The 57,671-nt window shown below is 46.9% G+C and carries 51 protein-coding genes (1 of these 51 running past the window's edge); 32 read left to right on the plus strand and 19 right to left on the minus strand.

Annotation, left to right across the window (positions count from 1 at the left end; translation table 11 throughout):
* Positions 1 to 228 precede the first annotated feature (228 nt).
* Positions 229 to 2,634: an ABC transporter permease gene (locus AAC052_RS25050; protein ID WP_339815945.1), complete on the minus strand. Its 2,406-nt coding sequence runs from the start codon at positions 2,632 to 2,634 to the stop codon at positions 229 to 231.
* Positions 2,635 to 2,950: 316 nt separating this feature from the next.
* On the opposite strand from AAC052_RS25050, the gene AAC052_RS25055 reads away from it, so the two are divergent.
* The 4 genes from AAC052_RS25055 (at position 2,951) to AAC052_RS25070 (ending at position 6,868) form a co-directional block, all read left to right on the plus strand.
* Positions 2,951 to 3,529 (plus strand): DinB family protein, encoded by a 579-nt coding sequence (locus AAC052_RS25055; protein ID WP_339815946.1) that lies wholly within the window; start codon positions 2,951 to 2,953, stop codon positions 3,527 to 3,529.
* A gap of 67 nt (positions 3,530 to 3,596) precedes the next feature.
* Positions 3,597 to 4,028 carry a hypothetical protein gene (locus tag AAC052_RS25060; protein WP_339815947.1) on the plus strand — a complete coding sequence of 144 codons (432 nt, stop codon included), beginning with the start codon at positions 3,597 to 3,599 and terminating at the stop codon, positions 4,026 to 4,028.
* 404 nt (positions 4,029 to 4,432) lie between these two features.
* Positions 4,433 to 6,193, plus strand: a complete 1,761-nt coding sequence (locus AAC052_RS25065) for a potassium transporter TrkG (protein ID WP_339815948.1) — start codon at positions 4,433 to 4,435, stop codon at positions 6,191 to 6,193.
* A 6-nt stretch (positions 6,194 to 6,199) separates the two neighbouring features.
* A complete protein-coding gene (locus AAC052_RS25070) occupies positions 6,200 to 6,868 on the plus strand; it encodes a TrkA family potassium uptake protein (protein ID WP_339815949.1) in 669 nt (222 codons plus the stop codon).
* Between the two features lie 44 nt (positions 6,869 to 6,912).
* Here the strand turns inward: AAC052_RS25070 and AAC052_RS25075 are convergent, their stop codons facing one another.
* From AAC052_RS25075 to AAC052_RS25085, 3 genes are all read right to left on the minus strand, one after another.
* Positions 6,913 to 7,551, minus strand: a complete 639-nt coding sequence (locus AAC052_RS25075) for an NAD(P)H-binding protein (RefSeq protein WP_339815950.1) — start codon at positions 7,549 to 7,551, stop codon at positions 6,913 to 6,915.
* 145 nt (positions 7,552 to 7,696) lie between these two features.
* Positions 7,697 to 8,323: a hypothetical protein gene (locus AAC052_RS25080; protein ID WP_317487032.1), complete on the minus strand. Its 627-nt coding sequence runs from the start codon at positions 8,321 to 8,323 to the stop codon at positions 7,697 to 7,699.
* Between the two features lie 397 nt (positions 8,324 to 8,720).
* Positions 8,721 to 9,569, minus strand: coding sequence for a TIM barrel protein (locus AAC052_RS25085; RefSeq protein WP_339815952.1), 849 nt, complete (start codon positions 9,567 to 9,569; stop codon positions 8,721 to 8,723).
* A gap of 126 nt (positions 9,570 to 9,695) precedes the next feature.
* Between AAC052_RS25085 and AAC052_RS25090 the strand changes: the two genes are divergently transcribed.
* The 10 genes from AAC052_RS25090 (at position 9,696) to AAC052_RS25135 (ending at position 20,101) form a co-directional block, all read left to right on the plus strand.
* Positions 9,696 to 11,546 (plus strand): metallophosphoesterase, encoded by a 1,851-nt coding sequence (locus AAC052_RS25090; RefSeq protein ID WP_339815954.1) that lies wholly within the window; start codon positions 9,696 to 9,698, stop codon positions 11,544 to 11,546.
* A 183-nt stretch (positions 11,547 to 11,729) separates the two neighbouring features.
* Positions 11,730 to 13,580 (plus strand): hypothetical protein, encoded by a 1,851-nt coding sequence (locus tag AAC052_RS25095; protein WP_339815956.1) that lies wholly within the window; start codon positions 11,730 to 11,732, stop codon positions 13,578 to 13,580.
* Positions 13,581 to 13,781: 201 nt separating this feature from the next.
* The gene (locus AAC052_RS25100) at positions 13,782 to 14,006 is read left to right on the plus strand and encodes a DUF433 domain-containing protein (protein WP_151997452.1); all 225 of its coding nucleotides are present in this window, start codon (positions 13,782 to 13,784) and stop codon (positions 14,004 to 14,006) included.
* The gene (locus AAC052_RS25105) at positions 14,003 to 14,359 is read left to right on the plus strand and encodes a DUF5615 family PIN-like protein (protein ID WP_339815957.1); all 357 of its coding nucleotides are present in this window, start codon (positions 14,003 to 14,005) and stop codon (positions 14,357 to 14,359) included. Before AAC052_RS25100 ends, AAC052_RS25105 begins: the two co-directional genes overlap by 4 nt.
* Positions 14,360 to 14,487: 128 nt before the next feature.
* Positions 14,488 to 15,345 carry an SIR2 family protein gene (locus tag AAC052_RS25110; protein ID WP_339815958.1) on the plus strand — a complete coding sequence of 286 codons (858 nt, stop codon included), beginning with the start codon at positions 14,488 to 14,490 and terminating at the stop codon, positions 15,343 to 15,345.
* A 131-nt stretch (positions 15,346 to 15,476) separates the two neighbouring features.
* Positions 15,477 to 16,982 (plus strand): hypothetical protein, encoded by a 1,506-nt coding sequence (locus AAC052_RS25115; RefSeq protein WP_339815959.1) that lies wholly within the window; start codon positions 15,477 to 15,479, stop codon positions 16,980 to 16,982.
* 94 nt (positions 16,983 to 17,076) lie between these two features.
* A complete protein-coding gene (locus AAC052_RS25120) occupies positions 17,077 to 17,676 on the plus strand; it encodes a hypothetical protein (protein ID WP_339815960.1) in 600 nt (199 codons plus the stop codon).
* 106 nt (positions 17,677 to 17,782) lie between these two features.
* The gene (locus AAC052_RS25125) at positions 17,783 to 18,601 is read left to right on the plus strand and encodes a carboxypeptidase-like regulatory domain-containing protein (protein WP_317487039.1); all 819 of its coding nucleotides are present in this window, start codon (positions 17,783 to 17,785) and stop codon (positions 18,599 to 18,601) included.
* 42 nt (positions 18,602 to 18,643) lie between these two features.
* On the plus strand, positions 18,644 to 19,234 hold the full coding sequence (locus tag AAC052_RS25130) for a hypothetical protein (protein WP_339815961.1): 591 nt from the start codon (positions 18,644 to 18,646) through the stop codon (positions 19,232 to 19,234).
* A 60-nt stretch (positions 19,235 to 19,294) separates the two neighbouring features.
* Positions 19,295 to 20,101, plus strand: a complete 807-nt coding sequence (locus AAC052_RS25135; protein ID WP_339815962.1) for a penicillin-binding transpeptidase domain-containing protein — start codon at positions 19,295 to 19,297, stop codon at positions 20,099 to 20,101.
* 93 nt (positions 20,102 to 20,194) lie between these two features.
* On the opposite strand, the gene AAC052_RS25140 is transcribed toward AAC052_RS25135, so the two are convergent.
* Entirely contained in the window at positions 20,195 to 21,004 is an 810-nt protein-coding gene (locus AAC052_RS25140) for a hypothetical protein (RefSeq protein WP_339815963.1), read from the minus strand.
* Between the two features lie 39 nt (positions 21,005 to 21,043).
* Complete coding sequence (locus AAC052_RS25145; RefSeq protein WP_339815964.1) at positions 21,044 to 21,511, minus strand: PepSY-like domain-containing protein; 468 nt, start codon at positions 21,509 to 21,511, stop codon at positions 21,044 to 21,046.
* Positions 21,512 to 21,667: 156 nt separating this feature from the next.
* On the opposite strand from AAC052_RS25145, the gene AAC052_RS25150 reads away from it, so the two are divergent.
* The 4 genes from AAC052_RS25150 (at position 21,668) to AAC052_RS25165 (ending at position 27,456) form a co-directional block, all read left to right on the plus strand.
* Positions 21,668 to 22,342, plus strand: a complete 675-nt coding sequence (locus tag AAC052_RS25150) for a response regulator transcription factor (protein WP_339815965.1) — start codon at positions 21,668 to 21,670, stop codon at positions 22,340 to 22,342.
* Positions 22,339 to 23,625, plus strand: a complete 1,287-nt coding sequence (locus AAC052_RS25155; RefSeq protein WP_339815966.1) for a HAMP domain-containing sensor histidine kinase — start codon at positions 22,339 to 22,341, stop codon at positions 23,623 to 23,625. The genes AAC052_RS25150 and AAC052_RS25155 overlap by 4 nt, the downstream gene beginning before the upstream one ends.
* 102 nt (positions 23,626 to 23,727) lie before the next feature.
* Positions 23,728 to 26,139, plus strand: a complete 2,412-nt coding sequence (locus AAC052_RS25160) for a TonB-dependent receptor (RefSeq protein ID WP_339815967.1) — start codon at positions 23,728 to 23,730, stop codon at positions 26,137 to 26,139.
* Positions 26,140 to 26,283: 144 nt separating this feature from the next.
* A complete protein-coding gene (locus AAC052_RS25165) occupies positions 26,284 to 27,456 on the plus strand; it encodes an MFS transporter (RefSeq protein ID WP_339815968.1) in 1,173 nt (390 codons plus the stop codon).
* 137 nt (positions 27,457 to 27,593) lie between these two features.
* Here the strand turns inward: AAC052_RS25165 and AAC052_RS25170 are convergent, their stop codons facing one another.
* Both AAC052_RS25170 and AAC052_RS25175 read right to left on the minus strand, forming a co-directional pair.
* The gene (locus AAC052_RS25170) at positions 27,594 to 28,205 is read right to left on the minus strand and encodes a hypothetical protein (protein ID WP_317487044.1); all 612 of its coding nucleotides are present in this window, start codon (positions 28,203 to 28,205) and stop codon (positions 27,594 to 27,596) included.
* The gene (locus AAC052_RS25175) at positions 28,202 to 28,564 is read right to left on the minus strand and encodes a helix-turn-helix transcriptional regulator (protein ID WP_339815969.1); all 363 of its coding nucleotides are present in this window, start codon (positions 28,562 to 28,564) and stop codon (positions 28,202 to 28,204) included. Before AAC052_RS25175 ends, AAC052_RS25170 begins: the two co-directional genes overlap by 4 nt.
* Before the next feature lie 327 nt (positions 28,565 to 28,891).
* Between AAC052_RS25175 and AAC052_RS25180 the strand changes: the two genes are divergently transcribed.
* Together AAC052_RS25180 and AAC052_RS25185 are read left to right on the plus strand one after the other, a co-directional pair.
* Positions 28,892 to 29,176 (plus strand): VF530 family protein, encoded by a 285-nt coding sequence (locus AAC052_RS25180; protein ID WP_317487046.1) that lies wholly within the window; start codon positions 28,892 to 28,894, stop codon positions 29,174 to 29,176.
* Positions 29,173 to 29,901: a carbon-nitrogen hydrolase family protein gene (locus AAC052_RS25185; RefSeq protein WP_339815970.1), complete on the plus strand. Its 729-nt coding sequence runs from the start codon at positions 29,173 to 29,175 to the stop codon at positions 29,899 to 29,901. Before AAC052_RS25180 ends, AAC052_RS25185 begins: the two co-directional genes overlap by 4 nt.
* Before the next feature lie 39 nt (positions 29,902 to 29,940).
* On the opposite strand, the gene AAC052_RS25190 is transcribed toward AAC052_RS25185, so the two are convergent.
* Genes AAC052_RS25190 through AAC052_RS25200 form a run of 3 tightly spaced genes read right to left on the minus strand, consistent with a single transcriptional unit; the run spans position 29,941 to position 33,730 of the window.
* Positions 29,941 to 31,428, minus strand: a complete 1,488-nt coding sequence (locus tag AAC052_RS25190; RefSeq protein ID WP_339815971.1) for a hypothetical protein — start codon at positions 31,426 to 31,428, stop codon at positions 29,941 to 29,943.
* Positions 31,425 to 32,561, minus strand: a complete 1,137-nt coding sequence (locus AAC052_RS25195; protein WP_339815972.1) for a plastocyanin/azurin family copper-binding protein — start codon at positions 32,559 to 32,561, stop codon at positions 31,425 to 31,427. Before AAC052_RS25195 ends, AAC052_RS25190 begins: the two co-directional genes overlap by 4 nt.
* On the minus strand, positions 32,561 to 33,730 hold the full coding sequence (locus AAC052_RS25200; protein WP_339815973.1) for a mannonate dehydratase: 1,170 nt from the start codon (positions 33,728 to 33,730) through the stop codon (positions 32,561 to 32,563). The genes AAC052_RS25195 and AAC052_RS25200 overlap by 1 nt, the downstream gene beginning before the upstream one ends.
* 41 nt (positions 33,731 to 33,771) lie before the next feature.
* Between AAC052_RS25200 and AAC052_RS25205 the strand changes: the two genes are divergently transcribed.
* Positions 33,772 to 36,006 (plus strand): pyrroloquinoline quinone-dependent dehydrogenase, encoded by a 2,235-nt coding sequence (locus AAC052_RS25205; protein ID WP_339815974.1) that lies wholly within the window; start codon positions 33,772 to 33,774, stop codon positions 36,004 to 36,006.
* On the opposite strand, the gene AAC052_RS25210 is transcribed toward AAC052_RS25205, so the two are convergent.
* Both AAC052_RS25210 and AAC052_RS25215 read right to left on the minus strand, forming a co-directional pair.
* Positions 36,007 to 36,300 carry a chaperone modulator CbpM gene (locus AAC052_RS25210; RefSeq protein ID WP_339815976.1) on the minus strand — a complete coding sequence of 98 codons (294 nt, stop codon included), beginning with the start codon at positions 36,298 to 36,300 and terminating at the stop codon, positions 36,007 to 36,009.
* Positions 36,297 to 37,196 carry a J domain-containing protein gene (locus tag AAC052_RS25215; protein ID WP_339793735.1) on the minus strand — a complete coding sequence of 300 codons (900 nt, stop codon included), beginning with the start codon at positions 37,194 to 37,196 and terminating at the stop codon, positions 36,297 to 36,299. Before AAC052_RS25215 ends, AAC052_RS25210 begins: the two co-directional genes overlap by 4 nt.
* A gap of 218 nt (positions 37,197 to 37,414) precedes the next feature.
* Here AAC052_RS25215 and AAC052_RS25220 point away from each other — a divergent pair, with 218 nt between their 5' ends.
* Entirely contained in the window at positions 37,415 to 38,203 is a 789-nt protein-coding gene (locus AAC052_RS25220) for a polysaccharide deacetylase family protein (protein ID WP_339815977.1), read from the plus strand.
* A 10-nt stretch (positions 38,204 to 38,213) separates the two neighbouring features.
* On the opposite strand, the gene AAC052_RS25225 is transcribed toward AAC052_RS25220, so the two are convergent.
* Positions 38,214 to 39,365 (minus strand): DUF819 family protein, encoded by a 1,152-nt coding sequence (locus AAC052_RS25225; protein ID WP_339815978.1) that lies wholly within the window; start codon positions 39,363 to 39,365, stop codon positions 38,214 to 38,216.
* Between the two features lie 149 nt (positions 39,366 to 39,514).
* On the opposite strand from AAC052_RS25225, the gene AAC052_RS25230 reads away from it, so the two are divergent.
* A complete protein-coding gene (locus tag AAC052_RS25230) occupies positions 39,515 to 41,371 on the plus strand; it encodes a cation:proton antiporter (protein WP_317487056.1) in 1,857 nt (618 codons plus the stop codon).
* 28 nt (positions 41,372 to 41,399) lie between these two features.
* Positions 41,400 to 42,413, plus strand: a complete 1,014-nt coding sequence (locus AAC052_RS25235) for an esterase-like activity of phytase family protein (protein ID WP_339815979.1) — start codon at positions 41,400 to 41,402, stop codon at positions 42,411 to 42,413.
* Between the two features lie 15 nt (positions 42,414 to 42,428).
* Here the strand turns inward: AAC052_RS25235 and AAC052_RS25240 are convergent, their stop codons facing one another.
* Positions 42,429 to 43,940: an FMN-binding glutamate synthase family protein gene (locus AAC052_RS25240; protein WP_339815980.1), complete on the minus strand. Its 1,512-nt coding sequence runs from the start codon at positions 43,938 to 43,940 to the stop codon at positions 42,429 to 42,431.
* Between the two features lie 141 nt (positions 43,941 to 44,081).
* Complete coding sequence (locus AAC052_RS25245) at positions 44,082 to 46,295, minus strand: M28 family metallopeptidase (protein WP_339815981.1); 2,214 nt, start codon at positions 46,293 to 46,295, stop codon at positions 44,082 to 44,084.
* A 118-nt stretch (positions 46,296 to 46,413) separates the two neighbouring features.
* Between AAC052_RS25245 and AAC052_RS25250 the strand changes: the two genes are divergently transcribed.
* Both AAC052_RS25250 and tpx read left to right on the plus strand, forming a co-directional pair.
* Entirely contained in the window at positions 46,414 to 47,373 is a 960-nt protein-coding gene (locus AAC052_RS25250; protein ID WP_339815982.1) for a CPBP family glutamic-type intramembrane protease, read from the plus strand.
* Positions 47,374 to 47,468: 95 nt separating this feature from the next.
* A complete protein-coding gene (tpx, locus tag AAC052_RS25255) occupies positions 47,469 to 47,969 on the plus strand; it encodes a thiol peroxidase (protein WP_317487061.1) in 501 nt (166 codons plus the stop codon).
* Between the two features lie 80 nt (positions 47,970 to 48,049).
* Here the strand turns inward: tpx and mdh are convergent, their stop codons facing one another.
* From mdh to tilS, 3 genes are all read right to left on the minus strand, one after another.
* The gene (gene mdh, locus AAC052_RS25260) at positions 48,050 to 48,976 is read right to left on the minus strand and encodes a malate dehydrogenase (protein WP_317487062.1); all 927 of its coding nucleotides are present in this window, start codon (positions 48,974 to 48,976) and stop codon (positions 48,050 to 48,052) included.
* A gap of 127 nt (positions 48,977 to 49,103) precedes the next feature.
* Positions 49,104 to 49,637 carry a cyclic nucleotide-binding domain-containing protein gene (locus tag AAC052_RS25265; protein ID WP_317487063.1) on the minus strand — a complete coding sequence of 178 codons (534 nt, stop codon included), beginning with the start codon at positions 49,635 to 49,637 and terminating at the stop codon, positions 49,104 to 49,106.
* A complete protein-coding gene (tilS, locus tag AAC052_RS25270; RefSeq protein ID WP_339815984.1) occupies positions 49,631 to 50,968 on the minus strand; it encodes a tRNA lysidine(34) synthetase TilS in 1,338 nt (445 codons plus the stop codon). Before tilS ends, AAC052_RS25265 begins: the two co-directional genes overlap by 7 nt.
* Before the next feature lie 93 nt (positions 50,969 to 51,061).
* Here tilS and AAC052_RS25275 point away from each other — a divergent pair, with 93 nt between their 5' ends.
* From AAC052_RS25275 to recN, 6 genes are all read left to right on the plus strand, one after another.
* A complete protein-coding gene (locus AAC052_RS25275) occupies positions 51,062 to 52,807 on the plus strand; it encodes an OstA-like protein (protein ID WP_339815985.1) in 1,746 nt (581 codons plus the stop codon).
* Positions 52,808 to 52,846: 39 nt separating this feature from the next.
* Complete coding sequence (gene bamD, locus AAC052_RS25280; RefSeq protein ID WP_317487066.1) at positions 52,847 to 53,668, plus strand: outer membrane protein assembly factor BamD; 822 nt, start codon at positions 52,847 to 52,849, stop codon at positions 53,666 to 53,668.
* A gap of 3 nt (positions 53,669 to 53,671) precedes the next feature.
* Complete coding sequence (locus AAC052_RS25285) at positions 53,672 to 54,001, plus strand: DNA-directed RNA polymerase subunit omega (protein ID WP_151997485.1); 330 nt, start codon at positions 53,672 to 53,674, stop codon at positions 53,999 to 54,001.
* A gap of 124 nt (positions 54,002 to 54,125) precedes the next feature.
* A complete protein-coding gene (gene coaBC / locus AAC052_RS25290) occupies positions 54,126 to 55,322 on the plus strand; it encodes a bifunctional phosphopantothenoylcysteine decarboxylase/phosphopantothenate--cysteine ligase CoaBC (protein ID WP_339815986.1) in 1,197 nt (398 codons plus the stop codon).
* Positions 55,282 to 56,208, plus strand: a complete 927-nt coding sequence (locus AAC052_RS25295) for a DUF4835 family protein (protein WP_339815987.1) — start codon at positions 55,282 to 55,284, stop codon at positions 56,206 to 56,208. The genes coaBC and AAC052_RS25295 overlap by 41 nt, the downstream gene beginning before the upstream one ends.
* Positions 56,209 to 56,324: 116 nt before the next feature.
* A protein-coding gene (recN, locus tag AAC052_RS25300; RefSeq protein ID WP_317487069.1) for a DNA repair protein RecN crosses the window boundary here: on the plus strand, positions 56,325 to 57,671 show its 5' portion. The gene runs 309 nt beyond the window's last position; 1,347 of the gene's 1,656 nt are visible here — the first part of the coding sequence; its start codon is at positions 56,325 to 56,327; its stop codon lies off the right edge, out of view.

Consider the following 57,671-nt stretch of genomic DNA (forward strand, 5'->3'; position numbering starts at 1 on the left):
ATGGGTTGGGTGTAGCCCGGCGCAAAACAAAAAGCAGGATATGGCTGCACCCAATCCTGTTTTTATCTCGCCCTTTCAGGGCTTAGAGAGGTGCGAGCCGTGAAGGGGCCCGGACGGAATGGTATATTCATGCGTTGGATGACGCCATGTGCACTAATCCGGCGGCTGACGGCTCCACCGCACCGGGCCTGCTGGCCGTACCGACGCCTGCTCTTCCCGCCCCCTGCCTCATTCATATCTGAGCGACTTCACCGGATTCATTCTGGCGGTGTTGATGCTGTGCCAGGCAACGGTGAGGAATGCCACAACCACTACCGCAACGCCAGTGACAGCGAAATATACCCAGCTCATGCTGATGTGATAGGCAAAGTTTTCCAGCCAGCCGTTCATGAAGTACCAGGCGAAAGGCCAGGCAATCAGGTTCGCAATCAGCACCAGCTTGAGGAAGTCCCACGATAGGAGCCTTACCAGTCCGATTACATTCGCTCCGAGCGTTTTTCTAATGCCAATTTCTTTGGTTCTTTTTTCAATCATGTAGTTGGTCAATCCGAACAGCCCCAACACACCAATTACCACCGAGAGCAGGGTAAACAGCACCAACACGCTGGCCTGCCGCTGCTCGCTGTCATAAAGCCGCTGTAGCTCAGTATCAAGCAGGCTGTACTCAAAGGGTGCGTCGGCAAAGATGTTCATCCAAACGTCACGCACATGGTCCACTCCGGCCGGGTCGTTAATATTATTGACTTTCACGTACACATACCTGTCCTGCCACGGGCTGACGAAAAAGAAAAGTGGGTCAATTTGGCTCCTTAGTGAGTTGAAATGAAAGTCTTTCATCACCCCTACTATCTTTCCGCTTGTTTCGTCTCCATAGTGGAGTGTTTGCCCAACGGCCTCCTCAGCTCTCCAGCCAAGCATGCGCACCAACGCCTCGTTCACCACAACATGGTTATTGAGCGGTTCTTCAGTACTGTCATTCAGTTGCATGGAGGTGGCATTGAAGCCCTCCCCTGCCAGCAGCTCGATACCGAGCGTGTTTACCATTTGATCGTCGGTGGTAAACCCAAGTGTTCGAATGCCTTTGTTGGGATCCATGCCGTCTTTGTACGACGACCAGGTGGCCAGAATATTGCCCATCATGGCCGAGCCTCTGCTCACATCGCCAATAGCACTATTTTGCTTTAGCTCGCTGCTGAAGGCCTCAAACTTGTTGAACATCTTTCTGTCGGCAAAGGGCACAACAATTACCTGTTCTGAATTGTAGCCCAGGTCTTTGCTGTTGGTGAAATTGAGTTGCTGGTAGATGACCAAAGTGCCCAAAATCAGAAAAATAGAAATACTGAATTGGAAAATGACCAGCGCTTTGCGAAACATGTCGCCTGCCTTACCTGGGTTGAAAGTGCCCTTGAGCACCTTCACTGGAATGAACTGCGACAAATACAGCGCCGGGTAGCTGCCAGCGATCAGGGTAATGGCAAACACAACGGCTGCCAGCAGCGCTATCCAGCCGGGGTTATCAAAATAGCTGATCGATATTTTCTGTCCAATGAGCTCGTTGAAAGCAGGTAGCGTGAATTCAGTAATACCCCCCGCCAAAAGCACCGCCAGAAAAGTGATGATGAGGGTTTCTCCATAAAATTGCAGGATAATATGCGTTCTCACCGCACCCATTACCTTTCTGATGCCCACCTCACGGGCTCTTTTTTCCGAGCGGGCCGTCGTCAGGTTGATATAATTCACGCAGGCCACCAGCAAAATGAAAACGCCAATCAGGGCAAAGGCCAGCGTGTTGGACATGTTTCCTCTCTGACCAATGTCTGCCTGCAAACTACTGTCCATGTATATGTCAGTTACCGGCTGCATTTCAAACGACACCGACATGCCAGACCCCTCCAGTTGCTCTCCAAGTTCTCTTTCAACGATAGCGTTTATTTTCGTTCCTACTTCTCCGGCGTTTACCCCCTCCTCCAGCTTCAAATAAGTGATATAGTTCATGGGAAACCACTGCTCTCCATCCTCCATGCTATGAAAGGCGCAGATGAAGTTGAACTGCAGGTGACTATTGGCAGGTGGATCTGCCACTACTCCTGTTACCTTCTTGTCAGTATTGTTGTTGATTCTCAGCGTCTTGCCCATTGGGCTGCCACCAGGAAAATACTTCCTGGCCATGGAAGATGTGATCACTACCGAACTCGGGTCCTTTAAAACTGTCTCTACATCTCCTTCGATCAGGTTGAAAGAAAACACCTTGAAAAATGAGGAGTCGGCATAAGAAAACGTCTTTTCCATAAATACCCTTTCCCCTTCTTTTACAATAGTTGGCTTAAAAATGCCCACATCAGCATAACGGCAGAATAGCTCCACACCAGGCACCTCTCTTTTGGCGATGGGCCCGAGAATGCTTCCTGAAACAGCAATCCTGCCTTTCTCTTCTCCCATCACAGCTGAAGTAACCACTCTAAAAATCTGGTCTTTGTCTTTAAAAAACTGGTCGTAGCCCAGCTCGTGGGAAACAAACAGAAAAATGAGCAGGCAGCTGGCCACGCCAGAGGCAAGACCAAAGATGTTGAGTAGTGAATAAAACTTATTTTTCCAGAAACTTCGGAAGGCGATGGTAAGGTAGCTTTTGAACATATCGATAAGTTTAGTTGCCCTGTGGCACATGTGTTGGCAAATAGCTTACCAAATTAAATCTACTCAAATATAGCTTAAAAGGCGCTTTTCAGGGAGCTGACAACACCCTAACGTCCGTCAGCGGACACCAACGACCGCAGGGTGTACAATTCAATGTCGTTTAGTTAAGGGCATTCTACCCTTCACTTCCCTAAAGGGCCCAACAATGACCATTCTCTCGCCCTTTAGGGTTGGGGTAAAAATGGAATTGAGACACCAAACCTCTTAACTAACGACATTGGGACACAATGTGACAATTAAGCCGTAAATTGTCGTCATGAGTCAGAGCTTCCACAATGTCAATGTTCAATCGCATCGTGATAAGATGGAGGAGTTGATTACCGAGGTCAACAATGTATTCGGAGACCTGTCGGCGCAACAGCTAGGCTGGAAGCCTGCAAAAGGGCAGTGGAGCATCAGAGAATGCCTGGATCATATCATGACGACCAACAAACAATACTATCCGCAGTTTGACAAAATTGCCGAAGGCAGGTATGAGCCCACTTTTTGGCAGAAAATGCCTGCTTTTTGGCACAACTTCTGGGGTCGGCAGTTGGTGGAATACCTGGGGCCGGAGGTCAAGCGTAGGTCGAAGTCGCCGACGGTATTCAAACCAACCGCCGGCAGGCTCAGCCAACACATCGTGAAGGACTTTACCGACAGTCTCAAGCTGCTCATGAGAAAAATGATAGCGATGGATCATGTAAACCACACATCCGTCATTATTACTTCGCCAGTGTCAAGGCTGGTGACCTACTCGCTGTACGACACCCTGCAAATTATAGTGGGGCATGCCGAAAGGCATGTAAACCAGGCAAAACGTGTAAAGCAAGACCCGCATTTCCCGACAAGCTGATGTCGTCCGCCATGCAAGTCTTTCACTCATTTGGTCAAAATTTCTAGTTTTGAAAAAAATATAGGCCATGACAGACCTTATCAAAAAACTCAACTATAAAGCTCAGCAGGCCATTGGCATATTTGAGTCTCCGGAGGAGTTTGCTCCTCATGTCACGGACTTTGAGAAGCTGGGAACTATTTATACAAGCATCAACGCCGCCAATAACTTTGACTTTGTCTTGGTTTTTGTAAAAACAGAGCAGGCTATTGCCGCACTCAGTCAGGAGTTGGTGCCAAAGCTAACTGACGACGCCCCGTTTTGGTTTGTATACCCTAAGAAAACTTCCAAGAAGTATAAAGCGGAAATCCACCGTGACCACGGCTGGGAGCCGCTCGGAAAACTGGGCTTCGAAAGTGTGCGTATGGTAGCGGTGGACGACGACTGGTCGGCGCTGAGGTTCAGGAAAGCGGACAAAATCAAGGTACTGAAAAGAGACGCCTCGTGGCGGCTGACCTGACGCCCTCAGTTAATTTTGACTGGCGTTAAAAGCAGCATTGGTATCGAGAATATCTCTATCTTGTGGAGATAGCCAACCAAAATTCAAATGAACAATCTACTTTATATCGTGGCCGTCGCCTGCCATTTGGGTGATTTATGACGTATGGGCCAACCGCAAGTCGATGAGCTCGGGCACTAAACTAATATGGACAATTTGTGCGCTGCTATTTAGTATTCTTACCGCCATCATATATGCATTGGTTGGTAGAAAATAAGCTAAAAGGGACAATGCCACGTTAGTGCATTGTCTCATCTTTTTCTCTCGCACAAGGTAATTTTAATCAATATCTGCTGCTGTTTTTACAGAACGATGGTTAGCTTTCTGCCAAAATATCACTTGCCGGTCGCAGACGTACGAAAAATTTGAAACGGAAAGCACTCAATATCATCAACTGGTCTTCGCTGGGAATAAGCAGTGTGGGCCTGCTTCTGCTGATTGCTGATGTGGGCTTCCCCTATACTCCCTCTTTCGAGCGCTCCCTTCACCTTTGGCTTCCAATTATTGCGGGCACATTGTTTGCGCTAATTACCGCAGGAAGTACGATAGCATGGCTTCTTGATCCTATCAGGGTTCGTTCAAGGTTGTTTGAAGCGATTTTCAGTATCTACCTGCTGGTATACCTACTGGTGTCGGTGCAGCCCGACTGGTTCCAATCGCTCAGTTTCTTCAATCACAAATACACAGGCTACTGGGGCTGTTTTTTCATATTTGTGATAGAGTTTTCGAGGAGAACATCCTCTCTTTATAAGCTGTCGAAGAATCCAGCCAATCTTTTCATTTTTAGTTTTGCACTCATCGTGCTGGTTGGCAGCGGCTTACTCATGCTACCTACTGCAACCTACGAAGGTATTGGGTTTGTTGACGCACTTTTTACATCGACAAGCGCAGTGTGTGTTACCGGCCTCATTGTGGTTGATACTGGTTCCTATTTCACCACGTTTGGACAAGTCATTATTTTAGGGCTTATTCAAATAGGCGGCATTGGCATTCTTACCTTCACGAGCTTTTTTGGTTTGTTTTTCAAAGGAGGATTTAGCATCCAGAATCAGCTATTTCTCAAAGATGTGACCAATACTAACCGGCTGGCCGAAGTAAGTGGCATCGTAAAAACAATCATCGCCTTCACCCTTTTTGTTGAGCTTATCGGCGGCATTGCGATATTCATGCAGCTCAACAAGGCTGTGCTGCCCAGCTTCGTTGACAGGGTTCTTTTCGCTGGGTTTCATTCAATATCTGCCTTTTGCAACGCTGGCTTCTCGACACTCGGAAACAGCCTCTACGACTTGAACTACCGCTTCAATTACTCTCTCCATTTGGTCATTGCTTTTCTTTTCATCTTTGGCGGACTTGGTTTTCCTATCGTATTCAATTTCATCAACTACATGAGGGAATCGGCTCGTACAATAGTGGCCAGGCTCGTGAAACGGCGGGTTGTATATAGATTGCCCATCAGGATCAACCTGCACACACGGATTGTGCTTATTACAACTGCACTTCTCATCATTCCCGGCACGTTGCTTTTTTACTTCTTTGAGTATGACAACACGCTGGCCGAGCACAACGAATTCGGTAAATGGGTAACAGCCTTCTTTGGAGCTGTCACGCCACGTACTGCCGGCTTTAATACTGTCGACAATGCAGCGTTGAAGCTTCACACCATCATGATCATGCTATTGCTGATGTGGATCGGGGCATCGCCAGGTTCGACTGGTGGGGGTATCAAAACAACCACCATCTTTCTGGCCACACTTAACTTCCTGAGCCTTGCCAGAAGCAAAGACAGGGTGGAGTTTGGGAAAAGAGAAATATCCAACAAGTCGGTCAGAAGGGCTTTTGCCATTATCTCACTTTCGTTGATATTTATTGGCCTGGCCACATTTATGATCACCATGCTCGACCCAAATCTACCCTTTATACAGGTCGCCTTCGAATGTTTTTCGGCATACAGTACCGTTGGATTGAGTATGGGGATTACCTCGAGTTTGAGTACTGGCAGCAGGATAGTTATCATCCTAATTATGTTCATTGGTCGTGTGGGTGCGCTAACTTTGCTTGTGGGCATGCTGAGACGGGTACATACTTTACGGTATCGCTATCCAAACGAAGAATTGTTTATAAATTAACTAGGTATGAAGTATATCGTTTTTGGTCTTGGAAACTTTGGTAGCAGCCTCTCCACCACGCTGACTGCCATGGGTCATGAAGTGATTGGCGTAGATAAACGGATGGAAAAAGTGGAGTTGCATAAAGATGACATCACGCACACTATTTGTCTCGACTCCACAGACATACAGGCGGTCAGCTCTCTGCCTATTGGTGATGCTGACACAGTGATTGTTGCTATTGGAGAAGACGAGGGGGCATCCATTATGACGACTGCCCTTTTGAAGCAGCTCCACGCCAAGCGAATCATTGGACGTGCGGTAAGCGAGTTACAAACCACAGTGATGCAAGCCATGGGCATCCATGAGATCAGCCGCCCTGAGCAAACTTCAGCAGTCAGGCTTGCAAAAAGACTTAACTTCAAAGGTGTAGTCGACTCATTTGAGTTGTCTAACAAACACAATATCATCGAATTGAAGTGTCCGCCGAAATATGAAGGAAAAACCTTGAAGGAGGTGGAATTCAGAAAGAAATACAACATTACTGTGCTCACTACTATCAAAGAAGTAAAAGGCAAGGATGAGGGGAAAATCTCTGGTGTGGCAACAGCGGACACATTGCTCGAACAAGGTGATACGCTGATCATTTTCGGTTCGCTGAACGACCTGAGAGACATGCTGGATGACAGTGAGTAAAAATGCAAAAAGCTGCGGATCATTTAAGGCCCGCAGCTTTTCAATCAAAAACTAGCAATAAAAGGTGCTTTACCAACAAAAGCATCATCGGTCAACTGATCGGCCACAAAATAAGCCAGGTCAGCAGCACTAATTCCGTCGCCCGGACAATCCTCCAGACTTGCTTTCACTCCCCTCCTTTCGTCGGTCAGCTGAATCATGGGAAGTCGCACAAGCGTCCAATCAATATCGCTTTTTGTAAGGAATTCGTATTCCGCCTGCTTATCCATTGTGGTTTTTGGATAATTGGCCCTCATCCACTCAGTGGCCATTGCCACCTTTTCGTTCTTCTTGTCGAAAGGCGTGTCTACGTTGAGACCGGTAAGGACGATATACCGCCGGATGCCATAAGTCGTCATTGCCGCTACAACATGCTTTGAAGCCTCGCTGAAAATTGACTCCTCACCTCTTGGCTGACCCACTGCACTGATGATGGCCTGGCATCCATCGAGTAAAGATCGGATAGCTTCCGCATCTCTTGCATCACCTTTTAGCAGCTCGATTCCTGGGTCTTTAAGTTGGAAGTCTTCAGGAAACCTAAGAAGAAGTTTGAGGCGGTATCCACGGCTGAGCAGCTCTTTTACTATGTACCTGCCAGCCTTCCCTGTGCCACCAATGACGGCTATTTTTGATGTGTTATTCATGTTACTCTTGATAAAATAAGACAATAGTTGATTACCTGGTTTTGCCTGAAAGGCAAACCGATTGAGCAGAAGTGTTTTCTGCTAAGGCGAAGTCAATATTTTATCAGGAGATTTTAATGGGTTGAAGGTAAGGGAATTTCTGTAATTATCCTGGCCTGTAAATAATTCCAAGGCTAACCTGATATGTCTCAGGAAAAAAAGCATTACGCAACGAGCTTTGTTGTTGCTGCCTGATTGGAATGGCTGGATTTTCCAGGTTTGACCTGTAATAGCCCGCATTGAGGACGTTGATTGGGACTGCGAAATCAAGGAATATCCTTTCGTTAACGGCATAGAGCAAGCCAGGCTTGACAGCCAGAGTGATCGTAGATTCATAGGCCCTAAATGGATATTCAGTTGAGTACCTGGGGCTATGGCCACTGAAATTATTGTTCAGGATTGCCTTCGCTCCAATTTTGAATTTCAAAGCACTGCTGGTATTGCCCTTGATAAATCCATACTCAAAAAAGGGCGAAACGACAGTCTCATAATCTCTGACAGTAGGCCCTGACGAAGATCTGGAGTTAGAGAACTTTAACGCATCAAAACCGGCTTCGAAGTACCTGCTTTCTCCAAGAAAGACAAATAATGACGGAATATCGGCTGCTAACTGGGAACTAGTGCTTTCGCTTGATTTCTGATACGAGTAGGTTGCTCCAGCTTTTAGAGCAATTTGAGCAGAGGCCAGATGGGAAGCTAACATCCAGAAGAGAATAAGAATTGATGGTTTCATAGTATTTTTATTGTGAACAACGAACCATCCACCGCTTTTCATATTGAAATAAAAATAAATTTCATCAAAAAAGTATTCATTAGACGTACTGAAACTCTAAATGACTTTGAAATACTTAGTTCAAGTTCTTAAACACTGGGTTCTTTATCTAAGCAGCCTGGCATGAATTCCAAGCTGCTCGTAAAATCGTGCCGATGGCACTAGTCAATCGGCTAGAGACATTTTTTACAAGCGAACCAAGTTCGGCACCTTCAAATCTTCAGCCTGGAATGAATTCCAAGCTGCTCGTAAAACCGTGCCGATGGCACTTGTTAGCCACTGAGGGGCCCCTTTTATGATTGGACTAAGTTAGAGGCCTTCAAATCCTCGGTTCTTCAAAAAGTCAAATACTCTCCTACTACTTCCATACCTCCTTGACCTTCCTTTCCAGATACTTCAACGTGGCAGGTGCTTCCTTTGGAAAATCATCCCAGCGGGCTTCGATGACAATTTTTCCTTGATAATCAATTTCCTTCAGTTCTTCCAAATACGGAACTACTTCATCGCCAAGTGTGCCCGGGGGATCTCTGTCTGCCTTTTCAGCGATATCGCAATGGAAAGTAATGCCTTTTCCCAGCGCTATCATCGATGGTGGATCACCGTCCATGAGCATATGGTAGATGTCCACGCAGGCCATCAGATTGGGCTCATCTACCCGCTTCACCACACTCACTATCTCATCAAATCCGTTCAGAAAGTTGGCTTCGGTCTTGTTGAGGTTTTCTACGGTGAGCAGGATGTCGTACTTCTGCGCCTGCACGGCTACCTTCTTTGCAATGGCCACGAACTGGTCCACAGCCTTTTCATAATCCCAACCGTCGGGCAATCTCCGGGAACCACCGCTGCCCCACACCACCAGGTCAACGCCTATCTGCTGGCACCGTTGGAATACAATGTCGGTATACGCCAGTATCGCCTCCTCATTCACATCAGAGCCAATCACCTTTAGGTTGCCTGGCAAAAAGTAGTTCACTGCAAACATGTTGGTTTTTAGCTTTTTGATCGTCGCTGCATTCTGAGCGAACTGCTCATCTGACACCTTTTGCGGATTGATGATTTTGTCGACCTTTTCTACAAAAAACTTGTAGCCAGAAGCACGCATGAGGGCATCGTCTTCCATGTCCCATGCCACGGCCACGGCCGGTCGTTGTGCGTAAACAAAAAATGACGTACCAAGGAGCAAGAGTGTAAATAGGGTAATTTTCATAAGGGATCGTTAAGCAGGTTATTTCATTGCTTCCTTTGCAAGGAAACATTAACTTAAACTTAACTATTAATTTCAAATACCTCCCGTTTGAGAGGCGTAACTTCACCCTAACCAAATCTAACTATCATGAATTATCTTTCAGCCGTTGCAATCGGCCTTCTGGTGCTCGGTGCGGCCTGCACAGCTCCCGTAGAAAAAGCAAGTATTAAAATCGAGCCCATCGAAGGGCCAACCCCTTACACCAGTCTTGATCTAAACAATGATGCGTCCTCCTTTCAGTTCGCTATCGTAACTGACCGAACGGGCGGCCACCGTGGCAATGTGTTTGAAGTGGGCCTAAGCAAGTTGAACCTGCTACAGCCAGAATTTGTGATGAGTGTGGGAGACTTTATTGAAGGGTACACTGAAGACGAGGCACGACTGGACGCCGAGTGGACAGAATTCAATGGTTTTATCGATTCCCTTACCATGCCCTTCTTCTACGTGCCTGGCAACCACGACATCACAAACAAGGTGATGTACGACAAATACAAAGCGATTTTCGGGAAGGACTATTACCATTTTGTATACAAAGACGTGCTTTTCCTGTGCCTCAACTCCGAAGACAACTATCGTGGGTCGGGCAAAGGTACCATTGGTGATGAGCAGTACGAGTGGATTGAGAAGACATTGGCCGCCAACGCAGATGTAAAATGGACGCTGGTGTTTATGCACCAGCCTCTGTGGAACCAGCAGGCCGAAACGCTTCGCTGGCCCGACGTGGAAAAGCTACTTGAGCCGAGAAAGCATACCGTTTATGTGGGCCACCATCACAGCTATGTGAAATACGAAAGAAACAATGGCAAATACTTCATCCTTGCTACTACGGGAGGCGGCAGCCGACTCAGAGGGCCTCGTTTTGGCGAGTTTGACCATGTGGTGTGGATCACCATGACAGACAACGGGCCCATCATGGCTAACCTGGAGCTATCAGGCGTTTGGGACGAGAACGTGGTGACTGAGCAGTCGAGCAACTACTTCAGGCCTCTTTTCAATGGGCAACCTGTGCGTGTATCGCCAATGTTTACCGACGGCAGCACGTTTTCGAATGGCGCCACCGAAATCCGCCTCACCAACGACAGCGATGCGCCTATGGATGTCAGCTTTGAGCTGGCAGCCAACAAGGACCTCACATCCAGCATTATCCGGCAGAGCCTCACTATTGCTCCAAATTCAGTAGAAATTCTTCCCCTCAAACTGAGTGGGAAAGCTGCATCGGTGGCTGCACTTGAGCCGGTAGCGTTGAGAGGCACGGTCACATTCCACGGCGAAGGCATGGCGGACATCACAATGGATGTAACGCAAAACGCCCGTCCGGCGAAGAAAGAGTACCTGTCAAAGGCGGCCGCTAAAACAGTTGATGGCAAGCTTGACGATTGGGCGAGTCTCCCCTACTCAGAAACCGAGATATACACTGAGGCTGATCCCTTCTCTCACAAAGGTGGCAAAGCCGATGGTTCTGTTCGCTTCGGCATCAGTTATGACGACGAGTTCCTTTACATTGGCGCAGACATAACAGACGATGAACTGCTGGCCGTGGCTTCTTCCAGGCCGTACAATCAGGACGCCTTTCAGGTAATTGTCGACGGCCACAGTGAAAACATAAGCTCGTTTGGTACAAGTCTTTCCGGTGTGCTGTACATAGGTATGAGCCCTTATGTGGATGGCACCGACAACACCACGCCCTTCACTAGCGGCAGCAAACCTGAGGGAATCCTTGGCGTAACACAGAAAACCGAAAAGGGCTATGCCACAGAGCTAGCCATTCCGCTTAGCTACCTCAGTGAGCAGCAGGGTGGCGACTGGAAAACGGCCCGCATCAATGTGGGTGTGAACGATTTCGACAACGAATATAGTCACCGTACCAACCTGTGGTGGCAACCCGACTGGCGTGGAGCTGTCAACTACCCCGGCTCAGGTACCTTCTTTAAAAAATAAATACGGTTAATAATTGGGATGAGAAAAGAGCCTGCGAAACGTAGGCTTTTTTTGTTCAGAAGACAGCCAAAAAAACTAGTTGCTTTATGTATCTTAGAAAGTTTTCATTTTTTACTTCTTCAAAAAAACATAATTTCCTACAATCATCTACAAGCTGTCCGACGACCATTTAATTAAACTACTATGAAACTGGAAAAAATCCTCGACAATCTAAATTCATTCGAGAAGAACTCATTTTTGAAAATAATCGACAGCATTATCTCCGAAAAGCCTAGGAAAATTAAGGAAATCGACAAAATCTTAAATGATGCAAGCGGTGACCTCAAAGCAATGGATAGTCTGAATATCGCAAAGGTCTTCGACTTGCTAAAGGAAGAGTTCTCAGAGTACATAGCGCAAGAATTTCTCAACGCCACTTCACAAACCGACATCGTATCCGACATAATTATTCGTGACGGCAATTGCATCATGAAGCAAGACTGGCTGTCTCGATTATATGAAACCGAAATCAAGAAGCTTCAAAAAAAGATCAAGTGGTTCGAAACAGAAATGACAAGCGAAAAATCTACGTTCGAATTAACTAGGATAAGGGATTATCAGATCTATCGATCTTGCGTTAATACTGCTTACACCAATGATGATTTAAATAATCAAGAAAGGAAAATCACTTTTGACGAGCAGACGATTCTTAATACACTGTCGTCTCAGTTAGAACTCTCGAACGAGGAAATAAGGCTGATCAACTATATGGTCTTGCCCTTAAAACAGCTCGACATTGACACACTAATTGGAAACCTGAAAAACCTTGGCGTGATTTTCTTCTCCAAAAAGACAAATATGGTTTACGTGGCAGATGAAATGGTGACTTTATTAAGAAAGTTAAAAGGAAAACCTGTAGCGGATAAATTTTTCCGAAGGGTACTAATTCATCTGAGAGAGCCACAAGTAAATATGATATGCAAGAAGCATAACATTGACTGGAAGCAACCATTGGATAAAAAACTCAAGGAAATTATAAATGAAGGTATCTCTTTTAAGGGAATCCTTTCGAATGAGATACACAAAGAAGGCACTAGTGTCTCTGATAAGAAGAAATTTTTGAATGACCTCTGTGAAAACGGCTTAAAAATACAATCAACGTTGAAAGGTTCAACTCTCGATGACAAACTAGCTAGTCTCATTTCATACTTCGATGAGATCGAATCCGACGACAAAGTAGGTATCTCTATCGACGGCTATGAGAAACTGCTGGCTGAGTTAGCTCAAGTGCTTCCGAAAACAAAAGAGACCTTGAAAAATGAGTTTGAGCTTCAAGAGGAAAATGTAATGAGCAGTTCCTATTTACTTGACTTCAATATCAAGCCCATAGATGTTTTAGAAGTATTGCCACAAGCCGATTTAGAAAAGTTCTGTACTAAGTTTTCCATTAAAACTAGGGGTGATATGATTGCCAATATCCTGGAAAATTATAAAGATGCTGAAAACCTATATCTCGAAAACTATTCCACTATTGGGTACAGAGATTTATCCTCTTTAAAAGAGAATGGCATCATTGTTAAAGAAAGTGAACTAGGTATATTGTTTGAAGATCTCACTAAAAAAATATTTACGAAACTTGGTTTCAATGTTGACGAAAAGCTTAGAAAAAAGCTAAACACCGCAAAAGATAAAATGGATATAGTAATAGCCATTTCAGACACAGAAATTATTCTGATCGAATGCAAATCAATAAAAGAAAGCGGCTTTAACAAGTTTAGTTCCGTTTCGAGGCAGCTAAAGTCTTACATGTCTCTAGCTGAAAAGAATGGCATAAAGGTTATCAAATCATTGTTAGTTGCTCCAGAGTTTTCCGATGATTTTGTCAAAGACTGTGGTTTGGACTACGAACTCAATCTCTCGCTCATCACAGCCAATTCCTTATCCAAAATTCTTGATGTCTTTAAAGTTTCTAAACACAAATCCCTTCCGCACAATTTATTGATGCGAGACGTACTAATTCAAGAGGAACGCATTATCAAGGCGATTGGAAAGTGAGGCGCATCATATTTGATGCTCATTTCAAATCGTAGCCACTTCTAAAACTGATTGAGAAAATAGCCTGCGGAAACGTGGGCTTTTTTTGTTCAGAAACCATCACCATATTGAAAACCCAGACATATCATAGGAATAAATGATTTACACCGCCTTTTCGGATGGTTTCCGCAAAAGAGCTATTTTTGTTAAAACCCTGTCCAAATGGTAGACTATAAAAAGATCATCCAAAGGAACCCAAACAAAAGATTCGGCAAGCCTTGTGTGCGAAATACAAGGATTACCGTATATGACGTGCTTGGCTGGCTAGCTGCCGGAATGGGTTTCAACGAAATTCTCGAAGACTTTCCCGAGTTGACACTGGAAGACATTCAGGCCTGTCTTGCCTATGCAGCAGACAGAGAGCATAAACTTCAGCACAGTGCATGAAGCTATTGTTCGACCAGAATATCTCTTTCAGATTGGTGAAAAAGCTTGTTGACTATTTCCCGGCCTGTCGCCATGTAAGCGACTGTGGCTTAACCGACATGGAAGATTCAGATATTTGGGCTTACTCAAAAGAACATGGCTTCACCATTGTCACTTTTGACGCCGATTTTTATGATATTAGTGTGATTAACAGCCACCCACCAAAAGTGATTTGGATTAGAACAGGCAATCTCTCGACTAATCAAATAGCCCAGCTTTTAATCAACAACTACTCGACGATAGAAAATTTTCTGCTGCAAGAAGCCTATAGAGAAATGGCCTGCCTTGAGTTGGAAGCCTACAACAACCATTGAAGTCGCATTGTTCTCTTGGCCTCGCCTGATTGAGGTACCTGGGCACCCCGATAGAAATAGAATACTGAAACAGCCTGCGATAAAGTGGGCTTTTTTTTGTTATTTTTTGAGAACAGACTAAACCTTGCGTGAACGCCATCGCTTCAATCAGAAACAAATACAGAGACGCAGCCTTTCTAATAGGAAACGGCCCCAACTTACGAAGTGGCATTATGCCATCCTGGAAGGACCTGCTGGAAGCCGCCTCCCCAAAACCCATTCCTTTCGACCTGACAGGACTGACTAATACAGAGGTGTATGACCTGATCGAGTTGTACGCAAATGACTCTGTAAAAGTGAAAAATAGGGTGAAAGCTGAATTGCAATTGACAAACAGCGATGACCTGAGTGTCCATAGAAAAATCATGGAATTTGCCAGGTCAACAAACACACCAGTGCTGACAACAAACTTTGATACAGCCTTTGAAAAATCAGTAGGTGCCAGGCCATTTCACACTGATTCCAACGGGTTCACCCGTTTTTACCCCTGGAAAACCTACTATGGCTTTGAGAAACTTGAAAACCCAGCACAAAGCTTTGGCATATGGAAGATTCATGGCGATGTGAACTACCGGGACAGCATCAGGCTCGGGCTTGGCGACTATATGGGAAGTGTTCAGCGGGCAAGAAGCCTCATCACCAAAGGACGACGCAGGCTTTACAAAGAGACGCTTCTGCCAAAATCGTGGCAAGGCGAGCAGACCTGGCTCCACATCTGGTTCCACAGCCCACTTATCATTTTTGGCTTTGGCTACGAACCCGACGAGGTGTTTCTGCGGTGGCTATTAATTGAAAGAAAAAGGTATTCGATCAAGCTCAAATATGCCATGGACGTTTGGTATGTCACGAAGGGTTCGCCCAGCCCTCCTGTGAAGAACTTAATGGAGAATCTGGATGTGACAATTCATTTGGTGGAAGACTATTCGGATATCTACGACGGCCTTTAGTCAAAAAATAATAGACTTTACAACACCTGTTTTTAGCCGCCTCTGAGAAATAATCTGCTCAACATTTAGGGAGCGTTAAAGACATCGGTTTTTCATTTTGCTATCTTCGATTCCTTCATCTGAAAAAATATATGCAATACTCCAGGCTCTTTGTCGGTAAGTCATTCTTTCTATCAGTAGTCACTGCACTCACGCTATTGCTAAGCCAATGCGGTTCACCTCAACCCAGCACCCTCCTTATCCGAAATGCTACCATCGTCGACGGCACCGGCAGCAAAGGGTATATTGGATCGGTTCGCATTGAAGGCAAGCTCATTGCCGCCGTCGGTGATTTGGAGCCCTTGCAAACAGACTCGGTCATTGATGGCACCGGACTGGTGCTCAGTCCAGGTTTTATCGACACGCACAGTCACCACAGCGGCAACTCTCCAAGAAGCGTTGACGCCGCCATCAGCCAGGGAATCACAACGATTATCGTGGGGCAAGACGGGAGCTCATTCACTTCGTTGGAAGCTTATTTCGATTCACTGCGGTTAAGTCCTATCTCTCCCAACGTAGGTTCTTATGTAGGTCACAATACGGTGAGACGGGCTGTGCTTGGAAACGACTTTCAGCGAAAAGCCACCAGGGAGGAAATCGACCGAATGAAGCTATTGGTAACAAAAGAGATGGAAGCGGGTGCGCTGGGGCTATCAACCGGCCTGGAATATGACCCTGGCATATATTCAAGCGCCGAAGAAGTTTTGGAACTTGCCAAAGTAGCTTCACAATATGGCGGCCGGTACATCAGCCACATGAGAAGTGAGGATGTGTTTTTGAAAAGCAGCATTCAGGAAATTTTGACGGTTGGAAGGGAGGCCAACATGCCGGTCCAAATCTCTCACTTTAAGATAGGTCTGAGAAGTTTCTGGGGCCAGGCGCCGGCATTTCTGGCGCTCCTCGACAGTGCCAGGGCTGTCGGCATAGACGTGACTGCCGACGTTTATCCATACGAGTACTGGCAATCGACCATCACAGTGCTGTTTCCCGATCGGGATTTTGAAAACAGAGCCACGGCGGAATTTGCCTTAACCGAGCTCACGTCGCCGGAAGGTATGATCATTGGCCGGTTTGAACCCAACAAAGCTTACGAAGGACTTACGCTTGATAGCATAGCACGCCTTCGCAACGAAGACCCGGTCACCACTTACCTGGCCCTGGTGCAGATGTCACTGGAAACTGGCGCAAGCATTATTGCAAAGGCCATGGATATCGAAGACATCAAAGCAATCACCCAGTGGCCCTATGCCAATATTTGTTCTGACGGCGGAACAACAGGCCACCCCAGGGGCTGGGGCGCTTTCCCACGATACTTCAATTTGGAAACGAGGGAACCTATAGAAATGAAAATTCACAAAATGACTGCGCAAGCGGCTGAAAACCTAGATTTAGACAGTATTGGTGTTATCAGGGAAGGTTTCTATGCTGACCTTACACTCTTCGACCCAAATACATTTATCGATCACGCCACCTACAGCAAAAGCTCGCAGCGGGCGACTGGGTTGAAAATGGTGCTTGTATCTGGCGCTGCGGTATACGATGGGCAGGAACCTACCAACATATTTTCAGGCCGATTGATCCGGGGTAGTCATCAATAGCAGCTGTTCGCTGCTTGAGTAATTCGCTCCGCTTTTAATGAGTCTCTGATGGTTTAAATTACTATTTTGATCCCCTATTCACCAACTAACTCCGATGAAAAATCTCTTAAATGTCGGCTCTATCATTTTCTTTATCGGCTTCTTTATCAAGTTCTTTCACATTCACTACAATGCGGTCGTGATGCTGGCAGGCCTTTTTATGCTGCTTGTCGCCAGCCTGGTCGCTATCGTCAAAAAAGAAGGCGGTGTGAACGGATGGGCCCACCTTGCTGCCACTTTCTGGCTGGCTTTGCTGCTGTTTACAATCAAGTTCTATCCTTTTGTGACTGTTGTGTTAACACTAACCGTGGCCTCTACTATCATCAGCCTCATAGCTATCGCTAAAGCCAAAACCTGGAAAGCATCAGTATTCCCTGCGATATGTATGGTGTTGGCGATCACATTTTACCTAACGCCTGCGGATAACAAGTACCGTCTCATGAATGTCCGCTGGAATTATGAAATCGATACGGACTTCGCCACCTGGGACAAGTATTCGTGGTTCCTTTATCAAAGCGGCAAATATGAAGAAGCATTGGATGCCTCTAACACGGCGCTGCGAATAGCCAGTGAAGCCGGAGACACTGAATGGGGAAATTTCATCGCCGACCATAGGAGCAGGATTGAGCAAAGAAGCTGGACAACCTTTCGCTAGAAGCTGCACAACAACTATCCTTTGGTGATTGTCAGTGTTCAATGGGCACTTTTCAAAAGTAATGTGCGTTATTTGTAGCGAATTACCTGCTTAAATTTCTCATACATTGCGCACAACACTCATACTTTTTGCTTTGGGCTGCCCGCTTTGGCTTTTTGCTAAAACTGAGCTTACGGGAGTAGTAGTGGATGAAGCCTCCAAAAACCCAATCTCCTACGTTAATATTGGCGTATTCGACAAAAACATTGGCACAGTGTCGGACGCAAAAGGCGTCTTTTCGCTGAACATCGGGGAAATCGGTCCGGGCGACTCGATTGTGTTTTCAATTGTTGGCTATAAAAGAGTGGCACATCCCCTGCGGGAGTTACTTAACACGTCACCTTTAATTATTCGGCTCAGGGAGGATGTTATTAATTTGAGAGAGATCGTGATTGAAAATGATCCTTCTGACATTAAAACACTCGGAGTGAATCGGGTTTCTGGTAAAAGGTTTGGTTTCGTTGGAGGCATCGGCGCTGGTGCTGAAGTATCACGGAAAATGAGTGTTTCGAAGCCTTCGTTACTGCAATCGGCCTCCATCTATGTGCGCAACAAAAAAAGTGGCTCCTTCAAACTTCGTTTGAATGTTTATACCATCGACCGAAATGCCAATGAACCGGGTCACTCATTGCTTACCCGATCGATTATACTGGAATCTGATCTGAAAGAAGGGTGGCTCAACTATGACTTCAAAGAGCCGCTGGTGGTCGATGAACCGTTCTATATTTCCTACGAGTGGGTAGAAGCCAATCTTCAAAATCCCATGATTGCCCTCAGAGGCAATAATCATGACGAAAAAGTGAGAATAAGGCCTGTGAGCATGGGAAGGTGGATCATGGGTGGGAACTACGATTTCGCCATTCGTTGCGAGGTAATGAATGACTGAGCGAGCTAATATGACAACTCCACCCCTTCTCACCTCATGCCCATGATGAAGAAAACGATAGGGTTTTCCCTTCTGGTAGTTCTTTGCGAGTATGCTATTTACGTGTGGTCGGGCGGTATATCACCCGAACCAGGCATCTGCTTCCAACTTGCCGCAAGGTATTCTGCCAGGGTTTCATTTTTGCTTTTTGCAGGCATCCTTTGCTGGACGGGCATCAAAGGTCTGAAGCACATTTATACAGAAGAGCAGCGTCGGCAGTGGTTCGTTACCATGATATTTTTACTGACCCTCAACCACCTCATCCATTTCTACTTCCTCGCCATGCACTTCGACGTAAAGGGCATGGAGTTGCGTGAGTTCAAAAACTTACCCGGTGCTGTTGCCTACATTGTGCTCACCCTCTCCCCGTTCTTTTTGTGGAACAAAAAGGAACTTACAAGAAGTCGCTATCAAATTATCATCTCAGGGTTTGTGCTGGTTGCAGCCTTGTTTATTGGAACCTACGTCAAAAGGTTTACACAGGAAATGGAGGTGCCCATTTCGAAATATTTACTGACAGCCAACCTGGCCGTGCTGACTTCGTTAGTAGTCATCAACATCTTCAAAATACGCTCCGAAAAAAATCTCAATTAATTCAAGGTATGTACCCACCAATCTACACCAACCAGGGTCATTCCGATAAAAAAACTCACAATGAAAACTACTTTTTTGGCAGGTGCTATTCTTTTATTTCACAGTTTGTCAGCACAAGAGTCTCTCACAAAGCCTTTTAAGGACTGCCATATCGACGGCAGCATCACCCTCTTCGATTACAATGCCAAAAAATGGATTTCCAGCGATATTTACGATAGCCATAAGCCCACTTTGCCCGCCTCGACTTTCAAAATCATCAACACCCTGATAGCCCTGGAAACAGGCGTGGCAAAAGATGAAAACCATTTGGTAAAATGGCCCGGAACCACCGACACAGTGAAGTATGGCTACCGGCCTGACATTTACCACGACATCACCATGAAAGAAGCCTTTCGGCTTTCTGCCGGATGGGCCTATGTGGAAATGGCAAAGGAAATCGGCAAAGAACGCTATGAGCACTTTCTGAAAGCCAGCCACTATGGCAATGCCGATGTTTCCATCAACGACCCTGACTTCTGGAACTTTGGTTCGTTTGCCATTTCGCCAGCCAATCAAATAGAAATCCTCATTGGCGTGTACGAAGAGACCCTTCCCTTCTCCAAACGCTCTTTTACCATCTTGAAAGAGATGATGATAGAAGAGCAAAACGACGGCTACACCTTACGGGCCAAAACCGGCTGGACCCGTGATGGCGGAAAAGACACCGGCTGGTGGGTTGGTTACGTCGAAAAGGAAGACAACGTCTACTTTTTTGCTACCCGGCTGATAAAAGAAAGAAAAACTATCAACCCAAATTTCGGTAGCTGTAGGAAGACGATTACTAGGCGAGTGTTGAGTGAGTTAAAAGTGCTGCCTTTAGACGAATAGTAAGTCGTATACCAGACAAGCTAAGGTGGATGTCTCCATGTTTGGGGTAAGTGTCGACAGGTTCAGAGTGAGTGTCTCCACTCACTCCCATTTTCACTTTCTATTTCTTCGTGAGGTGCCGCTTTTATTGGTCGCTGAACTATATTCAGAACGTGTCTTCCGTACCACACTGCCGCTATCTTTCCATACCGAGTAAACCATCAGCAAGCCAAGCAAAACGGTGGTGATGACAGTAGCGGGTATTGTACCCAGGTCAAGGCCGCCTTTTGCCAATGGCTTGGTAAGCAGATCCCCAAAGGTGGCTCCAAAAGGGCGGGTAAAGATGAAGGCAATCCAGAAGAGTATCACTTCGTTGAGCCTGGTGAAATAATGCAGCATTACTACCACGACAATAATGGCCGCTGTCACCAGTGCACCATTCAGGTAGCTAAAGCCCAAATTGTCACTCAAAAAATCACCGAAGGCTGTTCCCAGGCTGTTGGAAAACAACACAACTGCCCAGAAGTAGATCTCTACTTTTCGACTCACAATCGGATATACTTCTATCGTCCTTTCGCCACGATGCCATGCAAACAAAACAAGTACCAGGGAAGCAAATAGAATGGAAGAACCCAGGGCATAGCCCAGCCCCAGAGTCCTGTCCATAAAATCGGATATTTCAGTGCCTGCAGTAGTTGTGCCCACAATCACGAGCCAGTATCGCACAGCATGGTACCGATCGGCTTTCAATTGGATGACGAGCACAATCAGGAAGAAACCCATTGTCACCAGTAAGGCCATCAGATAGCCAATGTTGAGAGTCATCGACAGAAGGTCGCCTAGCGTCTCTCCAAGTGTCGTTGCCAAAATTTTCATGATCCAAAAAAGCAGGGTAATACCCGCCACTTTGTTTAGCTTTTCCATAGAGCAGTTGGTTTTTCCGGGAGTTGACCTGTCGTTCACTTATTCTCCATCATCATCCACATCACCTTCTTTGATCGTCTCAGTTTTTAGAATTTCACCTGCCGGGGAAATCACTACTTCCATATCTAAAACGCCTTTCTCCAACACAAATTCATAAGCAGTGCCTGTAGGACTTTCCGTCATTTCTATCGCTTCGATCATATACCCTGCAAAAGCGGAGTCAATAGCATTTTTCACCGCAGCAGGCACCTCGGCTTCTTCTATTTCATGTTCTGTCTCCATCCAGACTCCTTCCGCACTGAAGTTGGCTGAATAGTCATTTCCGTCGAGTTCGAACTCGGCTTCCCACTCAGTGTCGGTTTCCATTTCCCACTCTACGTCAGCAGCTGAAGCAAATTTCTTTTCAAAAGCAGCTTTTACTGCGGCAGACGGTTGCTTATCGTTTGCCTCGCACGATGCCATTACCAGAGCAAGTATCATTACCGAAAATGTTTTTAGCTTTTTCATATGCTTACTTTTATAAGGTTTACAAGTTTGGGTTCAAAGTAGCAGCACGATTCTGTAGAAATTTTGAATTGAGTATCAGCATGGGAAAAATGTTGGAAGCCACGGCGAAAGCACTCCTTCAAGATTTATTCAGAATTCAATGGTTACTTTGCGGCAATGAAAATCCTGATCATTGAAGACGAACCGGAACTGGCACAAAACATCGCTGACTATCTGTCGGGAGAAAGTTATCTCTGCGAGCATGCGTCGACTTTTGATCAGGCCATGGACAAAATCGAAAGCTTTAGCTACGACTGCATCCTGCTGGACTTAATGCTGCCGGGAGGAAGCGGCCTGGAGATACTTGAGTCGTTGAAAAAACAGAACAAGCAGGAGGGTGTGATCATTATCTCTGCCAAAAATGCCATCGACGACAAAGTGAAAGGTCTGCAAATAGGTGCCGACGACTACCTGGCCAAGCCTTTCCACCTTTCAGAGCTTTCTGCACGAGTGTACTCGATTATCAGGAGAAAGCAGTTTGGCAACAGCAACACAGTAAGACAAAATGAGCTGGAAATTGACCTCCTCGGCAAAACTGTGAAAGCGGGCAATCATGCTATTAACCTAACGAAAAAGGAGTTTGACCTTTTGCTCTTTTTTGTGGGTAATAAGAACAGGGTGATCTCCAAAAGTGCGTTGGCCGAGCACCTATCCGGCGACCTGGCCGACATGCTCGATAATCATGATTTTGTTTATGCGCACATCAAAAACCTGAAAAAGAAGCTCAGTGAGGTGCATTGCGACAACCACCTGAAAACGGTGTACGGAACTGGCTACAAATGGGAAGGATGAGCAAGCTTTTAGATAAACCCCTCAAGACATTTACCCTGTATGCCCTGTTCATTCTGGCATGCAGCATTCCAGCCTACTATCTGGTGGTCGACTATATCTGGCTCAATGAGCTTGATGAGCACAATGATATAGTCAGAACCAGAATGGAGCAAGGGTTAAACAATATTGACATCGACGAACAAACACTTGCGCAAACCCTCAAAGTGTGGAACAGTGTGCAACCTGGCACTACCATCTCAGCCGCTCAGCCGGGTGAAGCCAGGGAAGACAGTATCTACACAGTCTCGAAGCTCAATATTTATTCAGAAGATGGCGAAATTGACCGGTTCAGAGGCTTACAAACTTACCTCAACATCTATGGAAGGCCATACAAGCTGACGATAGAAACCAATGTGGAAGAAGTGGACGAAACATTGCTTGCCATTGCATTGATCACTTTTCTTTTTTTTGGCTTTCTAGTGCTTGGTTTCATCGTGCTTAACCGAAGAATCTCCAGCCAGGTATGGCTGCCTTTCAGAAAAACACTTGACAAACTGAAGGGCTTCGACTTGAATAAGCAAACCGAAGTTACTTTTGAAAAGACCGATATAGAAGAGTTTGAAGAATTGCAGGTGGTGCTGGAGCAACTGATCCGCAACAATGCGTCAGTTTATCTCCGCCAAAAGGAGTTTTCCGAAAATGCCTCACATGAACTTCAAACACCCCTGGCGGTACTCAAGTCAAAACTCGATATACTGCTTCAGGACAACACCCTATCTGAGGCACAATACGAGAAAATTTCTTCGCTCAACTCTCCCCTCTCCCGGGTTTCCAGAATCAACAAAAACTTACTACTCTTAGCCAAACTGGAAAATCAGCAGTTTGACGAAAGTCACCCCATAGATTTGGGAGAGTTGCTCAATGAAACCACCGGCTTGTTAGCTGACCAGGCAGAAGCAAAGGATATCACCATCAGCCTGAAGATTGATCGTTACACAATGGTGAACGGGAACAAGTACCTGGTGGAAATAGTGCTCACCAACTTGCTGATCAACGCCATTCGCCACAATGTGTCTGGGGGAACTGTCGCCATTGTACTTACCGGTGGTGTATTAACGATCTCGAATTCTGGCGGCAAGCCGTTAAAGGAGGAGCGCCTTTTCCAACGGTTTGGAAATGCCTCTCCGGAAAATCCCAGCAGTGGTCTGGGGCTTTCTATTGTGAAAGAAATTTGTCAACGATACAGTTGGGATATTCGCTATGATTTTAAAGAAGGGCTACATGTCTTTTCAGCCACATTTTGAAATTCAGAATTTCTACAAATTCTACTGGCAGCTTTGCCTCAAAGGTGATCGGAAATTCCTGGCACCTTGATGAAATCAACTGATAAAAAGTCTCCTAGTAAAATGAAGCACATTAAAAACCTTGTCCTTAGTATTTCATTGTTGATACCAATGGTGCTCTCAGCCCAAAACAGTGCCATCACAGTATCAGGATCAATAAAAGACAGCAAATCACAATCGGAACTGGCTTATGTTAGCGTCGTGCTGAAAAATGAGACAGACAGTGCGTTTGTGTCAGGCACTATCACCAACGACGAAGGGCTATTTGTGCTTACTGGTGTGAGACCGGGCAAGTATGTATTGGAAGCCTCCTATGTTGGCTTTAAACCCCTAAAACAACCACTGTTTGTGGGTAGCCTAAGCAAGTTTCTAGAGGTAGCTCCCATCACTTTGGAGGAGGACATCGAAACGTTAAGCGAAGTGGTTGTCACCGGTCAGCAAGATGCCGTTAGTGAATCGCTCGACAAAAAGACCTTCACTGTAGCCGACAACGTTAGCCAGGCAGGTGGCTCCGTGCTCCAGGCCATGCAAAACCTGCCGGGAGTAACCGTGCAGGATGGCAAAGTACTTTTGAGAGGTAATGACCGGGTGGCAGTGCTGATTGATGGAAAACAAACGGCCCTGACAGGTTTCGGTTCACAATCGGGCCTTGACAATTTGCCTGCATCGGCCATCGAGAAAATTGAAATCATCAACAATCCCTCCTCCAAGTACGACGCCAATGGCAATGCCGGCATTATCAACATCATTTATAAAAAAGACAAACAGGAAGGCTTCAACGGAAAAGTGGGCGTCTCTTCAGGCCTGGGGGCACTTTGGGTGAAAAACGAAAACCTGCCCACCATTCGGCCGCAATACCAGGCAACACCCAAAATCAATCCGTCACTATCTCTTAACTACAAGAAAAATAAGGTCAATACCTTTTTGCAGGCGGATAACCTCTACACACATACCCTCAATAAGAATGAGTTTGTTACCAGAACATACGATGATGGCACGGTGATTTACAATCAAACAAAGCGGAATAGAGACACCAACCTTTTCTCAGGCAAAACCGGCATGGACTGGAGTATCGACGATGCCAACAGCCTCACCGTCTCTGGGTTTTTCAGCAGCGAAAAAATCCTTGATCGGGGCGATGAGCCCTTTTTCGAAGGGGACCTTAGCAATCGTTACAGACTATGGCAGTTTTTGGAAGATGAGCTTAAAACTACAGTGATGGCTACGGCAGCCTATCAGCACAAATACAAGCAGCCTGGTCGCTTGCTCAATATCGGCTTCAACTACACCTACCACCGGGAAAACGAGCAGTACTTCTTCGATAATATCTTGCCTGAGTCTACCGGAAGAGATGCCTTCAAACTCATTTCTGATGAGCATGTGGCCGATTTCAACCTCGACTACGTGCAGCCCCTGCAATACGGCCGCTTTGAAACAGGTCTTAAGTTTCGCAGACGGACGATCCCAACCAACATGCAGTTCTTTCCGGGGTTGAACTCCCCTATCGACTCAGCGGCTGGCGGCTGGGCCAATTACGGCGAGCTAATTCCCGCCTTGTATGGCAACTACGTCTTCGAAAATGAAAAGTATGAGGTGGAAGCTGGCGTGCGGGTGGAATATGTGAAGATCGACTACAAGGTGAACCCGGACCACCCCACGTACAAAACAAGCGGTTACAACTACACCCAGCCCTTTCCCAACGTGCGCCTGGCCTACAAGCTCAACGAGAACAACAAACTGTCGGTATTCTTCAACCGCAGGGTAGACAGGCCCAACGAGGTTGACATCAGGATCTTCCCCAAATACGACGACGCTGAAATCATCAAAGTGGGTAACCCGGGGCTTCGGCCACAGTTTACTACCAACTACGAGCTAGGCCACAAGGGCAGCTGGAATACAGGCTATTTGTACTCATCCGTTTACCACAAGCAGATGGATGCCACCATCACCCGCATCGGAAGCATCGTGCCGGGCAGCGTACTTATCTATAACATTTTCCAAAATGCTGGCAAAAGCTATAACACTGGCTTTGAAATCCTGCTTTCGCAAAGCCTGGACAAATGGGCCACGGTCAACTTTAGCGTAAACGGCTACCAAAATATCATCGAAGCCTTTACCGTGACCAACCTGTATCCACAAGTGAATGTATTTACGGCGGCCAGGCAAGAAATCCTTTCAGGCAATGTAAAGCTCAATAGCGTCTTTCACCTGGCAAAGCAAGTGGATATTCAGCTGAGCGGCACTTACCTGGCCCCTGACATCATTCCGCAGGGAACCATTGGCACCCGCTTTTCGCTGGATCTTGGAGTAAAGAAATCCATGCAGCAAGGAAGAGGCGAGCTCTACGCCAATGCCACCGACCTGCTGAACACCATGAGAGTGAAGCGGGAGATTCGGGGCGATGGATTCAAGTACCTGGCCACCGACTACTACGAAACTCAGGTGGTGAGAGTGGGCTATAGTTATAAATTTTAGAGAGTTCAACTGCCAGATTAGTTCTGCGTTTATCGATAAAAGCTAAAATGACCAATCCTGCACGGGCTCACTCAACAAGATTGCTTCTCGCTGAAAAGCATTTAGGTGAAATAACAGGCTAGACAATTAACGCAGTTAAGTGAATTGAAATACATTACACGCACCGTTTGGGTACTATCGCTGGTGAGCCTGTTCACAGACACGGCCAGTGAGATGCTTTACCCCATCATGCCCATTTATCTGAAGTCCATTGGGTTTTCGATTGTACTCATCGGTATTCTCGAAGGCGTGGCGGAGGCCACCGCCGGCCTCAGCAAAGGGTATTTTGGCAAGCTTTCCGATATATCTGAGAAACGGGCGCCCTTTGTGCAAATCGGCTATGCCTTCAGCGCCATTTCCAAGCCCATGATGGCAGTATTCATTTTCCCCGTCTGGATCTTTTTCGCCCGCACAGTGGATCGGTTTGGGAAAGGCATTAGAACCGGAGCCAGAGACGCCATTTTATCAGACGAAGCCACTCCCGAAACCAAAGGTAAAATCTTTGGATTCCATCGGTCGATGGACACATTCGGGGCGGTGCTTGGGCCCGTGCTGGCATTACTATACCTCTACTTCTTTCCTGAAGATTACGTTACATTATTCTACATCGCTTTTATTCCCGGTATCCTGGCAGTACTGGCGTCTCTGCTGGTCAGAGACAAAAAGCAACCTGGCACTAAGGAACCAGTAAAAACATCGTTCTTTTCCTTTTTGAACTACTGGAAGGTGAGCCCACCTGCCTACCGTAAACTTCTGATTGGGCTACTGGCCTTTGCGCTGTTCAATAGCTCCGACATTTTCCTTTTGCTGAAAGCTAAACAAGCAGGCCTTGACGACACGGTCATCATCGGAGTATACATCTTCTACAACCTGGTGTTTGCCCTATTTGCCCTTCCTTTAGGCATGCTGGCCGATAAAATCGGGCTGAAGAGGGTGTTCCTTTTTGGCCTTGCGCTGTTTGCTGTTGTGTACTTCTCCATGAGTATCAGCACCAGCATTTATGTCATAGCGGGCTTGTTCTTCCTCTACGGCGTGTATGCCGCAGCCACAGAAGGAATCTCAAAAGCCTGGATCAGTAATATTACCAGTCCGAAAGACACTGCTACAGCCATCGGCACTTACTCGGGCTTCCAAAGCATTTGTGCCATGCTGGCGAGCTCCCTGGCGGGATTGATCTGGTATCAATTTGGCCCAAGTGTTACATTTTTGGTAACAGGAGTAGCCGCCACTTGCATCCTTGGCTACTTTATGACAGCCGTCAAATACCCGGCTCGGTAGTTTGTCAAGCCTGCCAAAAGTCCTGATTTAGTCCCCCCTCCACGAAAAGCAAAAGGCGAGAGCCAGCCCTCGCCTTATATGGATGCTTTGATGGGCAATAACCCTCAGAGAGCTACAGCCATTCACCGAAACATTGCTTATACCGTTTCCAATGACTGCTTGTACAAGGAGTAAAAGAGAAAGGGAAGGAAGCCAAATCCAAAAAGAAAGGCGCCGCTAATTAGCACTGCCCCTGATCCTGCCAGGTGAAGCATATTAAGAATACTGCCAAGTGCAAGCATCATAAAGCCGGCAGCTCCTACTATCCACTTCATTCTTTCAGATGGCGAATAAGTCCCGTTACTCTTCAAATGGCTTACTAAAAGGAGAGGCGCAAACAAAAATGCGGTAACTATAATACTGCCGAACAGCAAAATAGAAGCACCCGGCAAATGCAATGATTTGAACACGACGGACAATGTAAGTCCTAATGTGGAAATGAATCCGGTTAAATAAGTAATTCGTTTCATATTAGTGATTTTATTGAAGTTGAGAACAAAGAATACCTCCTCCTGTATTTCATCAAAACCATTCGGTGTGGTTTGCTGAAATGCCTTTTGATAGGCAACCTCAAATGACATCCCCTCACCCATGTCTTCTTCTATGAGGCAATAAAAATGGTCGATAAGATCATCCTGCACTTCTTTGCTGGAAATGCTACTTTCCTTCACTTTGCTAGTGATAAAGTCTAATTGGTCCTCAGTAATCATGCGCTGGCCGGTTTACTATCAGGTTCAAACATGATGCTCTCAATGGTCTTCAAAAAGTCCATCAACTGCGACACCTTTTCCTTCTTGGCTTCATTTCCTTTTTGAGTGAGCGTATAATACTTTCTGACCCGTTTGCCTATGCTCACTTCTTCGGTAGTCACCGTGCCGTCGACCAGCATTTTGTGAAGGGCCGGATACAGCGAACCGTCTTTCAATAGAATTTTACCGCCGGTTAATTCCTTTACCTTTTGACAAATTTCGTAACCGTACATTCTGCCATGCTCACTGAGTAGCCTCAAAATGATCATGTCAATGGTGCCTTTCAATAGCTCTTTTGAATACATAGTACAATAATACATAGATATATGATATATCAAAACTATAGGTATGAGTTTTTCTTTTGAACAAGGGTTTGTCACACAGCAACTATTTAGCTGTCTGCCTTACTGAAGCTTTCATCAACCGAAATAGACCGGCAAAGAAAATATCAGCCCCGGAGACAGCCGAATGCATACAACCGACTGCCAAACTTGGTTAATTTCGGCACGCTGCCACGATAATATAGGCATGATTTGACATTCCTTGCCAGCGTGGTCATTCGTGAGGCAACTATGAATGTGGATTGTCAATGGCAAGGAATCATTAACTTTATCACCGCATAGAATCGAAAACCAGGTAAAAAACAGATGATAAGTAAAGATCCAAGAAAAGGTGGTCTGGCTGGAAGAGTGACAAAACTCTCCAATTCAGAACAGCAAAACAACCCGCTCCATGGGGTAAGGTTGGATGCTATTCTGGAAGAACTGGTGGCTAAGCTTGGCTGGGAGGAACTGGGTAAAAAAATCAATATTCGCTGTTTTAACTACGACCCTTCTATTAAATCCAGCCTGGCATTTTTAAGAAAGACACCCTGGGCGAGAGAGAAAGTGGAACAACTGTACCTACGCACAACTAAAAAAGGCAGGAAATGAGAATCTGTGTAGCACAAACACGGCCGGTCAAAAGGGACATTGCTGCCAATATTGCGCAACACAAGAAGCTCATCCACCTTGCTGTTGATTGCAAGGCAGATGTTATTGTTTTCCCTGAGCTATCGGTCGCAGGCTATGAACCAACCCTGGCCAGAGATTTGGCTATGGACGCCAGCGATACAAGACTTGACAGCTTGCAGCAGTTAGCAGACCTACACGCAATAACTATTGGAGCTGGCATCCCCATGAATTGCGCAGGCGGTATCAGTATCACCCTGGTACTTTTCCACCCCAATGCACCCAGGCAAACCTATTCCAAAAAATACCTTCATGCAGATGAGGAGCCGTTTTTCATCAGTGGTGAAAACGACAGCACGAGAATCAAAGGAACCGGCATTGAGCTGGCCATTTGCTACGAAATATCGGTACCTCAGCATGCAGCGAACGCAGCCAAAAATGGCGGAACCGTTTATCTGGCTAGCGTAGCTAAATCTTCCAAAGGAGTGGAAATGGCCCACAAGACCTTAGCTGAGATAGCTACAAAGTATGGCATGACTGCACTAATGGCCAATTCGGTAGGGCCAAGCGATGACTTCGTGGGAGCTGGTGGGTCGGCCATTTGGGATAACAAAGGAAAGCTTGTGCGGCAATTGGATTCTGATTGTGAAGGACTATTGATAGTTGATACGGAAACACTGGAAGTAGAGGCGAAAGAGTTCTATTGAACGAGAGGTAGCATCAGCAAGCAAATACCCGACTAAACCTTACCTCAACCGATTCACCGTATAACAAATCAATGTATTGGCAAGCGGCTCGCCATTGGAAGAAGTAATTCCTTTCAGGTTCAGCTCATAAATATACCCTTTCTTCAATTCCATCAGCGTAAGAGACACTTTCTTCCTATCAGCCGACAGTTCAACGGATGTTACTGCCACATCCTGCACATCATATTGATCCGACCCATATTTCAGGTGGTAGTCGTAGTAATAGTGCTTCAATTCATAACTGGCCGGTGCCGATGCCAAAGAATCATTGAGCGGCTGCGTAAAAGTCAGATCAAAGCCCTTCTTAGTAATTTTCATATCGTATATATCGACCGGAGGCTTACCAGTGAAAACTATCCTTTGAATGCCTTTGTCGCCCACAAACCCATATTGCACGTGCCCCACCCATAAGCTCCCATCAGGGGCAAAAGCGAGACGGTTATTGCCTTTCAGAAGATTTTGGCCATCGATAAAAGGCAGCACAGCTCCCTGCAACTGCCCGTCAACTTCCTCCAGCATAGCCCGAATGATACGCTCCTGATTCATTTCTCCAATAAAAAGCTGGCCGGAAAAAGGGCCAAACTTACCACCCGTTTCATCGACCACAAGTTGAGTGGGTGACGAGCTGATGATACCATGAGGCATGAGCACAGAAGCCATTGTTCGCATGGCATTGAGTTCTTCCACTGGTAGTTTCGAAGGATCTCCCCTGTCCCACCCCGGTGTCCATAGCAGACTGGCAGGATGCCCATAAAACTTCCCTTCTTCCACTTGAAAAATCGTACTGGTTCCTACCCAGTCACCCTGATTATCAGTAACAAATAGTCTGTCGCTATCATCAACCACAAGGCCACTGGGAGAACGGAAGCCTGAAGCGTAAGGAATGGTCTTTCCTTCCGGCGTGAGTTTCATGATCCAGCCCCGGTAGGGCACCGCCGAAAATTTTTGCAAGGGCTTGCCAGGCACCAACGTGGTGTCAAGCCTGCCACGCACTTCCTCCTGCATGATGCCCCACTCTGAAGAGGTGTTCAAACCAATGAACAGGTTGCCCTTGCTGTCCTTCACCGGGCCGTAGTTCCATTCGTGGTAGTTGCCTGTCATCCCAAAATCATCGGCCACAGTTTCGAACAAATCGGCCTGGCCGTCACCATCCGTGTCTTTGACCCTGGTTAGCTCGGGGCGCTGCATAACCAGCAGCTCCGATTCATCGACAACCAGTACACCAAGTGGTTCGTGTAACCCAGTGGCAAACACCCCCCAACTCTCTTGGGCTGGGTCGTAAATCATTACCTCACCCCTGAGAAAGCAAGCCACCAGCCTGCCATCGGGGAGAAAGGCTATCGCTCCAGTCTCTCCCTCCAGCCCCTCGGGCAGCGGGATCGTTTCCACAATGTAAGACGTGGTTTGTTCCTTCCTTTTATCGGTATCCTGGCAGCCGGAAATTGCCAGCAGGCCAATAACCACAGTAAAAAAGTTTATCCACTTCATCGGCTTGCCTCTCCTTTCCTGGTCATGGTGATAGTAAATTCCTTTGCCTCATCCTGCGATAGCAGCAATGTGTTACCCTGCCATTTTCCTGATGAGAAAGTGTAAGTCGCTCCGTCGTTCGGTTCATGTACAAACCACACCGATTGGCTTACCTTAGGCATCCTGAATTTCCTCACCAGGCCTGAACCATCTTCCTTGGCAAGAATCAGCTCAAACACCTCAACATCATCCAAATAATAGTGAAACTCCGGAAAGCGATTGACCAGCCGATAGCCTTTGAAATCAACCGAGGGTATTTTGTCTGGCACACCAAGGCGGAATGGGAAGTCAGTTTTGTCCCGGTAAAAAACAGTACCTAAAATCTTCGCATGGAGTTCGCCTTTGATCGTCCAGTAGTCAGTCATATCGAGGAATTCACCTTGCCACGCATAGCGAAGTCGGCAAGTGCCCGCATCCCAGCAATAGGAGAGCTTATTGGGCAGGCTCACCGCTATTGCCGCCGGCCCGACATCTGGCATCAGCACCCGATAGAGATAAGGAGGCTCAGGTTCATATGGATGACCTTGAGTTTTTTCGTTACCTATCTGCTCCGCCTCAGCATCTGCCCGCCGCCCGGCTGGCACCGATGGGTCATCTTCCAGTGGTGGCATCACGCCATTGGTTACGTGCATCGACCCAAACATAACAAAACCATGCCCAGGGAAGGTGCATACATAAGGGTAAACTCCGGTTTGCCGAGGTGCCCTGAAAGTGATTGAATCGGACTCACCAGGTTCCAGCAACGGAATTACCCAAAGAACATCGGCATCTTCAGGAATGTAATTCATTTTTGGCCCCTGTTGACCCAGGGCAAGCGCAGCATTAACAACAGCCTCCCGCTGCTCTGGTTTGGTGATGAGCATGTTGTGCTCCATTTCGTCAGCATTGGTCAACACGAGCTTCACATGCCTGCCCGGCTCGGCGGCAAATCTCACCACATCATATTGCATCCCTGGTACCGCACGAATGCGAACCGTGAGCGTGTCGTTTGCTGCCTGCGCATGGGTGGATGCAACACCAGCAAACATCGGTGCTGTGAACAGTGCAATCCTCAGAACCCTTAAAAGAAGAAGCTTATTTGTTCCAGGCTCCATCAGGCAACTTCAGCGTTAGCGGCAGCAATCAGGCTTCTGATATAACCAAAAGCCTGCGCAAAGGCCTGGTAGCCCCGGGGGTCATCCGGATGTGTAGGCACATGATCAGGGCAAATGGAATACTGGTAGCCTGCATCACGAAGGATTCTCACCACCTCAATGAAATCGGCTTCTCCTTCATCGATGTAAACTTCTTCGAAATTGTGTAGGCCGCCCCTAATATTTCGCATGTGGATTTGAACGATTTTGCCCTTTTCTGCGAAGTACTTCACAATAGGCAGCAGCTCATTTTTGGGATCTTTTAACCCTTCCATTACGGTGCCGAGGCACAACTGAAAAGCATTGTACGGACTATCAACAATAGATTCATATTTCTTTAGCGACTCGAAAACAGACGCTGGTGCAGCGTCCCAGGTATCGACACCCTGATAGCCTCGTGGCAGCCCCGGAGGGTCGTAGGGGTGGATCCCCAGCCGCACATCATATTGCTCACAAACCGGGATAAGGTTGGTCAGAAAATAGGTGATCCGCTCCCAATAGTCATCGTAACTCACAATGCCGTGTGCTTCGACTGGCAGCGACTTCCAATTGTCTTCCAGTTTAAAAGCGTGATAGCTGGATCCGCCCCGGCCCGGAGTATGACCGTTTCGGCGAATGGGGATGAGTGTCCAGTGCATGGTAATGACCTTGACCCCAACTTGCGAGGCCCTTTCAATATTAGCGGCAATTTCCTCCACCTTCTTCTCTCTTTCGGCGCCGGGTTTCAGGTAGATGTAGGAAGAATCCATTCGAATAGCTTCCCACGTCATGCCATAATTGTCGCAGTCCGCTTTCCACTTCTTCATTTGATCGAGGTTCCAGGCCCCGCTCATAATATTGGTGAAGTGCTTTACTCCCTGCCGTTCATGATACTGAAAATTGCGGTTATTCGTCCACACACGCTGCCTCTCATTCCAGTCATGGCTGTCGTCGCTCATCACTACATGGTAATCGCCACCCACATGATGGAGGTTGTTTTTCCTTGGAACAGCTTTTTTTGGTGCGGACGTCGCTTCAGTTGAAACTGTGCTCAGCAGCCCGGCGCCAATAAAGCCACCGGTGAGTGCTTTGGTAAAATCACGTCTGTCAATAGAAGTTGAGCTATGCGGTGTTGAGGGTTTCTTGATCATGAAAGCAGGTCTTAAGCGTAAGCAACTCAATTTAGGAGAATATGAGAGAAGAGCAACCGGAAGTTACGCAGAAGGGCTCCGTCGATATATTTATCACCGGAGTCGTGCCGCTATATCTTCAAGTCACAAAAAAAACTATTCAACAAAGCAAACTCCTTTGTATCTTCCTCTTCATGAGCAAAAGCAATACAATACCCCCTGTTTACCAGATCGCCACACTGTTGGCGTTAGTGACTTACTACGGATGTTCACCAACTGATGTTAGCTGGCCCGAATACAACGGTGGCCCCGATCGGAATCACTACTCTGAACTAACCCAATTCACCAAAGAAAACGTCAATCGCCTGGAAAAGGCATGGGAATATAGCTCCGGTGGCGCCGATACTACTAAAAACCAGACGCAGATTCAGTGCAACCCCATCATCATCGATGGTGTACTCTACGGCGTTTCGGCGGGTTCGCAGGCTTTTGCGCTTGATGCGGCCTCTGGAAAAGAATTGTGGAAAACCAGTTTTACAGACAAAACCTTCTCGATGACCAGCCGGGGCGTTACTTACCAGTCGGATGAAACTGGAAAAAGGATTTTCTTTGGCTACGGGCACTTGCTCTACTGCCTCGACGCAAACACTGGAAAGCCGATTTCTTCCTTTGGAGACAATGGAAAAATAGATCTGAAGCAAGGCCTGGAACGCCCAACTTCCGACGACTACGTCGTGTACAACACACCCGGCGTCATCTTCGAAAACCTGTTGATTACTGGTGCCCGTGTGCAGGAAAATTCCGCAGCCTTGTTGGGCGATGTGCGGGCTTTTGACGTACACACAGGCGAGCTGACGTGGACGTTCAAAACGATACCCGAAAATGGCGAGTTTGGCAGCGACACCTGGCCACCTAATGCCAGGCAAAATACAGGCGGTGCCAACTCCTGGATGGGCATGGCCATCGATGGAGAAAATGAAATAGTATATGTTCCCACCGGTTCGGCTGCATTTGATTTTTACGGCGGCGACCGGGCAGGCGACAATCTCTTTGCCAATTGCCTACTCGCTCTCAATGCAAGAACAGGTGAGCGCATCTGGCATTTTCAGACCATGCATCATGACATTTGGGACAGAGACCTCCCGGCTCCTCCCAACCTGATCAAGCTCGAAAAAGACGGTCAGCAAATTCTGGCGGTGGCGCAAATTACCAAGCAGGGCTATGTTTTCGTCTTCAACCGCCTCACAGGAGAGCCGGTGTTCCCGATAGAAGAAAGGCCCATGCTTACAGCTGGCATGCCAGGTGAGCAAGTAAGCCCTACGCAGCCCTTCCCCACGCTGCCCGAACCCTTTACCAGACAGTCATTCACGTCGGCTGATGTGCGAACCGACGCTCCCGACCGGGAGGAGATTCTACGGGAGCTCAGCGCAGCAAAAACCGGTCGGGCTTATATTCCCCTGACTGAACAACGAACCATCTTCTTTCCGGGAACCGATGGAGGCGGGCAATGGGGTGGTGCGGCCGTTGACCCCGACGGCATCATGTATGTGCCTGCCAAGGAAGTGCCGGTATACTCTTCGCTTACCAACGCACCCGAGCAACAGGCTTTGACCTCCGCCAGCACTTTGTACCAAACTCATTGCGGCTCCTGCCATGGCAACGACATGACTGGCGACCATAGTGGTGCCTATCCGTCGCTCAAAGATTTTAACAAGCGAAGAACTGCCGATGAAGCATACAGCATCATAGAGCGAGGCCGGGGAATGATGCCTGCTTTTACTCAATTGAGCAACGCTGAAAAGAAAGCAATTGCCGACTACATCATGGGCATTGCCGATGTGACCCTGACAGCCTCCACTGACTCCCGCTCTTCGCCTTACAAACATACCGGCTATAACCGGTGGTACTCGGATGACGGCTACCCCGTGAATACTCCGCCCTGGGGAACGCTGACCGCCATTGACCTGGCTTCAGGAAGGAGAAAATGGCAGGTGCCACTTGGTGAATTTCCCAGAATGCGTGAACAAGGTTTGCCCCCAACAGGTACTGACAACTACGGCGGGCCGCTGGTGACCGGAGACCTCGTTTTTGTCGCTGCCACACCTGATCAGAAGTTCCGTGCGTTTGATAAATTGACTGGTGAACTAGTTTGGGAAACCACTCTTCCAGCCGCAGGCTATGCCTCGCCTTCCACATACTCGGTAAATGGAAAGCAATACCTGGTGATTGCCTGTGGTGGTGGCAAACTGAGAAGTCGTTCCGGAGACAGGTACGTCGCTTTTGCCTTGCCAGACTAGCTAGTCTTCGTACAGCCTCAGTCGACTCCTGACCTGGTTGAGTTCTGTTTGCAGCGCCTCAATTTTGTTCAGCAAATTGAATACGACGTCAATGCCTTCTATGTTGACATCCAGCTCATGATGCATACGGATCATCTTTTCGACGGCATTCATCTGATCTTCATGAACGTACTGAGCCTGTTCAATCGTTTCGATTTCAATCAACCCAATCTCTCCCAGGCTAATAAAAAAGGTAGTCTCTACTTTATAATGCTCGCAAAGCGTTTCTATTGGTATGTGGGTATCGGTTTTCATGGTTTTCTCAATTTAGCAAGTTCGCCCAACAATTCCTTCTCTTTGCTGGTCAGGTTCGTAGGTATGGAAATCTGATAAGTCACATACAAGTCGCCAAACGCTCCCTCTTTTTTGTAGACAGGAAAGCCCTTTCCTTTCAGTTTCACCTTCGATCCGTTTTGGGTTTCTGGCTGCACCTTCAATTTCACTTTTCCATCGAACGTATCAATGGTGATTTCCCCGCCCAGCATCGCTGTGTACAAATCGAGGTCCACTGTGGAGTAGAGGTTGTCACCATCAAGCTTGAATTTGGTATCGTTGGTAATAGCAAAGGTGATGTAGAGGTCGCCTTTTGGCCCACCATTCATTCCATCACCGCCATGACCTTTGATCTTGATCACCTGCCCGTCCTTAACGCCAGCGGGGATTGTCAGTCTTATTTTCTTGCCATTAACGGTCAATGTCTGCTTCTGCGTATTGAACACATCGCTTAAGCGCAAGTGCAACTCGGCATGATAGTCTTGTCCTTTGAATTTCACACTGCGCCCGCCCGCCCTACCAGCACCACCCCCGAACATAGATTCGAAAAAGTCGGAATAATCTTCACCGCCAAAACCTCCCGCAGCCTGCTGGTAAGTACTTCCTCTCCTCTGCTGCTGCTGTTGCGCTTTCGCCTTGTCAAACTCTTCCGCATGCTTCCAATCCTTGCCGTAAGCATCGTATTTCTTACGGTTCTCCGGGTTACTCAGCACCTCGTTCGCTTCATTCACCTCCTTGAACTTCCGTTCCGCCTCTTTGTCGTTGGGGTTGACGTCAGGATGGTATTTCCTGGCCAGCTTGCGATAGGCATTTTTTATTTCCTTTTCACTCGCTCCTTTATCGACCCCAAGCAATTGATAATAGTCTATAAACGCCATGTTTGTGGTGGTATTATTAACCTCTTATATCACAATTATCGGGTGTCCCGGCTATTATTTTTATGACCAGAGTCAATACAAAGCCGGATTCTTATCAGCCCGTATTTCGCATAAACAACCTAATTGTAAATTCCATTCCTCTGCAGTTTTAAAAACTTGACTTGGCCACCCAAAACCATTATTTGTTACCTTAGAGGGTAAAGTTTCAAACCCAATTTATGCTAAGACTTTCAGCGACAATAATTACACTTTTTTGCTGCATGATGGCTCGGGCCCAGATACTCAGGCAAGCCATACCAGACAAAACAGTGGTGCTGACTTTTGATGATGCCCCGGCCAGCCAGTATTCGGTAGTGGCTCCCCTGCTTCAGCAATACGGCTTTGATGCCACTTTTTTCGTCTGCGAATTTCCCCCTAACTACAAAGACAGCACCCTTTATATGAACTGGAGGCAGATCAGAGAGCTCGACAAAATGGGTTTTGAGATCGCCAGCCACACCCGGTCGCATGCCAAAGTGGCCAGCCTCACCAAACCTCAATTGATTGAAGAGCTTACCTATATTGAAACCAAGTGTGATTCTCTGGGAATAGCCAAACCAGCTAACTTTGCCTACCCCGGCTACAGCCTCAGTCCGTTGGTCGTTAGCACACTTGACGAACAGGGTTATGCCTTTGCCCGTGCTGGCGGCGGTCGCCCTTACGACCCGCTGAAGGATCACCCATTACTGATACCCAGCTGGGCGATGGACAGTTCCAATGAAAGTGAGATCATGCAAGCACTTGGGCAGGCCAAAGATGGGAAAATCGTGGTGCTGACCATTCATGGGGTACCGGATATAGAACACCCCTGGGTAGATACGCCGCCGGCACTCTTTAAAGAATACCTTCAATACTTTTCAGATAACGGCTTTAATGTGCTTTCAATGAAAGAACTTGAGCGCTACGTAAATGTAACGGAGGCCAAAAAGAAGCTCTCTCCAGACTACAATCTGCCTCTCAGGAACTAGCGCAAGCCAATTATAGCAACACCTCGGCGACCAGAAATCCTACGTAGGTGCCCAACCCAACTCCAAGCGACCCAACCACAATAGCTGGAAGCAACAAATCCTCCCGTTTCAGGCTTTTGGCCAGTGCCATGGCAGACGAAGCTCCACCCACGTTGGCCTGAGAAGCAATGGCAATAACGTCCCAATCCACCTTCAACAGGCCGCCCACCCCAAAAGTGACGAGGCCATGCACAACCACCACTATCAATGTGAAAATACCTACATACAGGGCCAATTCTCCAATGCCACCGAGCGCAGCTAGTTCACAAAAAGCACCTATCACTGCCAGGAAAAGGTAGACAGTAAACAACCCTAGCAGTCGGCTGCCCTGCAACTCCCTGATGGCCTTGAACTGGGCAAGCACGAGAGCAATGGTAGTCACAATAAGAATAGAAGGAAAATTCCAACCAAAGGCAGCATTCAAGGCAACAGCAAGCCAGTCGGACACCAACAAACTACCTCCTCCCAGCGAAAGCAGCGCAGCCAGCGACCACATAGATACCGTTTCCTTTTCTTCTGGAAACTTCTCCTCTAAATCTTTGGCCGAAGTTTTTCCACCTACCCGTTTCCAAATCTTGCCAAGCACCCTTGGCAACACCAGGGTCACCACCATCCAAACGGTCGTCAAAATGTTATCGACCGCCACAGTTCCAGCATAGAGCCCCCCCTCCTTCATCACTCCGTAATGCAGGGCAATCGCATTGAAATTAAGGCTCCCGCCTATATAAGTGCCCGTCATCATGCCGGCAAGTGCTTTGTAATGCTCACCAAATACATCCGGGCCATCAATTAGCCAAATAGCCACCACTGCGCCCAAAGCGGTGCCTGCTGCTCCGATCAAAAACATGGTGAGCATTGGCAGGCCGGCCTTTTTTAACTCGCTCAGCCGCACGTCCAGCAGTAGGAAGAAAACAGACAAGGGAGCTACATAGGTAAAAATGGCATCATACACGACCGACGACTCTGTTGCTGAAGGAATGACACCCAGGTTGGCAACCACGGCTGTAAGTATAATAACCAGCAGAGTTGTACCCAGGTGCCTCAAAAAAGTGTTATTCTCCAGCCATTCGCTGATGAGAATATTAACGACAAGAATGGTAAGCACCCACAATGGATTTGACATGCCAGGTTAGTTTTTGTACTTAAAAGTAAAGCAATTGATATTGCACCAGGCTATTTAGGGAAGTTTTAAGTTCAAACCCACGAAAATTCTGATTCCCACCGCTCGTTATTATATTAGAGGCAAGCCAGCAGAAATTTTTAACCCGTTTTATGGAAAACAGCATTAACTATCTTCCTTTATTCGTCATCATGGTGGTAGCCTGGCTGGTACCCATGGCGCTATCATGGGGCCGAGTCACCAAAATTCCGGCGGTCATTGTTGAGATCATTGTGGGCGTTATTATTGGCCCCTATGTGCTCGACTGGATTCACGAAACTCCCTACATGCGATTTCTTGCTTACTCGGGATTCCTGTTCCTGATATTTCTTTCCGGTCTCGAAATTGACCTTGGTGAGATTTATCGGTCGCTACCCAAGAAGATTAGAAAGATAGATCTGATAAGCAATTCAATGCTGCTGGCTATCACCATCTACACAGGATCACTTCTATTTTCAATCCCATTTTCCTGGCTCCTGAATTCCTTTTTTAACACCGATATAGTTTTCTTTTCAATGCTGCTACCCACAGTGGCGCTTAGCATCATTGTCCCCATCATCAAAGCTGATGGCGAGCTTAGTCGAAAATTTGGGAAAATAATCTTAATGGTCGGCGCCATTGCCACTATTATGAGTATCATTCTCATTTCGATCTATTCCGGAATTTTGAAAAATGGGTTTGAGTTCGAGCTTCTTCTTTTTCTCGTCATCTTTGTAGTTTTCTTTGTTGCCTACAAAGCCGGAAGATGGCTTATAGGGATTCGCACCTTTCAAAAACTGCTTTACACCCTTGAACACGCCGCCTCTCAAATCAGAATTCGTGGCACTGTTGCGCTGCTGCTGTCGTTCGTAGTCGTCGCCTATCTTATCAAAACAGAACTGGTTTTAGGTGCTTTCTTTGCAGGCTCACTCCTCTCGATGTTTTTGAACAAACAGCGATCTGCCCTCATGTTCAAACTTGATGGAATGAGCTATGGCTTCTTTATTCCCATCTTCTTTATCATGGTGGGTGTTAACCTCGATATTTCTGCGCTGAGTGAATTCCAAAGATCAATCCCCCTGATCCTATCTATTTTGTTCGGATTCTTTGTCACACAAGTGTTACCTGCCTTTGCCATGGCAAAGATATTTGGGTGGAAAAAAGCCTTGTCGGGCGGCCTTTTGCTTTCATCAAGGTTGGGACTAAGTATTGCCACGGCCCAAATAGGGCTGTCGCTTGGTGTGATAGACCAATCAACAAACTCGGGGATCGTGGCCGCTTCCATCCTTACATCCGTTTTGGCGCCTATGCTTTACAAACTGCTGCACAGCGAAGGCGAGGTAAATTTCAACTTGTATTTGTTTGGGGGCAGCAAAGGAAGCCTCCTCCTTGCGGAACGCCTGAAACTGCATGGACTGAGTCTCTTCACCGTCGTTACCACAGCAGAAGACGTTAATATCCTAAAGGAAAAAGGAATTGATGCGGCGTATGTGCCTAACCTGGACACCTACTATCTGCGCAAATTGAAAATAAGACCAACCGATCAGGTAGTCATTCTGACTGATTCTTTTGCCATGAATAAAAACCTGGCGCTATTCCTTGAAAATGAACTAAACCATAAAAAAATTATCACCCTAACCAAAGACAAGCACTCCACACTCTTTGGTGAAGCTTCGGGCGTAAAGCTGGTCAACCTCGATGACACCCTCGCAAGTCATGTAGAGAACCTGATCATGAGGCCAGACTCCTACCAGGCATTTTCAGACAGTTTTGGGCTGTACAGGGTGGAAGAGATTCTCATGAGCAACTCCCATCACGATAGGGAAAAGGTGAAAAAAATAGCCTTTCCACCTTCGGGGTCTCTGGTGATGTTCAGAAGAAACAATGAAATCTTTATTCCACACGGGGACACACAATTATTGCTGGGCGACGTAATCACGGTGATAGGAAATACCCAGGCGCTCGAAGAATTTCGGAAAATATTGGAGTAATATTTATTCATATACATAAATTCGAGCGATGAAATTAACCTGTAGGGTCGTAGGCACCATCGCTTCCTTTTTTCTTTGTTTTTTTCTCTCAAAACGGGCTGAAGCGCAATTATCGTTCGACCCTCAGCACTCCTTCTTTATTGAGATTCCGTTCGATACCTCGGGTGTTTTTGAAGGCCAGGAAAAGCCCTTCGGAGGCATTTCTGCTATCACCTACTCGGGGCATGAAAACGACTACTACTTGCTCTCCGATGGGCTTCCAGCCAGGTATTACACATTTACCATCGACCCAATAAAAGGCCAGCGCATCGTTTACAAAGACGTGCATTATCTGGCGGAAAGCCAAATTCGTGGTGAAGGAATGGCGCTGGCAGGATCGAAGATGTTTATATCCGACGAGAGGGATATTGATAATGTGGAAAAGACGCTTGTTTGGCAAACCGACGCTTCAGGAAAACTCCAAAACATCAAAGACCTGCCTGCCAAATACTATGGGGAAATGTACGACAATAGCGGCTTTGAAGGGCTTACTATCAGTCCCGATCACAAGAAGCTTTTTCTTGCTATGGAAAGGGCACTGCCAACGAGTGGCTGCAGGAGTATCTTGCCGATTCTTGAGTACTCACTGAGAGATCATAGCACCAAAACATACTGGTATCAAATGCAATGGGATACCAAGGGAAATGGCATTAGCTCTTTGGTGGCCTTAAACGACTATGAATTGCTGGTGATAGAGCGAGACTACCTGAAAGCAGAGGATCGTAATGAGGTAAATATTTACAAGATTACGTTGATCGAGCCGTCCAAAAACAACGACTCCGACTGTCCGCAGTCAGGAGATCCGGTGCTGGTGCCTGAAAAAATATTCTCCTTCACCCAGGACCTGAAGCTGGGTGGCCAACCTTACAAAGTAAACAATATTGAGGGCGCTACTTTCACCCCTGATGGCCAATATCTTTTGCTGGTTTCGGACAACAACTTCGGCAACAAAGGCAACGGCACACCCACTCAGCTGGTAGCTCTGAAGGTGGCTAAGTTGTAGCTTTCAACTTTTTCCTTACTCGTCAACCCTGTTCAACACTGAATCCGGGAAGTAGCGGTTAGTAAGGGCCACCATTTCGTCACCTTTCACAAACATGCTGATGTTGATTTCCTCAGTGTGCTTGCAGCCGCAGGCTCCTAACAATTCGAGTACCGCCTCAATAGTATTGTGATGAAAATTGTAGACTCTTTCGGCTTTGTCACTCACTACAAGGCCTTTCACCAATTCACCATCCTGGGTGGCCACTCCAGTGGGGCAATCGTTCGTGTTACAACGCAACGCCTGAATGCAACCGATGCTGAACATAAACGCCCGGGCAGAATTGCAGATATCTGCTCCAAGCGCTTTCATCCTCAGAATCGAAAAAGCTGTCAGCACCTTGCCGCTGGCAATCACCCTGACCTCTTCTCTCAGCCCGAACTTTTTCAATGTGCTGTGCACAAATATCAGTGCAGGCTCAAGAGGAATACCCACTGAGTCGGAGAACTCAAGAGGAGCTGCTCCCGTACCGCCTTCTGCACCATCAACGGTGATGAAATCGGGCCAAACACCTTCTTCCTTCATTTCCTTGCAAAGTTCAATGAACTCTTCAGTCCGACCCACGCATAGCTTGAAGCCAATAGGTTTTCCGCCTGAAAGCTCCCTTAGCTCAGCAATAAAATGAACCAGTCCTTTGGCATTGCTAAATTTCTTATGGCTAGGGGGTGAAATAATAGTGGTGTGCGGCTTCACTCCTCTGATCTTTGCAATCTCCTCGGTATTCTTTGATCCGGGCAACACCCCACCATGCCCAGGCTTGGCACCTTGCGATAGCTTGATCTCGATCATTTTCACCTGAGGAGTAGCAGCCTTCTTTTTGAATTCGTCCGGGTCAAAGTCTCCATCGTGTGTGCGACAACCAAAGTACCCTGTTCCTATCTGCCAAGTGATGTCGCCTCCACCCTCAAGGTGATAGTGAGAAAGGCCCCCCTCTCCTGTATTGTGATAGAAGTTGCCCTTTTTAGCGCCCTTGTTCAGAGCAAGAATGGCGTTCCTGCTCAGCGACCCGAAGCTCATGGCTGAGATATTGAGCACCGAAGCGCTATAGGGTTGTTTGCAAAATTTGCTTCCAATATCTACCCTCGGAAATTCTTTCACTGGCTCTGTGGCATATATTGAGTGCCTGATGCCTTCGTAGTTCTCATCGTTGATGTTCAGCTGAGTACCAAATGGATGGGTGGCATTAACATTTTTGGCCCTGCGATACACCAGCGCACGGTGATTGCGGCTAAATGGCTTTCCGTCGGTCGATTTTTCAATGAAATACTGCTGAATTTCAGGAGAAATAAGCTCAAAGAGGTAGCGAAAATAGCCCAGGATGGGAAAGTTGCGAAGAATGGTGTGGCTCTTCTGAATCCGATTCATGAGTCCCACAAAACTCAAAGGACCAATCACAATGAAAGCCCACAACATAGGGGGCCAGAAGTAGCTGACAATGCCAATAAAAAGAACAGAGATAACAATGGACCTGTAGAAAAGGTGTCTCATACTGACTAGGGTTGATAGTAAATTCTTAAAGATTGAAATCTTTAGGGAGATTTCACGGAGCTAGCCAATTAATATTTTAAAAATTGTGGTTTCCCACATTAATCCGGCAGCATCCGATGGCGAGGATGCTGCCGGGGGCAATTACTTTGCAGCCGCAATGATCTTATCGAGGTGGCTGTTGAACTTGTCAAGCGTTGCAGCCAAAGTGATTATTTCCTCCTGAGCTTCTGCCCATTCCTCTTGCTCTATAGCTTCTCTCACACCAGGAAGCGTTTTTACGCCATATCCTGTGTAAAAACCTGGCGCATAAATCTCGTGCTTAAACCAATCTCTCCTGGGTAGTCCGCTCTCATCAATTAATGTTCTCTCCGAGCGATAGAGTAACTCATTAACCTTTGCCCATTTGGCAGGTGCTATGCTTCCCGCTTTAAGTAAGCCGTCCAAAGTAGCGGCCTTCTCTTTCAGTTTTGCAAGTGAGGTTTGCAGGGGGCTGAAATTAAGGTAAGGCACTTCTTTAGGTGGCAGAGGCTTGTAATTAGGCTGTTTGGGATCGGCGGCCAGGTCGTAGTAGTTCTGCTTTAACATGCCGTTGATCTTCTCTGCTTCCTTTCTCATTTGCTCAGGCAGCTTCATCACCTCATCGGCATAGGTAGCGACTGTGCTGTAGAAATGATCGAACTCAAAAGGAAGAATATCGGCATTGGCAAGCCTCATGGTCAAGCGCCCGCAGACTTGCGCCAGCACTACACCGTACACCATCCCGGGATCCTGGAACCTTGAATAGTGGTCGTAAGAATCGTAAATCGAATGGTATTCGCCGCCGCCACTTTCACCACCAAAGCCAACGTTGAGCGAGGCGATACCCAAATGCTGAATAAACGGTGTAAAGTCAGAACCTGATCCAAGTGCACTTATTTGAAACCCTTTATGGTCAGGGTTGCCAGAGTTAACTATATCAAACGCCTTTCTTCTCTCTGCCAGTGTCACTCCCTTTTGCGGGTCGGTGACAGAGGCAGCCACCTCACCTACCAGCTCTTCGAGCGTATGAGATCCTCCTGCAAACAGGAATCCCCGACCATTTCCGTCGGTATTGATGTAAGCAACCGCTTTTTCCTTCAGTTCCGCTGCATGGTCCTCAGCCCATTCTGTAGAGCCAATTAACCCTGGCTCCTCAGCATCCCAGCCGCAGTAAACGATGGTTCTCTTTGGCTTCCAACCGCTCTTTGTCAGTTCAGCAACAGCCCTGGCCTCTTCCATCAACGCCACCATACCACTGACTGGGTCGGCGGCACCATTTACCCACGCATCGTGGTGGTTGCCACGAATCACCCATTGGTCGGGAAATTCGCTGCCTTTCATTTTGGCAATTACATTATAGGCCGGCTTGATGTCCCAGTTGAATTCAAGTTTCAGATGAACCTTTGCCGGGCCCGGACCTATGTGATACGTGATTGGCAGGCCTCCTCTCCAGGAAGCCGGAGCTACAGGGCCTCCCAGGGCATCCAGCAGCGGCTTTGCATCACCATAAGAGATGGGAATCACAGGAATTTTAGTCAATGTAGGTGCCGTCTTGATATCGAGCCTTTTTGCGTCTTTCGTGGCACCGACTCCTGGTGTCAAAGGGTCTCCCGGGTACAGCGGCATATCCATCACAGAACCACGCTGAGCGCCATGTTCGCTTCTGTAAGGGCCTTCAGGGTACACATCGCCCTGCACATAGCCATCGTCGGCCGGGTCAGAATAGATGATACAGCCAATAGCTCCTTTTTCGGCAGCCAGCTTGGGTTTGATGCCCCTCCATGAGCCATAGTATTTGGCTATCACAATCTTCCCTTTCACATCTATACCCGCCTTTTCAAGCTCCTCGTAATCGGCTGGCACGCCGTAGTTGACATATACCAGCTCGGCAGTCACGTCGCCATCGGCAGAGTAGGCATTGTACACTGGCAATTGCTCCTTCGTCTGCCCGGAAGTAGCATCTTCTTTCAGCGCTGGCTCCACAAGCCCCGCTTTGAAACGAGTAGGTCCAGTCATTTCCAGCAGCCTCACTTTAGGGGTGGGAAACAGCACATCGTAGCTCACCACCTCAGCCTCATAGCCCCACGATTTAAACATCGCAGCCATAAAATCCGCATTGTCTTTATCATAGGGCGACCCCACGTGGTGAGGCCTCGACGACATGCGTTTTAACCACTGATCGAGGTTCTCAGCCTTCAGCTGCTGATCAAATTTTTTCTCCAGTTCCAGCTCAGAAGCGGGGTCTCTAAAGCCCATAATGGCTTTGTCTTGCGCAAAAGCGCCTGTCATGGACACGCCCAAAGCCACAAGGGATAAAAAAGTAGTAAATCTCCTCATTCGTTTTTTTTCTTTAATATAGAAAGAAAATAACCTGAGAAAGCGGCCTTGTACAATGAAGGAAATATTGCTTGAAGAGTGGTGCTTTTTGGAATAACGATTACCCAACATCTCACAAATGATCAATCCATTTTTGGCGGGCATGAACAAGCGTTCCACCAAAGACCTTAAGCAGGTTATCGCTGAAAGTCAGAAGTATACTGCTGAGGCTATTGAGGCAGCCCTCGTGGTGTTGAAAGAAAGGCAAGTAGAGGTAGATCTGCCCATTGTTGCCACGCAGCCTTTGAGGGAACAAAAAGCTGTAAGAAAAAAGAAGGGGTTTCGGTTTCTGAGGCACTATGTCAGGTTCATTCTTCACCCAGATGTACACGCTATCGAGGCTGGCCTAATAGGTAAGACAATGATTGCCTTGAGGTTTTATGCAGTATCAATTCTCCTGTATCTACCTCTCGTGTACCTACTGCCACTGCTGGCAAAAATCCCCGGGGTCTCCTTCCCAACAAGTAAGCCTATTTTTCCTGGCGAAAGCCTCAATCAACTAGACTTGATCATGTTTGTAATGGTAATGCCGCCACTAGTAGGACTGGTAGAGGAATTTGCCTTTCGGCTTTTTCTCGACCGGTTCAATAAAAAATATGCGTACATCTCATTGTCTATGATTTGCTCGTATTTCATTATTAATACTTTCGCCATGTTACTCTATCCTGACTATTTTGAGAGTACTGGCATTACCGGGCAACTACTTTTCACTTTTATCATGCTGGGAGCATTCTCCGCTATTATTTACATAGCGCTCAGCAATTCTCCGACTGTAACTAAGTTTCTTGAAAACATCTGGGAAACCGATTTCAAAAAAGTATTCTATTTGTCAGCTATCATCTTCGCCGTCTCACATCTTAGAAATTATGACTGGGAGCCCCAAAGCTTTATACTCCTGCCAGTTGTCCTGTTTCCTTACTTCAATTATGCCTTTCTTTTTAGCCTCCTCCGCATTAGGCTCGGAATAGTTTACGCCATAAGCATCCATGCCCTGGTCGATCTGATAGCCGTCCTGATTTTTGTCTCCAAAATGAGTTAATGGGTTGGAGTGGGAATTATTCCTGCATCGTCTCGGTATTCTAACAAAGCATTCATTATATAGTTATTCACATAAACCGTTAACAAAATATTCAAATGGCTAGAATTACATTGGGTGGAAATCCATGCACCACTATTGGCGAACTTCCTGTAGTAGGGTCTTCAGCACCAAATTTTAAATTGGTAAAAGCAGATATGTCGGAGGCATCTTTGTCTGACTTCAAAGGAAAGAAAGTGATCCTTAATATCTTCCCCAGCGTAGACACCAGGGTTTGTGCCACCTCGGTCAGAAAATTCAATAAAGAAGCATCATCATTCGACAATGCAGTCGTTTTATGTATTAGCAAAGACTTGCCATTTGCCGCCAAAAGGTTTTGTGGCGCTGAGGGGCTGGACAACGTCATCACGCTGTCTAACTTCAGAGACGGCAACGCTTTCGGCAAAGCCTATGGTGTAGAAATTATCGACGGTGGGTTCCAGGGGCTCGACGCAAGAGCTGTCGTGGTGATAGACGAAACAGGCAGGGTAGCGTATACTGAACTTGTGCCAGAAATTGGTCAGGAGCCAGATTACGAAGGCGCATTGAAGGCGATTTAAACTATTGGAGACCTGATTGGTCATAAAAAAGGCACCAGAGATAATTCTCCGGTGCCTTTTTATATGTGCTTTTTGAAGCCTTACAGCTCCAAAGCATTGTTCATATTACGAACAGCTGCTGCGCTGGCCTCAAACTTTGTCTTTTCTTCAGCGTTGAGCTTGAAGTCAACTACTTTCTCCCATCCGTTTTTGCCAATAATCACAGGCACACCTACGCAGATGTCTTTTTGACCATATTCGCCATCCAGATAAACCGAAGCGCTCATTAATTTTTTCTGGTCACGCACAATGGCCTCGATCACAGCTGCTCCCGACGCACCCGGAGCGTACCATGCTGAAGTACCCAGCAGGCCAGTAAGCGTGGCGCCTCCCACCATCGTAGCTTTCGACACTTCCTCAAGCTTCTCTGCCGACAGGTAGTTGGATACAGGAGTTGAATTATAAGTGGCCAGGCGAGTCAAAGGAATCATGGTGGTGTCACCATGTCCGCCAACTACAACACCCTGTACGTCATTGGCATTGCAGTTCAGTGCTTCAGCCAACCTGTAGCGGAAACGGGCACTGTCCAATGTACCACCCATGCCAATGATACGATTTTTAGGTATACCGCTCGTTTTAACAGCGAGATAGGTCATCGTATCCATAGGGTTGCTGATCACCACAATGATAGCCTCTGGAGAGTGCTTAAGTACATTTTCAGTTACTGACTTAACAATGCCAGCGTTGGTGCCGATCAACTCTTCACGGGTCATGCCTGGCTTTCTTGGGATGCCCGACGTAATCACCACTACTTTCGATCCGGCTGTTTTGCTATAGTCGCCAGTAGTACCAATGATTCTTGAGTTGAATCCATTAAGGGTTGCACATTGGTTGAGATCCATTGCCTTGCCTTCTGCAAAGCCTTCCTTGATATCGAGGATCACAATTTCATCAGCCAGTTCTTTCATGGCTGCATATTCAGCTACACTGGCCCCCACGTTTCCGGCGCCAACAACGGTAATTTTCATATGTCTATTTTTTTAGGAGTTGAACCATTTAATAATCGGGACAAAGCTATAAAATACAAGCTATTATTCGAACAAGCTTTTGACTAATTGACCTGCCCGGTAGTCAACAAATATGTGCGGCAAATATTTAGCGCCTTTTGTAGGCCAGGCTCAGGTCAAAAAAGCCGAAGTGATTCCGGTAAGACTTCACAAGGTTAGCAGAATAGGCATTGTAAATCTCAGCAAATGAGGTCATCACCTTAGCCCTGATCACCGTGTTATCATTCATGATCTGTAATAAGTTTACTTGCGGAATCACATAAAGTTCGGCATTGTCGCTCACTACAACGGAGGTAAAAATTCGGGTGGCATTTTCAATCACAGTATTGTCTCCAAATGCATCGCCTGGATAGATCCTGGACAGCTCCTCGAATTTATCCTTCACGTCGATGTTCAGCGCTATCTCGCCGCTCTTAATGATGTAAAGGGCATGGCTGGGGTCTCCCCTAAAAAAAACGGCTTCCTCATTTTTATACTGCCTCAGGTACAGATAAGGCACAAACAAGGCCATCTCCTCATAGCTCAATCTTTCGAACAGTCTCACTTTTTGTAAAAAGCCAAAAAGGTTGAGTTCCTCTGAGTTATAAGACTTTCTAAATGGATTCAATATGCTCTTTAACATACACTTAGTTTGTACACCCTGCTTGTGGTAGACGTAATTTTACATCGGTCATCTATTCTTTTGCCAACCACCCAGATCACTTCACCGCCGGACAACAGGACATATACCCTGCTTTTCAAGTTTACTGGAATTTTGGCATCAATCATAAAATCGCTGATGTTTTTTTGGCCGCTCATCCCCAGTGGCACAAAGCTGTCTCCTTCTCTCCAGCGCCGAAGCTCCAAAGGAAACTGCAGGCAGTCGGCATCCAGCAAAGCTACACCCTCCGACCGATCAATGGCGACTGGCATTGCCAACGTTTGGCAGCTGAGCTTTCCGAGCTGAAATACTACCTCTTTGTCATTTACGTCAACGAAGATCGGCTCTTCACCTTCGTGCTCACCTGCCCTGCTTATAATAAGCCGACCCCGGTCCAGGTTGATCTGATGGGTATCGGTGAAAAAAAGTTTGCCGGAAATGCCTTCTCCAATACTCGCTTCCAATTGCTTGAAAGACTTGTATGCCAGCGATGTTTTAGCCTTCAGGTACTCATAGAGGTAAAACATAGAATGCTCTCCGGCTCCCTTCAGTGCTACTTCGGTGTAACCTTCCTTTTCCACCACATGGCTGGCCTGCCAGGCCTCCAGCTCGCCCTTGATGGCAGCGTCAGCGCTCCAAAGCCTGGCCAGCGTGTCCTTCAGGGTAGCCCCCAGAGAAGGATTTAGTTCTTCCAACACCGGCACTACACGGTGTCGCAGCTTGTTTCGCTCGTAGGCATCTTTGGCATTCGAGGCATCCTCTCTCCACTTCAGGGCCAGTGCACCAGCTATTTCTCTTATTTCTTCGCCTGTAAATGCCAGCATAGGCCTGACAAAGTGATCTCTGGCCGGTGTGATGCCGGAAAGGCCCCGAAAACCAGTCCCGTGTGTGAGGTTGAGCAAAATGGTTTCCAGCGCATCATTGACGTGGTGTGCCGTGGCAATTTTAGCGTTACCTTGTTGCTCACTTAGTGTTGAAAAATATCCGTACCTAAGCTCCCTTGCCGCCATTTGAATCGACAGGCCGTTTTCCTCAGCGAAAGCTGTGGTATCAAAAGAGGTCGAAAAAAATTGCACCTTCCATTCATTGGCCAATTGCTTTACAAAGTCCTCATCGCCATCGGAAGCTTCACCTCTCAACTTAAAATTGCAGTGCACAACACCGAAAGGCTGTCCAAGCGCCACCATTAACCTCCCCATCACCACCGAATCTACTCCTCCGCTGATCGCCAGCAAAATCTTTTCCTTTGCACCAAAAAGACCATGCTTCCCGATAAAAATTCTTAATTCATGGAGTTTTTTTTCGATATCCATACCGCATTTGATGGCCCTGCCGTTTAAGCAGCTATAGGAACTTTACGCAAGTAAAGGTTCTTTCTCTATTTTTGCCACGGACTAACAAAAACAATGAGGCAATTCTCTTTTCAAATACTCATATCCTTTCTCTTCCTGCTGGGCATCTCGGATCTCGCCCAGGCGCAGCGCAAGGAAAAGCTTAAGTACAAGGCAGAGCATGGCATGGTGGTGAGAGACAAAGCTGGCTCTTATGAAAAGCTGTGGGAAAATGTGACCTTCTCACAGAAAAACACCATCATCTACTGCGACTCAGCGGTGATGCTAAAATCCAGCAACTCCATGGAGGCTTTTGGGCACGTAAGAATTGTTGACAACGATACAGTGACCATTACCGGCAACAAGCTCTTTTACGACGGCAACACCAGAAAGGCGCAGATGCGGGAAAATGTGGTGTATACCAGCGGCGAAAACAGGCTTTACACCGACTTTCTGGACTACGAAATGGACACCCGTGTGGCCAACTACTTTAACAATGGTAAGCTGGTAGATTTGAATAACACACTTTCAAGCCGCCGGGGCTATTTCTATGGTTTTGAAGACCGGGCCACATTCTATGGCAAGGTCGAACTGCTAAGCCCGGAGTACACATTACATTCCGACACACTACGATACAATACCATTACCAAAATTGCCATAACCGATGGGCGTACGGAAATCATCACCTCCGACAGCACCATGCTATATTCGAAAGGTGGTGAGTTCAAAACCATTCCCGAGCAGTCTTCATTTATCAAAGGACAAATCGACACCAGAGACTATATCCTGGAGGGTGATGAGCTATTTTTTGATGACATCAACAAGTTCTACACAGCCACAGGCCATGTGAAAATGACAGCAAAAAACAACGATGTCATCATCACCGGAGAAAAGGGGGTTTACTGGAGAAACAAAGGTTTATCGAAGGTATTTGGCAACCCGGTGATGAAAAAGATGATGCAGGCAGACACTTTTTACCTGGCTGCCGACACACTTATTTCCATCGAAGACAATGTGGACTCCCTGAAGAGAATCCTGGCCTATAACCATGTCAGAATGTTCAGGTCTAACTTGCAGGGAAAAGCGGATTCACTGGCCTACTTTATTGCCGATTCCGTCATCACATACTATTTCGATCCTGTGCTGTGGAACTTCAAAAACCAAATAGAGTCTGACACGATCAGCTTGTATTTGAAAAACAACGTGGTCGACGAAATGTATATGCAAAAGGATGCATTCATTGTCTCGCAAGATACCCTCAAGCAGTTTAACCAGGTAAAGGGCAGGAACATGAGGGCTTACTTTGCCGATAATGCTATCAAGAGAGTGGATGTAAACGGCAACGGAGAGAGCATATACTTTGTGCTGAGCGATGGCGACAGTTTGCTGATGGGCATGAACCGGATATTGTGCAGTAACATCACCATGCGGTTCAAAGGAAATGAGCTGAACAATATTTCGTTCTATATGAAACCGGAGGCCACCTTTTACCCTCCTCACGAGATCACGCCTGAGCTCACAAGGCTGGGTGGATTTGCCTGGCGGGCAAGTGAAAGGCCAACACTCCAGCAGGTGCTTAGTCCTGTTCCTCCGGAAGAAATTGCAACCGATAGTTTGGGCAATCCTATCGAGAAACCTTCTCCTTCAAAACCTGTCCAAAAAAGTGGATTGAGTGCAACCTCCGGTGCGGCCAAAGGTGCGGCGGGAGGTTCACCAAATAAAGCAAGCGGCACCCTACCCTCTAAAACGGCCGTTCCAACAAAAAAACCCAACCTTAACGGCACTTCTGGTGTCAAAAAGAAAGAAAACAGCCAACAATAGATTGGTAATTAGCTGACCATCACTTAATTTTGCGAGCTTATGTTCAAAACCCGGCTTTTAGTAACGCTTTTATACCTTTCTATAGGTTTCATCACGGTTTCTTGCAGCGAATTTCGAAAAATCCAGAAGAGCACTGACTGGAAAAGGAAATATGATGCTGCCATGAAATATTACGAGGAGGAGGAATACTACAAAGCCAATGTGCTTTTTGAAGATATCATTCCTATCATTAAAGGAACCAAAGAAGCTGAGCTGGCGGAATACTACTATGCGTATTCCTACTATTATCAGAAGCAATACATATTAAGCTCCCACTATTTCAAAACCTTTGCCACCACCTACGCCAGGAGTGAGCATGCCATGGAAGCGCAATATATGAACGCCTACTCGCTGTACCTTGAGTCGCCGGTAACCGACCTTGACCAAAGCAGCACCTATGAGGCCATTGCCTCTATGCAAACTTTCATCAACAAGTATCCGTACAGCGAATACAAAGATAAATCGCAGCAGATCATTGATGACCTTCAGCTTAAATTAGAGAAAAAGGCTTTTGACAATGCCCGCCTGTACTACCAACTAAGGAGGTACAAAGCAGCGGTGGTTGCATTCAATAACTTTGAAGTAGATTTTCCTGACTCTGAGTTTAATGAAGAGGGGTCGTTCCTTCGTATTAAATGTCAGTTCGAATATGCTCAGCAAAGTATTCCGAGCAAGCAGGAGGAACGATACAGAGAAACAATTGTTTATTATCAGAAATTTATAGACAAGTTTACAGAGGGTAAATTTGTACGTCAGGCCCAGGACATGTATACCATCAGCCTGGAGCAGGTACGTGAATTATCAAGTATTTCAAGTAACTAAGATATGGCAGTTAACAAAACAAATTCGCAGGCATCGATTATCACTCGTGATAATGCACAACTGGCTAAGCCCACAGGTAATATTTATGAGTCTGTAGTAATAGTTGGTAAGAGAGCCAGACAACTTTCTGCAGAAATGAAGGAGGAGCTTAGCAACAAGCTGGCTGAATTCGCTTCTACAGTTGACAACCTGGAGGAAATTTTCGAGAACAGAGAGCAGATCGAAATCTCTAAGTTCTACGAGAAAATGCCTAAGCCAACCATCGTGGCAACGGACGAATTCCTGGAAGGAAAGCTTTATTTCAGAAGAAACGAAGAAGAGGAAACAGCTTAATTAGCTTTTCCTTCAACCAAATTCATTTCGAATAACCTGAAAAGCGTTAATTTGAAAGTGAAGCGGCTGAAAGTGACCTTTGGTTATGAATTTGGCCGCTTCATAGTTTTTCAATTACATTAACATGCTTCAAGGTAAAAAAATCCTTCTGGGTGTTTGTGGCAGCATTGCCGCTTATAAATCGGCTCTTCTTACCCGTTTACTCGTTAAACAAGGCGCAGAGGTGCAGGTACTTCTCACAGCCGACGCCAAAAATTTTATTACCCCCCTTACACTTTCCACGCTTTCGAGGAAGCCAGTTTATTCGGACTTCTTTCACTCTACCGACGGCACCTGGAACAACCATGTAGAGCTTGGCCTATGGGCCGACGCCATGGTAATAGCGCCAGCAAGTGCCAATACGCTGGCAAAAATGGCCAATGGCATTTGCGATAACCTGCTGCTGGCCACCTACCTCTCTGCCCGCTGCCCAGTATTCTTTGCGCCTGCCATGGACCTCGACATGTACAGGCATCCATCCACCACCGCCAATATCGACTCGCTGCTCTCTTACGGCAATAAGCTCATCAACGCCGAGGATGGCGAGCTCGCCAGTGGCCTGAGCGGTGTAGGCAGGATGGCGGAACCCGAGCACATCGTGCAGCACCTCGAAGAGCACTTCAGCAAAGCCCAGCGCCTGGCAGGAAAAAAGGTGCTCATCACTGCTGGCCCAACCCATGAAGCCATTGATCCTGTTCGTTTCATTGGAAACCATTCTACGGGCAAAATGGGATTCGCACTGGCTGAGCGATTTGCCAGTCAGGGAGCGACAGTGGAAGTGGTGAGTGGCCCCTCTACCCTTTCTTCCACTCATGCGGCCATTCATGTCACCAAAGTTCATTCAGCAGAGGAAATGCTGGAAGCCTGCGAGGCAAAGTTTGACAATGTCGACATCGCCGTGTTTGCTGCCGCAGTGGCCGACTACCGCCCCGACACACCTGCACAGGAAAAAATTAAGAAGAGCAACAACACGCTTACTTTGCACCTGGTAAAGAACCCGGACATTGCCGCCACACTCGGTAAAAGGAAGAAAAAGCAATTTACTGTCGGCTTTGCTTTGGAAACTACCAACGAAATAGCTTATGCAAAGGAAAAGCTGCACAAGAAAAACTTCAATCTCATCGTTCTTAATTCATTGAAAGACCAGGGAGCGGGATTTGCCCACGATACAAATAAGATTACTATCTTAGACCATGATGGAAGCAGCACATTTGACCTTAAATCTAAACAGGAAGTGGCCAATGACATTGTTGACGTGGTTTGCAAAAAAATGGGCTTATAGCCTGGCAATAGCATTCGCTTTGTTTGCAACAGTGAGTGCCAATGCCCAGGAGCTCAACTGCAAAGTGACCGTGAACGCCCAGCAGGTGCAAACCACAGAGCGCCGTATTTTTTCTGATATGGAGCAGGCATTTACCCAATTCTTCAACACCCGTAAATGGACCAACGACGTTTACAAGCAAGAAGAGCGGATCAACTGCAACATCATCATCAACATGGAGGAAATGCCCTCCGTTGGCAACTTCAAGGCAGCTGTTCAGGTGCTGTCGGCCCGGCCCGTGTATAATTCGGGGTACGAATCGCTTGTTTTCAACTTTGCAGACAGAGACTGGCAGTTTGACTACACGGAGTCGCAGCCGTTGCAATTCAACGAAAACGCCTTTACCAGTAACATCACGTCGATGCTGGCCTACTATGCCTACATCATCCTGGGCATGGACTACGACACCTACTCGAAGATGGGAGGCACACCTTATTTCGAGAAGGCGTTTCTAATTGTTAACAATGCCCAGCAGTCGGGTGCTGTTGGTTGGGATCAGTTTGGAAACAACAGGAACCGATATTGGCTCACAGAAAACCTGATGAACGCTGCGATGATCCCCCTGCGTGAAGCAGCTTACGACTACCACCTGAAAGGCCTCGACCTGTTTCAGGAAAAGCCAAACGAGTCCCGGGTTGCGATGCTCGAGACACTAAAAAAAATCCAACAAGTAAAAGCCGTAAGGCCCAACAGTATTTACCCCATCGCTTTCATGGATGCCAAACTGGATGAACTGGTAAATATATACTCACAAGGAGATAGGTCGGTTCGTCAACAGGCTTACGACATTCTGACCAAACTCGACCCGGGAGAAAACGACAAACTTCAGGCAATCATCAAGAATTAAGAGCTTGAAATGAGCGATTCTTTTAAAGAATTCTCCTACCATCTCGGCATTCAAAACATTTAAACTTATATTTTTGACTTCCTTAACCTTAGGACTACGGGAAGTAACCGGCAACTATGTTAAAACACCTGCTCATTAAAAACTATGCACTCATTGAACACCTGGAGATGACACCATCGTCCAGGCTGAACATGATTACAGGTGAAACTGGCGCAGGTAAGTCCATTATGCTGGGTGCTGTTGGCTTGCTGCTGGGCAACCGGGCAGATACGAAGTCACTCTACAATGAAAATGAGAAGTGCGTAGTGGAAGGCTCTTTTGATGTTTCTGCCTATAAGTTGGCCCCGCTTTTTGAGGAGAACGAGCTTGACTACGAAGCAGTAACACTGATCCGAAGGGAAATTAGCCCGTCAGGTAAATCGAGAGCCTTTGTGAACGACACACCGGTTACGCTGGATGTGCTCAAGTCGCTGGGCGATCATTTGATGGACATCCATTCGCAGCACGACACGTTATTGCTGGCCTCCAATAAGTTTCAGCTGGGCGTGATTGACGCCTATGCCGGCAGCCAATCGCTGATAGATAGCTATGTTGGCTTTTTCAAAAGCTTCAGGAAGAAAAAGAAAGCTTACGACCAATTAGTGAATGAAAGCACTGAGTTGCAAAAGGAAGCGGAGTACAACCTGTTCCTTTACACCGAGCTTGAAAAGGCAGCACTGAAAGCAGACGAGCAGCAACAATTGGAAGATGAGCTCGCTACTTTGGAGCATGCCGAAGAAATTAAGCTAAGGCTCAATGAAAGCCTGCAGCTGCTTAGCGAGGCAGAATTCTCTATTGAAAGCCAGCTGGCGCAGGTAACGCATGCCCTGTCTGCTGCTGGTAAGTTCTCAGGAAAAATCAATGCCCTCAGAGAGCGGCTGGAAAGCGCTGTGATTGAGCTACAGGACATTGGCGAGGAAATAAAAAAAGAAGACGATCAGATTGAGTACGATCCTGAGAAAATACAATTGACAAAAGAGCGGGTTGATTTGATCAACCAGCTCCAGCAGAAGCACAGAGTGGCCTCTATTGAAGAGCTGCTCGTTATTCAGCAAAACCTTGAAGCCAAGGTGAGACTTGTCCAAAATATGGACGACACGCTCACAGATGCCAAAAACGAGCTTGATGAAGCGGAAAAGGAATTGGCGTTGGCGGCCACTAAATTGACTGAGCATAGACAGTCTGCTTTTGCCGGATTCTCGAAGGCAGTAGTGGAGATAGTGAGAGAGTTGGGTATGCCTTTGGGATCTTTCGAGGTCAGCCACAAGCTGGTGCCCCCAACAGAGTCAGGTGTTGATGAAATTGGTTTCCTTTTTAGCGCCAACAAGGGCATTACCCCAAGGGAGCTCAAGGACGTAGCCTCTGGTGGTGAGTTTTCACGGCTCATGTTTGCTATCAAATACATTCTCACAGACAAAACTGCC

It is taken from the genome of uncultured Imperialibacter sp. (genome assembly GCF_963974565.1).
GTDB classification, from domain to species: Bacteria; Bacteroidota; Bacteroidia; order Cytophagales; family Cyclobacteriaceae; genus Imperialibacter; species Imperialibacter roseus.

What these genes read in the sequence shown, in the direction of transcription:
- AAC052_RS25050 (WP_339815945.1), bottom strand. Translation starts at nt 2,634, where the DNA reads ATGTTCAAAAGCTACCTTACCATCGCCTTCCGAAGTTTCTGGAAAAAT.
- AAC052_RS25055 (WP_339815946.1), top strand. Translation starts at nt 2,951, where the DNA reads ATGAGTCAGAGCTTCCACAATGTCAATGTTCAATCGCATCGTGATAAG.
- AAC052_RS25060 (WP_339815947.1), top strand. Translation starts at nt 3,597, where the DNA reads ATGACAGACCTTATCAAAAAACTCAACTATAAAGCTCAGCAGGCCATT.
- AAC052_RS25070 (WP_339815949.1), top strand. Translation starts at nt 6,200, where the DNA reads ATGAAGTATATCGTTTTTGGTCTTGGAAACTTTGGTAGCAGCCTCTCC.
- AAC052_RS25075 (WP_339815950.1), bottom strand. Translation starts at nt 7,551, where the DNA reads ATGAATAACACATCAAAAATAGCCGTCATTGGTGGCACAGGGAAGGCT.
- AAC052_RS25080 (WP_317487032.1), bottom strand. Translation starts at nt 8,323, where the DNA reads ATGAAACCATCAATTCTTATTCTCTTCTGGATGTTAGCTTCCCATCTG.
- AAC052_RS25085 (WP_339815952.1), bottom strand. Translation starts at nt 9,569, where the DNA reads ATGAAAATTACCCTATTTACACTCTTGCTCCTTGGTACGTCATTTTTT.
- AAC052_RS25090 (WP_339815954.1), top strand. Translation starts at nt 9,696, where the DNA reads ATGAATTATCTTTCAGCCGTTGCAATCGGCCTTCTGGTGCTCGGTGCG.
- AAC052_RS25095 (WP_339815956.1), top strand. Translation starts at nt 11,730, where the DNA reads ATGAAACTGGAAAAAATCCTCGACAATCTAAATTCATTCGAGAAGAAC.
- AAC052_RS25100 (WP_151997452.1), top strand. Translation starts at nt 13,782, where the DNA reads ATGGTAGACTATAAAAAGATCATCCAAAGGAACCCAAACAAAAGATTC.
- AAC052_RS25105 (WP_339815957.1), top strand. Translation starts at nt 14,003, where the DNA reads ATGAAGCTATTGTTCGACCAGAATATCTCTTTCAGATTGGTGAAAAAG.
- AAC052_RS25115 (WP_339815959.1), top strand. Translation starts at nt 15,477, where the DNA reads ATGCAATACTCCAGGCTCTTTGTCGGTAAGTCATTCTTTCTATCAGTA.
- AAC052_RS25120 (WP_339815960.1), top strand. Translation starts at nt 17,077, where the DNA reads ATGAAAAATCTCTTAAATGTCGGCTCTATCATTTTCTTTATCGGCTTC.
- AAC052_RS25130 (WP_339815961.1), top strand. Translation starts at nt 18,644, where the DNA reads ATGATGAAGAAAACGATAGGGTTTTCCCTTCTGGTAGTTCTTTGCGAG.
- AAC052_RS25135 (WP_339815962.1), top strand. Translation starts at nt 19,295, where the DNA reads ATGAAAACTACTTTTTTGGCAGGTGCTATTCTTTTATTTCACAGTTTG.
- AAC052_RS25140 (WP_339815963.1), bottom strand. Translation starts at nt 21,004, where the DNA reads ATGGAAAAGCTAAACAAAGTGGCGGGTATTACCCTGCTTTTTTGGATC.
- AAC052_RS25145 (WP_339815964.1), bottom strand. Translation starts at nt 21,511, where the DNA reads ATGAAAAAGCTAAAAACATTTTCGGTAATGATACTTGCTCTGGTAATG.
- AAC052_RS25150 (WP_339815965.1), top strand. Translation starts at nt 21,668, where the DNA reads ATGAAAATCCTGATCATTGAAGACGAACCGGAACTGGCACAAAACATC.
- AAC052_RS25155 (WP_339815966.1), top strand. Translation starts at nt 22,339, where the DNA reads ATGAGCAAGCTTTTAGATAAACCCCTCAAGACATTTACCCTGTATGCC.
- AAC052_RS25160 (WP_339815967.1), top strand. Translation starts at nt 23,728, where the DNA reads ATGAAGCACATTAAAAACCTTGTCCTTAGTATTTCATTGTTGATACCA.
- AAC052_RS25170 (WP_317487044.1), bottom strand. Translation starts at nt 28,205, where the DNA reads ATGATTACTGAGGACCAATTAGACTTTATCACTAGCAAAGTGAAGGAA.
- AAC052_RS25175 (WP_339815969.1), bottom strand. Translation starts at nt 28,564, where the DNA reads ATGTATTATTGTACTATGTATTCAAAAGAGCTATTGAAAGGCACCATT.
- AAC052_RS25180 (WP_317487046.1), top strand. Translation starts at nt 28,892, where the DNA reads ATGATAAGTAAAGATCCAAGAAAAGGTGGTCTGGCTGGAAGAGTGACA.
- AAC052_RS25185 (WP_339815970.1), top strand. Translation starts at nt 29,173, where the DNA reads ATGAGAATCTGTGTAGCACAAACACGGCCGGTCAAAAGGGACATTGCT.
- AAC052_RS25190 (WP_339815971.1), bottom strand. Translation starts at nt 31,428, where the DNA reads ATGAAGTGGATAAACTTTTTTACTGTGGTTATTGGCCTGCTGGCAATT.
- AAC052_RS25195 (WP_339815972.1), bottom strand. Translation starts at nt 32,561, where the DNA reads ATGGAGCCTGGAACAAATAAGCTTCTTCTTTTAAGGGTTCTGAGGATT.
- AAC052_RS25200 (WP_339815973.1), bottom strand. Translation starts at nt 33,730, where the DNA reads ATGATCAAGAAACCCTCAACACCGCATAGCTCAACTTCTATTGACAGA.
- AAC052_RS25205 (WP_339815974.1), top strand. Translation starts at nt 33,772, where the DNA reads ATGAGAGAAGAGCAACCGGAAGTTACGCAGAAGGGCTCCGTCGATATA.
- AAC052_RS25210 (WP_339815976.1), bottom strand. Translation starts at nt 36,300, where the DNA reads ATGAAAACCGATACCCACATACCAATAGAAACGCTTTGCGAGCATTAT.
- AAC052_RS25215 (WP_339793735.1), bottom strand. Translation starts at nt 37,196, where the DNA reads ATGGCGTTTATAGACTATTATCAATTGCTTGGGGTCGATAAAGGAGCG.
- AAC052_RS25220 (WP_339815977.1), top strand. Translation starts at nt 37,415, where the DNA reads ATGCTAAGACTTTCAGCGACAATAATTACACTTTTTTGCTGCATGATG.
- AAC052_RS25225 (WP_339815978.1), bottom strand. Translation starts at nt 39,365, where the DNA reads ATGTCAAATCCATTGTGGGTGCTTACCATTCTTGTCGTTAATATTCTC.
- AAC052_RS25230 (WP_317487056.1), top strand. Translation starts at nt 39,515, where the DNA reads ATGGAAAACAGCATTAACTATCTTCCTTTATTCGTCATCATGGTGGTA.
- AAC052_RS25235 (WP_339815979.1), top strand. Translation starts at nt 41,400, where the DNA reads ATGAAATTAACCTGTAGGGTCGTAGGCACCATCGCTTCCTTTTTTCTT.
- AAC052_RS25240 (WP_339815980.1), bottom strand. Translation starts at nt 43,940, where the DNA reads ATGAGACACCTTTTCTACAGGTCCATTGTTATCTCTGTTCTTTTTATT.
- AAC052_RS25245 (WP_339815981.1), bottom strand. Translation starts at nt 46,295, where the DNA reads ATGAGGAGATTTACTACTTTTTTATCCCTTGTGGCTTTGGGCGTGTCC.
- AAC052_RS25250 (WP_339815982.1), top strand. Translation starts at nt 46,414, where the DNA reads ATGATCAATCCATTTTTGGCGGGCATGAACAAGCGTTCCACCAAAGAC.
- tpx (WP_317487061.1), top strand. Translation starts at nt 47,469, where the DNA reads ATGGCTAGAATTACATTGGGTGGAAATCCATGCACCACTATTGGCGAA.
- mdh (WP_317487062.1), bottom strand. Translation starts at nt 48,976, where the DNA reads ATGAAAATTACCGTTGTTGGCGCCGGAAACGTGGGGGCCAGTGTAGCT.
- AAC052_RS25265 (WP_317487063.1), bottom strand. Translation starts at nt 49,637, where the DNA reads ATGTTAAAGAGCATATTGAATCCATTTAGAAAGTCTTATAACTCAGAG.
- tilS (WP_339815984.1), bottom strand. Translation starts at nt 50,968, where the DNA reads ATGGATATCGAAAAAAAACTCCATGAATTAAGAATTTTTATCGGGAAG.
- AAC052_RS25275 (WP_339815985.1), top strand. Translation starts at nt 51,062, where the DNA reads ATGAGGCAATTCTCTTTTCAAATACTCATATCCTTTCTCTTCCTGCTG.
- bamD (WP_317487066.1), top strand. Translation starts at nt 52,847, where the DNA reads ATGTTCAAAACCCGGCTTTTAGTAACGCTTTTATACCTTTCTATAGGT.
- AAC052_RS25285 (WP_151997485.1), top strand. Translation starts at nt 53,672, where the DNA reads ATGGCAGTTAACAAAACAAATTCGCAGGCATCGATTATCACTCGTGAT.
- coaBC (WP_339815986.1), top strand. Translation starts at nt 54,126, where the DNA reads ATGCTTCAAGGTAAAAAAATCCTTCTGGGTGTTTGTGGCAGCATTGCC.
- AAC052_RS25295 (WP_339815987.1), top strand. Translation starts at nt 55,282, where the DNA reads ATGACATTGTTGACGTGGTTTGCAAAAAAATGGGCTTATAGCCTGGCA.